Annotated in this window: 53 protein-coding genes and 1 tRNA gene (2 of these 54 running past the window's edge); 37 read left to right on the top strand and 17 right to left on the bottom strand. The window is 68.3% G+C overall.

Annotation, left to right across the window (positions count from 1 at the left end; all coding sequences use genetic code 11):
- The 3 genes from FPH17_RS08985 to FPH17_RS08975 form a co-directional block, all read left to right on the top strand.
- Positions 1-1254: the final stretch of a VWA domain-containing protein gene (locus FPH17_RS08985; RefSeq protein WP_154879986.1), read on the top strand. It extends 2292 nt beyond the left edge of the window; the window shows 1254 of its 3546 coding nt (coding positions 2293-3546); its start codon lies off the left edge, out of view; the stop codon is at positions 1252-1254.
- A 179-nt stretch (positions 1255-1433) separates the two neighbouring features.
- On the top strand, positions 1434-4100 hold the full coding sequence (locus tag FPH17_RS08980) for a SpaA isopeptide-forming pilin-related protein (RefSeq protein WP_154879983.1): 2667 nt from the start codon (positions 1434-1436) through the stop codon (positions 4098-4100).
- A 66-nt stretch (positions 4101-4166) separates the two neighbouring features.
- A complete protein-coding gene (locus FPH17_RS08975) occupies positions 4167-6356 on the top strand; it encodes a hypothetical protein (RefSeq protein WP_154879980.1) in 2190 nt (729 codons plus the stop codon).
- Positions 6357-6576: 220 nt separating this feature from the next.
- Here the strand turns inward: FPH17_RS08975 and FPH17_RS08970 are convergent, their stop codons facing one another.
- On the bottom strand, positions 6577-7053 hold the full coding sequence (locus FPH17_RS08970; protein ID WP_095546698.1) for an inorganic diphosphatase: 477 nt from the start codon (positions 7051-7053) through the stop codon (positions 6577-6579).
- A 64-nt stretch (positions 7054-7117) separates the two neighbouring features.
- Here FPH17_RS08970 and dacB point away from each other — a divergent pair, with 64 nt between their 5' ends.
- The 19 genes from dacB (at position 7118) to ptsP (ending at position 28270) form a co-directional block, all read left to right on the top strand.
- A complete protein-coding gene (dacB, locus tag FPH17_RS08965) occupies positions 7118-8395 on the top strand; it encodes a D-alanyl-D-alanine carboxypeptidase/D-alanyl-D-alanine endopeptidase (RefSeq protein WP_154879977.1) in 1278 nt (425 codons plus the stop codon).
- A gap of 2 nt (positions 8396-8397) precedes the next feature.
- A complete protein-coding gene (gene tilS / locus FPH17_RS08960) occupies positions 8398-9309 on the top strand; it encodes a tRNA lysidine(34) synthetase TilS (RefSeq protein WP_154879975.1) in 912 nt (303 codons plus the stop codon).
- Between the two features lie 336 nt (positions 9310-9645).
- The gene (hpt, locus tag FPH17_RS08955) at positions 9646-10236 is read left to right on the top strand and encodes a hypoxanthine phosphoribosyltransferase (protein ID WP_154880030.1); all 591 of its coding nucleotides are present in this window, start codon (positions 9646-9648) and stop codon (positions 10234-10236) included.
- A gap of 51 nt (positions 10237-10287) precedes the next feature.
- Positions 10288-12765: an ATP-dependent zinc metalloprotease FtsH gene (gene ftsH, locus FPH17_RS08950; RefSeq protein ID WP_154879972.1), complete on the top strand. Its 2478-nt coding sequence runs from the start codon at positions 10288-10290 to the stop codon at positions 12763-12765.
- Positions 12755-13327 carry a GTP cyclohydrolase I FolE gene (gene folE, locus FPH17_RS08945; RefSeq protein WP_095275596.1) on the top strand — a complete coding sequence of 191 codons (573 nt, stop codon included), beginning with the start codon at positions 12755-12757 and terminating at the stop codon, positions 13325-13327. Before ftsH ends, folE begins: the two co-directional genes overlap by 11 nt.
- Positions 13328-13329: 2 nt before the next feature.
- A complete protein-coding gene (gene folP, locus FPH17_RS08940; RefSeq protein WP_154879970.1) occupies positions 13330-14181 on the top strand; it encodes a dihydropteroate synthase in 852 nt (283 codons plus the stop codon).
- Positions 14181-14555 carry a dihydroneopterin aldolase gene (gene folB, locus FPH17_RS08935; RefSeq protein WP_154879967.1) on the top strand — a complete coding sequence of 125 codons (375 nt, stop codon included), beginning with the start codon at positions 14181-14183 and terminating at the stop codon, positions 14553-14555. The genes folP and folB overlap by 1 nt, the downstream gene beginning before the upstream one ends.
- 1 nt (position 14556) lies before the next feature.
- Positions 14557-15030, top strand: a complete 474-nt coding sequence (gene folK, locus FPH17_RS08930) for a 2-amino-4-hydroxy-6-hydroxymethyldihydropteridine diphosphokinase (protein ID WP_154879964.1) — start codon at positions 14557-14559, stop codon at positions 15028-15030.
- Positions 15031-15034: 4 nt separating this feature from the next.
- The gene (locus tag FPH17_RS08925) at positions 15035-15517 is read left to right on the top strand and encodes a DUF3180 domain-containing protein (protein ID WP_331252971.1); all 483 of its coding nucleotides are present in this window, start codon (positions 15035-15037) and stop codon (positions 15515-15517) included.
- 10 nt (positions 15518-15527) lie between these two features.
- Positions 15528-16445 carry a DUF6779 domain-containing protein gene (locus tag FPH17_RS08920; RefSeq protein ID WP_154879962.1) on the top strand — a complete coding sequence of 306 codons (918 nt, stop codon included), beginning with the start codon at positions 15528-15530 and terminating at the stop codon, positions 16443-16445.
- A complete protein-coding gene (locus tag FPH17_RS08915; RefSeq protein ID WP_154879959.1) occupies positions 16445-17140 on the top strand; it encodes a 6PGD fold domain-containing protein in 696 nt (231 codons plus the stop codon). Before FPH17_RS08920 ends, FPH17_RS08915 begins: the two co-directional genes overlap by 1 nt.
- Positions 17137-17928 (top strand): pantoate--beta-alanine ligase, encoded by a 792-nt coding sequence (locus FPH17_RS08910; RefSeq protein WP_154879956.1) that lies wholly within the window; start codon positions 17137-17139, stop codon positions 17926-17928. Before FPH17_RS08915 ends, FPH17_RS08910 begins: the two co-directional genes overlap by 4 nt.
- A gap of 20 nt (positions 17929-17948) precedes the next feature.
- Complete coding sequence (locus FPH17_RS08905) at positions 17949-19232, top strand: protein kinase family protein (RefSeq protein ID WP_154879954.1); 1284 nt, start codon at positions 17949-17951, stop codon at positions 19230-19232.
- A gap of 121 nt (positions 19233-19353) precedes the next feature.
- Positions 19354-20775: a DHA2 family efflux MFS transporter permease subunit gene (locus tag FPH17_RS08900; RefSeq protein ID WP_244288095.1), complete on the top strand. Its 1422-nt coding sequence runs from the start codon at positions 19354-19356 to the stop codon at positions 20773-20775.
- A gap of 19 nt (positions 20776-20794) precedes the next feature.
- Positions 20795-22336 carry a lysine--tRNA ligase gene (gene lysS / locus FPH17_RS08895; RefSeq protein ID WP_095275636.1) on the top strand — a complete coding sequence of 514 codons (1542 nt, stop codon included), beginning with the start codon at positions 20795-20797 and terminating at the stop codon, positions 22334-22336.
- Positions 22337-23515 carry a glycosyltransferase family 87 protein gene (locus FPH17_RS08890; protein ID WP_154879951.1) on the top strand — a complete coding sequence of 393 codons (1179 nt, stop codon included), beginning with the start codon at positions 22337-22339 and terminating at the stop codon, positions 23513-23515. It abuts the gene before it with no gap.
- A gap of 75 nt (positions 23516-23590) precedes the next feature.
- The gene (locus FPH17_RS08885) at positions 23591-25657 is read left to right on the top strand and encodes a glucose PTS transporter subunit IIA (RefSeq protein WP_154879948.1); all 2067 of its coding nucleotides are present in this window, start codon (positions 23591-23593) and stop codon (positions 25655-25657) included.
- 64 nt (positions 25658-25721) lie between these two features.
- Entirely contained in the window at positions 25722-26552 is an 831-nt protein-coding gene (locus tag FPH17_RS08880; RefSeq protein WP_154879946.1) for a PRD domain-containing protein, read from the top strand.
- A gap of 32 nt (positions 26553-26584) precedes the next feature.
- Positions 26585-28270 (top strand): phosphoenolpyruvate--protein phosphotransferase, encoded by a 1686-nt coding sequence (gene ptsP, locus FPH17_RS08875; RefSeq protein ID WP_154879943.1) that lies wholly within the window; start codon positions 26585-26587, stop codon positions 28268-28270.
- Positions 28271-28333: 63 nt separating this feature from the next.
- On the opposite strand, the gene FPH17_RS08870 is transcribed toward ptsP, so the two are convergent.
- A complete protein-coding gene (locus FPH17_RS08870) occupies positions 28334-29362 on the bottom strand; it encodes an HNH endonuclease signature motif containing protein (RefSeq protein WP_154879940.1) in 1029 nt (342 codons plus the stop codon).
- Between the two features lie 203 nt (positions 29363-29565).
- On the opposite strand from FPH17_RS08870, the gene FPH17_RS08865 reads away from it, so the two are divergent.
- Positions 29566-32304 carry an ATP-dependent Clp protease ATP-binding subunit gene (locus FPH17_RS08865; RefSeq protein ID WP_154879937.1) on the top strand — a complete coding sequence of 913 codons (2739 nt, stop codon included), beginning with the start codon at positions 29566-29568 and terminating at the stop codon, positions 32302-32304.
- Here FPH17_RS08865 and FPH17_RS08860 read toward each other — a convergent pair.
- From FPH17_RS08860 to FPH17_RS08850, 3 genes are read right to left on the bottom strand one after another with little or no spacing between them, the layout of a single operon-like run.
- On the bottom strand, positions 32301-33611 hold the full coding sequence (locus tag FPH17_RS08860; protein WP_154879935.1) for a lipase family protein: 1311 nt from the start codon (positions 33609-33611) through the stop codon (positions 32301-32303). The two genes, FPH17_RS08865 and FPH17_RS08860, sit on opposite strands and share 4 nt — an antisense overlap.
- Before the next feature lie 10 nt (positions 33612-33621).
- Positions 33622-34374 carry a zinc transporter ZupT gene (gene zupT, locus FPH17_RS08855; RefSeq protein WP_154879933.1) on the bottom strand — a complete coding sequence of 251 codons (753 nt, stop codon included), beginning with the start codon at positions 34372-34374 and terminating at the stop codon, positions 33622-33624.
- Positions 34375-34389: 15 nt separating this feature from the next.
- Positions 34390-35229, bottom strand: a complete 840-nt coding sequence (locus FPH17_RS08850) for an iron-sulfur binding domain-containing protein (RefSeq protein ID WP_244288094.1) — start codon at positions 35227-35229, stop codon at positions 34390-34392.
- 21 nt (positions 35230-35250) lie between these two features.
- On the opposite strand from FPH17_RS08850, the gene FPH17_RS08845 reads away from it, so the two are divergent.
- Both FPH17_RS08845 and FPH17_RS08840 read left to right on the top strand, forming a co-directional pair.
- Entirely contained in the window at positions 35251-35880 is a 630-nt protein-coding gene (locus FPH17_RS08845) for a carbonic anhydrase (protein WP_154879928.1), read from the top strand.
- A gap of 9 nt (positions 35881-35889) precedes the next feature.
- Positions 35890-36642, top strand: coding sequence for a hypothetical protein (locus FPH17_RS08840; RefSeq protein ID WP_154879925.1), 753 nt, complete (start codon positions 35890-35892; stop codon positions 36640-36642).
- Here the strand turns inward: FPH17_RS08840 and radA are convergent.
- On the bottom strand, positions 36635-37984 hold the full coding sequence (radA, locus tag FPH17_RS08835; RefSeq protein ID WP_095278727.1) for a DNA repair protein RadA: 1350 nt from the start codon (positions 37982-37984) through the stop codon (positions 36635-36637). The genes FPH17_RS08840 and radA overlap by 8 nt on opposite strands.
- Positions 37977-38519, bottom strand: coding sequence for a hypothetical protein (locus FPH17_RS08830; protein ID WP_154879923.1), 543 nt, complete (start codon positions 38517-38519; stop codon positions 37977-37979). Before FPH17_RS08830 ends, radA begins: the two co-directional genes overlap by 8 nt.
- Before the next feature lie 218 nt (positions 38520-38737).
- Here FPH17_RS08830 and FPH17_RS08825 point away from each other — a divergent pair, with 218 nt between their 5' ends.
- The 5 genes from FPH17_RS08825 to rlmB are packed head-to-tail and all read left to right on the top strand — an operon-like array spanning position 38738 to position 42895.
- On the top strand, positions 38738-39322 hold the full coding sequence (locus FPH17_RS08825; RefSeq protein WP_095278725.1) for a CarD family transcriptional regulator: 585 nt from the start codon (positions 38738-38740) through the stop codon (positions 39320-39322).
- A 4-nt stretch (positions 39323-39326) separates the two neighbouring features.
- On the top strand, positions 39327-40058 hold the full coding sequence (ispD, locus tag FPH17_RS08820; RefSeq protein ID WP_203085507.1) for a 2-C-methyl-D-erythritol 4-phosphate cytidylyltransferase: 732 nt from the start codon (positions 39327-39329) through the stop codon (positions 40056-40058).
- A gap of 10 nt (positions 40059-40068) precedes the next feature.
- Positions 40069-40554: a 2-C-methyl-D-erythritol 2,4-cyclodiphosphate synthase gene (gene ispF, locus FPH17_RS08815; RefSeq protein ID WP_154879919.1), complete on the top strand. Its 486-nt coding sequence runs from the start codon at positions 40069-40071 to the stop codon at positions 40552-40554.
- A gap of 5 nt (positions 40555-40559) precedes the next feature.
- Positions 40560-41954, top strand: coding sequence for a cysteine--tRNA ligase (cysS, locus tag FPH17_RS08810; RefSeq protein WP_154879917.1), 1395 nt, complete (start codon positions 40560-40562; stop codon positions 41952-41954).
- 8 nt (positions 41955-41962) lie between these two features.
- Positions 41963-42895 (top strand): 23S rRNA (guanosine(2251)-2'-O)-methyltransferase RlmB, encoded by a 933-nt coding sequence (rlmB, locus tag FPH17_RS08805; RefSeq protein ID WP_154879915.1) that lies wholly within the window; start codon positions 41963-41965, stop codon positions 42893-42895.
- Here rlmB and FPH17_RS08800 read toward each other — a convergent pair.
- Genes FPH17_RS08800 through FPH17_RS08790 form a run of 3 tightly spaced genes read right to left on the bottom strand, consistent with a single transcriptional unit; the run spans position 42858 to position 45233 of the window.
- Positions 42858-43727 (bottom strand): metal ABC transporter permease, encoded by an 870-nt coding sequence (locus tag FPH17_RS08800; protein ID WP_154879913.1) that lies wholly within the window; start codon positions 43725-43727, stop codon positions 42858-42860. The genes rlmB and FPH17_RS08800 overlap by 38 nt on opposite strands.
- Positions 43727-44377, bottom strand: a complete 651-nt coding sequence (locus FPH17_RS08795; RefSeq protein ID WP_154880026.1) for a metal ABC transporter ATP-binding protein — start codon at positions 44375-44377, stop codon at positions 43727-43729. Before FPH17_RS08795 ends, FPH17_RS08800 begins: the two co-directional genes overlap by 1 nt.
- Entirely contained in the window at positions 44361-45233 is an 873-nt protein-coding gene (locus FPH17_RS08790) for a metal ABC transporter solute-binding protein, Zn/Mn family (protein WP_238397112.1), read from the bottom strand. The genes FPH17_RS08795 and FPH17_RS08790 overlap by 17 nt, the downstream gene beginning before the upstream one ends.
- A gap of 83 nt (positions 45234-45316) precedes the next feature.
- Here FPH17_RS08790 and FPH17_RS08785 point away from each other — a divergent pair, with 83 nt between their 5' ends.
- Positions 45317-46333, top strand: a complete 1017-nt coding sequence (locus tag FPH17_RS08785; protein ID WP_154879909.1) for a LacI family DNA-binding transcriptional regulator — start codon at positions 45317-45319, stop codon at positions 46331-46333.
- Here the strand turns inward: FPH17_RS08785 and FPH17_RS08780 are convergent.
- The 5 genes from FPH17_RS08780 to thrE are packed head-to-tail and all read right to left on the bottom strand — an operon-like array spanning position 46278 to position 50653.
- A complete protein-coding gene (locus FPH17_RS08780) occupies positions 46278-47021 on the bottom strand; it encodes a trehalose-phosphatase (RefSeq protein ID WP_154879907.1) in 744 nt (247 codons plus the stop codon). The two genes, FPH17_RS08785 and FPH17_RS08780, sit on opposite strands and share 56 nt — an antisense overlap.
- Entirely contained in the window at positions 47018-47473 is a 456-nt protein-coding gene (locus tag FPH17_RS08775) for a hypothetical protein (RefSeq protein WP_095278715.1), read from the bottom strand. The genes FPH17_RS08780 and FPH17_RS08775 overlap by 4 nt, the downstream gene beginning before the upstream one ends.
- On the bottom strand, positions 47470-48741 hold the full coding sequence (locus FPH17_RS08770; protein WP_154879905.1) for an alpha,alpha-trehalose-phosphate synthase (UDP-forming): 1272 nt from the start codon (positions 48739-48741) through the stop codon (positions 47470-47472). Before FPH17_RS08770 ends, FPH17_RS08775 begins: the two co-directional genes overlap by 4 nt.
- Positions 48742-49119 carry a hypothetical protein gene (locus tag FPH17_RS11935; RefSeq protein ID WP_167496802.1) on the bottom strand — a complete coding sequence of 126 codons (378 nt, stop codon included), beginning with the start codon at positions 49117-49119 and terminating at the stop codon, positions 48742-48744.
- Between the two features lie 55 nt (positions 49120-49174).
- On the bottom strand, positions 49175-50653 hold the full coding sequence (gene thrE / locus FPH17_RS08760) for a threonine/serine exporter ThrE (RefSeq protein WP_414437237.1): 1479 nt from the start codon (positions 50651-50653) through the stop codon (positions 49175-49177).
- Positions 50654-50721: 68 nt separating this feature from the next.
- Here thrE and FPH17_RS08755 point away from each other — a divergent pair.
- From FPH17_RS08755 to FPH17_RS08745, 3 genes are all read left to right on the top strand, one after another.
- A tRNA-Thr gene (locus FPH17_RS08755) sits at positions 50722-50797 on the top strand.
- Between the two features lie 204 nt (positions 50798-51001).
- Positions 51002-51709 (top strand): response regulator transcription factor, encoded by a 708-nt coding sequence (locus FPH17_RS08750; RefSeq protein ID WP_095278712.1) that lies wholly within the window; start codon positions 51002-51004, stop codon positions 51707-51709.
- An 18-nt stretch (positions 51710-51727) separates the two neighbouring features.
- On the top strand, positions 51728-53206 hold the full coding sequence (locus FPH17_RS08745; protein WP_154879901.1) for a sensor histidine kinase: 1479 nt from the start codon (positions 51728-51730) through the stop codon (positions 53204-53206).
- Here FPH17_RS08745 and FPH17_RS08740 read toward each other — a convergent pair.
- Positions 53203-53604: an HIT family protein gene (locus tag FPH17_RS08740; RefSeq protein ID WP_154879899.1), complete on the bottom strand. Its 402-nt coding sequence runs from the start codon at positions 53602-53604 to the stop codon at positions 53203-53205. The genes FPH17_RS08745 and FPH17_RS08740 overlap by 4 nt on opposite strands.
- Before the next feature lie 31 nt (positions 53605-53635).
- On the opposite strand from FPH17_RS08740, the gene purD reads away from it, so the two are divergent.
- Positions 53636-54901: a phosphoribosylamine--glycine ligase gene (gene purD / locus FPH17_RS08735; RefSeq protein WP_154879897.1), complete on the top strand. Its 1266-nt coding sequence runs from the start codon at positions 53636-53638 to the stop codon at positions 54899-54901.
- Between the two features lie 22 nt (positions 54902-54923).
- Positions 54924-56354 carry an adenylosuccinate lyase gene (purB, locus tag FPH17_RS08730; protein ID WP_154879895.1) on the top strand — a complete coding sequence of 477 codons (1431 nt, stop codon included), beginning with the start codon at positions 54924-54926 and terminating at the stop codon, positions 56352-56354.
- Between the two features lie 167 nt (positions 56355-56521).
- Here purB and FPH17_RS08725 read toward each other — a convergent pair whose 3' ends face one another.
- Positions 56522-57220: a hypothetical protein gene (locus FPH17_RS08725; protein ID WP_154879893.1), complete on the bottom strand. Its 699-nt coding sequence runs from the start codon at positions 57218-57220 to the stop codon at positions 56522-56524.
- A 37-nt stretch (positions 57221-57257) separates the two neighbouring features.
- On the opposite strand from FPH17_RS08725, the gene FPH17_RS08720 reads away from it, so the two are divergent.
- Positions 57258-57363: the 5' portion of a phosphoribosylaminoimidazolesuccinocarboxamide synthase gene (locus FPH17_RS08720; protein WP_154879891.1), read on the top strand. The gene runs 791 nt beyond the window's last position; only the first 106 of its 897 coding nucleotides appear in the window; the start codon lies at positions 57258-57260; its stop codon lies beyond the right edge, outside the window.

Here is a 57363-nt window from a genome sequence, read left to right as displayed (position 1 = left end):
ATGCCGGAAGGCGGAACTAAGGTGCCGGGCACATATTTCACGACGAACACCGGTGTGGCGCCCAAGAGTGCGCTCTACAAACTCAAAAATGGGGCAACGGAGGACACCTTAGTCAACGTTGAGCAAGCACTTTCGGGAAAGGGTGCTTTCAATGTCTATAAAGTTGACAGCTCTGGCAATCAAACGACGATCACCGGGGACCAGAGTCAGTGGACCTACGGTGCGCGCGGGGTGAAAGCTATGGGTGAGGATATCTCCGGCGAAGGGGATACTATCCGAGTTAAAGGCTATTCCTTGCTAGCAGCTCAACTTGAGAGCATTGGAAAGCAGCTGACGCTGAACTGCAGCAACATTGTCATCAAAAAACAGATCGTGGATGAAAGCGGGATCGTCACCACCGAAGATGCCCCAGGGTGGGAGTTCACAGCGTCGACAGCGCAAAAGGTGCTGCTCCCAGGGGGTCAAGAGAGCCCGGAATTTTCAAGTGCTCAAACTACGGCAAAAGGCGCCGGAGCCCAGTGGAATGTTGCGTCGGACAAATCGGTGACGATTAACGTTGAAGAAACGCAAAAAGAAGGGTTCGTTTACAAGGGTGTGACCTGTAAACAAGAGGGGAAGGAGACCGCTCTTCCCACTCGAAAATTCGGCGATGCGGGATTCCAGGTCGACGTTCAGCCTCAGGACGGGAAACCAGTCTCGGTCACGTGTGAAGTCTCTAACCAGGGAAACGAGACACCAACTTATGGACTCGCTCTGAAAAAGGTGGACGCATCCAACAAGGAAATAGATCTAAACGGAGCGGAGTTCACTCTAAGCTGGGGTAGTGGTGCGGCCGAACGCGTAGAGATCACTCAGGGCGAAGATAAACAATACTCTGCCGAGCAGATCCTTGAGCCGGGTAAGACGTACACGCTCGTTGAGACGCGTTCCCCTCTCGTTGGCGATGGGGGAAGTGGAGAGCGGTATTCTCTTCTCGTTTCCCCTGTGCGCTTCAAGATTGATGTCGAGAAAGGCCGACCGGTGGCGAAATTCGCGCAAGGAGACCAGTGGGTCACAGACGCGTCAACGTCGGGTGTATGGGCGGAGACGCCGGACGGTGCAGACACATCCACCGTGTTCCTGAGCGTAGCTAACGTCCGCCAGGGCAACCTGCCCAAAACCGGCGGGCGCGGCCTGCAGGCGCCGCTCGCGGTGAGCACCGTGCTGATGCTCTTCGGTGCAGCGCTGGCACGCAGGAGGGCCGTCCAAGTTTAGGCTAGGCATGGACCTTTCAAGCCGTTAGACTTCTCCGTGGTGATCGCCCCACCCTCGCAGGGGCGGCGCACCCCGGAGAAGTTCTTCTTTTGCCCAGTTCAAGGCCGCTCTCCGTTGCAAGGCGACGGAGGCTCGGGCCGGATGCCCACGACCATCCAGACAGAGGAGGTACCGACCACATGCGCACATATGGTGTTCCAGGCGTCAGCGGGAAGCGGAAACGGGAACTGCGGGTGCTGCTCGCTGCACCGACCGCGGTGTGCGTCGTGCTCTTCGCCTCGGCACCGGTGTCGGTGGCTGAAACAGAGACCGAGACGTCTGCGGAGGCGACAACCGCGACCAGTGACGTGGAACAATCGGACGAAACCACCCCGCCAAGCACAGCAAGCGCGGAAGAACCGACCGGGCCTGAGACCGCAACGAGTGCTCAGCCGGAGGTTTCGGGGGTGCCTGAAGGTGGGGGCGTGGGGGCGTCGATAAGCAATGAGCCCATCACCGTCGAGCGCGACGGCGACGTCGACATCGTGCGCGTCCACGACCCTGATGGCGAGCTGTGGCAATGGGGTGGCGCAGCGTCGGCGGAGAACGTGTTCGCGCTGGCGCGTGACGGCGAGGTGGGCGAGGTGCTGTCCGTGACCGCCGACGGCCGCGAGCTAGGTCCCGAGGAGTTTAGCTGGGCGAATACCGAGCGCGGCGCGTTTGTGGGGTTTGACCTCAATGCACTGCACACGATTCCGCCGGTGGACGTGACCATGCGCGTGCGCGCCGGCGAAGAGGGGGAGTACCGGGTCGCGGAAAGCGACGAGATCCCTGCGAAGCGCGAGTTCGTGGGGTTTGCTGAGGGCGAAGAGACGGTCGCGCCCGGCGCGAGGGCGGCGACGCCGTACGCCGCGACCAGCACGATGGGGCTGCCTGCGGGCCAGGCGTGGTCGGTGGAGCAGAAGCTGGCAACCACCGAAACAGTGACGGGCACGGCTACGCTCCCCGCCAGGGACGACGGCGACAAAGAGGCGATGGGCTTCGGCGGGGTGAAGCGCTTCATGCGCACCACCGCGAGCGGGTCGCGGCCGGACACGGTGGTCCCCGCGGGCAGCAGCCCCACGCTTGCGGTGACAAGGATACGGGTGATGACTACCTCGCCGAGGGTGACGTTCCCGGTGGGCAAGATTGCGCTGCTGAAGAATACGCGCAGCTGGTACTCGCTGGAATCGGCGAAGGTGACGCCGATCGTGGAGGGTGGTGTGACGCGTGGGTACGACATCCAGCTGTTCGACCCCGAGGCCGACGCCCTGTACAAGAAGGTGGACATCTGGAGCGGCAACCAGCTCGCCATCTCCTTTGACAAGATGACGGGCGTCCCACCGGCGAGCGACTACGCCGTGGAGGTCTACGCCTCACACCCCGTCACGAAAGCGTCCGCGGGCGACTACGCGTGGGGCAATGCCGACGACCCCGAGAAGCGACGCACGACCGTCACCCCGTCCGGTACGGACGGGATCGCGCGCGCCCGTGTCACCCGCACCACGCAGGAGGACGGCGTGCTGGAAGGCGAGGTCGCGGCGGCGGTAAAGGCGCAGAACGGCTACTCGCTGGACGGCGGCGAGACGCTTACCATCACTGGCCCGGACGGCAAGGTCCTCTACACGTGCAAGGCCGGAGAGGACCCATCGTGCGGGATCACACCCATCCCGGCCCAGGGGCAGACCACGGGGCAGGGCGGGGTGAAATTCACACTGCCGCAGCGGCTCTACGTGCCCAAAGGTTCGACGGTGGCGGTGACCATGGACTTCCGCAAAGACCCAACCCTGCCGGTGGCGGATAAATACCTGCGCGGGCCGTCCGGACCGATCCAGCTGGACTACATGCTCACCCCCGGCGCGCCGAGCGACCTCGCCGTGACCAAGCGCAACGCGCTGCCGGGCGACCCGGCTGTCGCCGACCAGCTGCGCGCCGCCCGCGACGCCGTCCGCGCCACCGGCGCCGACCCCGCGGAGTACCGGTTTTGGGCCATCGACGTGAAAAACGCCGGCACCACCATGGTCCCAGGCGCCACGCTCACGGATCCGCTCCCGCCCGGGTTCGACCCCGCCACGGCCGGCGCCCTACCCGCGGCGCTGATCCGCGGGTCGCGGCCGGCGGGGGAGAAGCTGGCGTCGAAAAGCACGACTGCCGACGGCACACTCACCGTAAACATTGGGGCGCTCCGACCAGGCGAGACGGCGCGCGTTCTCGCGTTCGCCCGCGCCACCGGCACCTGCACCCCCAACACCGTCACCGCGCGCAATATGGGCGGCGAGCTCACCCCGGCCGACAACGTTGCCACCGCGCCGTGCCCCGTGCAGCTGCGCGTGCGCAAGGTGGAGCACCAGGATCGCACCGTGGCCCTCGAGGCCGGCCTTGAGCTTCGTCCGCTTATCGACGCCCCGTCGTCCCCCATTCCCCTCACCCCAACCCCCGACGGCTTCCTCACCACCGGAGCCGCCCTCGAGCGCGGCCGGGAGTACCAGCTTGTGGAGACGAAGGCGCCCGCCGGGTACTCACTGCTCGCCGAGCCGATTGTGCTGCGCGTCGTGCGCGAGGGGGAGACGGACGTGATTGAGTTCCGCGGCCCCGAGGGCGCGTTTTCTCAGGAATCGCCGATGGTGGGGCTGTGGACGGGCGCGCCAGGGGAGAACGTGCAGCTCATCGACGCCGCCAATACCGTGAGTGTCTCCCTCGCCAACGTGCGCCAAGGGAACCTGCCCAAGACTGGTGGTGCGGGGCTCATGGTGTGGGTGGGCGTGGCGTCGATAATGCTCAGCGTTGGTTTCTGCGGGCTGTACCGGCGCGCAGAGCGAACTGGCTAATTGGTGGGCAAAGCTGTACTCTTTCTAAGAACGCCGTTAGTCATCTCTTAAAAAGGTCGTCCCCACGTGTCTTCCCGAAAGTATCTCGCCGCCGCGCTCGGCGCCTCCTTGTTGATTGTCAACGCCCCCTCCGCGCACGCGTACAGCGGAGAGGTCGATCCGCTCGACGCGCAGTGCAAGACTGATACTGCGCTGGCGAACCAGGGGAAGGAGCTCCCGGACGTGGAGCGTTACTTCTTCGGCTCGAACCAAAGCAACATCCACGGCAACACGCTCAAGGTCTACAACACCACCGCCTACGGCGAGCACCTGAAGGAGGCCATGGACGCGTGGATCAAAGCCACCGGCGGTCTGCTGCGTGTGGAGTACGTGGACCACCGGGACCCCGAAGCCGTGACGCTGGAGCTCGGGTCCTTGCCTGGGATTACTGCGGGCCGCCAGCAAGGCACGCCCGGCAACAACCCTCGCGTGACGTTGAATCAGGCGCTGTACGCCAACCCGGCAAACGTCCACCACGCCAGCATGGTGATGACGATCGCCCACGAGATGGGCCACGCCATGGGGCTCGCGCACTCCTGCAGCGGGGCGCTGATGAAGAATGGCACCAATAGGGGCAAGCTTGCGACGCTGCCGCAAAAGCTCGACGTGCAGATCCTGCTGCAGACGCACCCGCAGCTGCGCGAGCTGGGCGGGCAGCCGATGACGAGCGAGGCGCCGGAGCCGGCGGAGGAGACTGCAGTTTCGGCGGAGCCCGAGCCGTCCGTCGAGCCGGAACCGTCGGAGACCACGGCGCCGGAGACCTCGGCGACCTCGGAGGAACCGGAACCAACCGTGGCGCCCGAGCCGTCGGAAACTGCCGCGCCGGAGACCACGGAGACCTCAGTGTTGTCGCCGGTTGCCACCACGACGGAGCGGACACCAACGGAGCTGCCGCCTATCGACGTCCCCAAGCCCGCCTCCATGGCAGACGCTGAGCAGGCTGTCGAAGACTACTCGGAGAAGTACCAGCACGCACTTGCAGACGCCAAGGCAGCGGAGGACGCGGGCGATGCTGCACGCGCCGCAGCGCTGCAGCAGCACGCCGACCGGTACCTCGCCGCGTTCTTTGAGGCTGCCGACAACCGCGATGCGCTGGAAGCGGAGCTGAAGGCGAGCAGCGAGCCAACGTCTGAAGCTACTTCTGAGCAGCCGAAGCCCGCAGAGGAACCCACCCCGGCCGCCCCGACGACTACTCGCGCGACGCCTGTGGCCTCGAAGCCGCAGTCGACGACGTCGGCCGCTGAGACTCCGACGAGCAAGGCGACCACTACCGCGAAGCCTGCTCCGAAGACAACTGCTGATACGCCGAAGACGTCCACTAAGCCTGCAATGACGACGCAGGAGGCGTCGACGACATCGGCGGAGGCGTCCACCCCGGCCGCCCCGACGACTACTCGCGCGACGCCTGTGGCCTCGAAGCCGCAGTCGACGACGTCGGCCGCTGAGACTCCGACGAGCAAGGCGACCACTACCGCGAAGCCTGCTCCGAAGACAACTGTGGATACGCCGAAGACGTCCACTAAGCCTGCAATGACGACGCAGGAGGCGTCGACGACATCGGCGGAGGCGTCCACGACGGTTGCGCCGACAACTACTACCGCGACGCCTGTGGCCTCGAAGCCGCAGTCGACGACGTCGGCCGCCGAGACTCCGACGAGCAAGGCGACCGCGCCTGCTCCGATGACGACAGTGGCAACGCCCAAGGCAACCACTGAGCGAGTCTCAACGACCACTGTTGCGAAGCCGGTGGCGTCGACTCCGCGGGAGTCCACGGCGGAGGTGACGGATGTGTGGGCGTCGACAAGCACTCAGGCGCCTGCGACTGCGAAGGAAACGGCGCCTACCGTTGGCCCGGTCGACGTGGCAGAGCCCGCGCCGACGGAAACTCGCTGGCCGTGGCCGGCGCTTCCGGAGCGCCCGACCAGCACGACCAGCCCGACCAGCGAAACCACCAGCGTCGCAACCCCGACCAGCGCAGCTCCCGATCCGACCGAGGACAGCACCGCGACGACGCAGCCGACGGTGACCACCACGCCGACGGAGCCGGCCGACGCCCAAGATGAGTCCGGCAGTGCGTCGAGCGAGCGTGAGGGGTCGAGTGGTGGGACCATTGCCGCGATCGTGATCCCGCTGGTGCTGGGCCTTGCCGGCATCCTGGGGCTCGGCTGGGCCTGGGTCGGTGACCTCATCCCGGGCGTTCCGGCGCCGAATTTCTAAGCGCGTCGAAAAATCAGGATGGTAACCAGTAGATGGTGATCAGCCGAGTAACGTCTCGCAAACTCGCGGCTGTTACTCGGCTGATCACCATCCTGACGTTCCCATCCTCTGGTTACCATCCTGTCGCCTCACCGCGCGAACGGAGCCACCCGCCCCCGCAAAAACAGCAAAGGCCCGGGCCGCCAAAAACGGCAAACCCGGGCCAGCAAAGCAAAAGGCGTTACTTCTTGTACGCCTCGACGGCTGCCTGCAGGATCTTCTCCGCCTCAGCCTTGTCGCCCCAGCCGGAGCCGGTGACTTCCTTGTTCGGCTCCAGGTCCTTGTAGTGCACGAAGAAGTGCTCGATTTCGTTCTTGAGGAAGTCGGAGACGTCGGAAATGTCCTGGTAGCCCTCGTAGCGGACGTCGTCGATGACGCAGAGCAGCTTGTCGTCGCCGCCGGCCTCGTCGGTCATCTTGAACACGCCGATCGGGCGCGCGGCGACAACAACGCCGGGGAACACGGGCTCCGGGGTGATGACGAGTGCGTCGAGGGGGTCGCCATCGTCGGCAAGCGTGTGCTCGATGTAGCCGTAATCAGCGGGGTATGCCATCGGGGTGAACAGGTAACGGTCGAGGTGGACGCGGCCGGTCTCGTGGTCGACCTCGTACTTGTTGCGCGAGCCCTTCGGGATTTCGATGATGACCTCGGTAGCCATTGTTGCTCCTTTGCTTTGAGTGATGGTTCGGCTCACCATCATACGTGGGCTAGGGTTAGTGCCCGTGAAAGTATGGACTTGGGTAGTGGGCGCGCTCGCGCTCGGAGCTGTCGGCACCGTCGCGGGGTTCGGCGTCGCGGCGCAGCGCGATCTCGCATCGCTTGAGCACGCGCCGGCCTACGCGCTGCAAGCCCCGCCCGGTCTCCTCACGCCCGCGGAGGGGTCGCCGGTTGATGAGCAGTTGCTTATCGACGCCCTCTCGTCCCCCGCCGCAAACCCGGACCTTGGGACCTTCCACGCCCGGATCTCCAACGCCGCCACCGGCGAGGTCGTCTTTGACCAGCACGCTGACGAGCCGCTGCGGCCGGCTTCTGTGACCAAGATCCTCACCGCCGCGGCCGCGCTCTACCAGCTGGGCCCGGAGGATACGCTGTCCACTGCGGTGGTGCGCGGCGCAAACCCGGGCGAGGTGACCATCCTGGCCGGTGGCGACGTCTGGCTCGACGACGAAGCTTTGGATGCGCTCGCCGCCCAGGTCAGCAACGTCGGAGGCGCCGTCGACACCGTCACCATCGACACGTCCTCCTGGGACGGCATGGAGGAGTACCCCGAAAGCTGGGACCCGGAGAACGTGGACGCCGGCTTCGTGGCGCCGATGCAGCCCGCGATGCTCTCCGGCGGCCGGCTCGGCGGGGCGACGGAGGGCGACGTCCCGCGCACCCACACCCCGGCCCTGGACGTGGCGCAGGCGCTAGCGAACCGGCTGGGGGCGGCGAACGTCGCCGTCGCGGATGGGCCGGCGCCCGCGGACGCGGAGGTCGTGGCGTCGGTGGAGTCGCCGACCCTGCTCGAGCGGATGCGGGTGATGATGCGCAACTCCGACAACGTTTACGCCGAGGCGATCGGGCGCGAGCTCGCGCTGGCGCGGGGCACGACCGACGCGCCGCAGGCTGCCCTGGACACGCTCGCGGAGCAGGGCTTCGACGTCAGCGGCACCACCCTCTTGGACAACTGCGGGCTTTCGGACGCGAACCGCATCCCGCCCGCGCTGCTTGATGGCGTCCTACTCTCCTCAGCCACCGAAGCACCGATCCGCGACCTACTGGGCACCCTGCCCGTCGCCGCGGGCGAGGGCACCCTCGCCTCCCGCTACGGCGACCTGGCCGGCCGCGGCTGGGTGCGCGCGAAGACCGGCACGCTCGATGAGACCTCCGCGCTCGCAGGCACCGTCACCAGCGTGAACGGCAACGTCTACACCTTCGCGTTCATCTCCAACGACTCGTCCATCCTGGAGGCGCGCCGGGGGATGGACCAGCTCGCCTCCGTCCTCCGCGACTTCTAGCCATGGCCGCGCAGCCGTTCTGGCCCCGCACCTCGCCGCACTTCCTGGCCTGTCGGCGCGCCGTCCGCGCCGCAGACTCTGCCGCAGACGCTGCCGCAGCGCCCGTGGTCATCGGCCTGTCCGGCGGGCCCGATTCGCTCGCGCTCGTCGCCGCCGCGGCCGCAGAAGGCATCCCGGCGCGTGCCGTGGTGGTGGACCACGGGCTGCAGGAGGGCAGCGGTGGCGTCGCAAAGCGTGCCGCCGAGCAGGCGCGAGGCTTCGGCGTCCCGGCCGAAGTCGTGGAGGTGGCGGTGCCGCGCGGCGGGAACCTGGAGGCCGCGGCGCGCGAGGCCCGCTACGCCGCGCTCTTCGCCCACGGTGGCGAGGTGTGGGTGGCGCATACCGCCGACGACCAGGCCGAAACGCTGCTGTTGGGCGCGCTACGCGGCAACCCGTCCGGCATGGCACCGCGCGCCGGGCGCCTCGTGCGCCCCTTCCTGCCCATCCGCCGCGCGGATACGGTCGGCGCGTGCGCCGAGCTCGGCGTGACCCCGTGGGAGGATCCGATGAATGGGGACCCCGCGTTTCGCCGAGTAGCGCTGCGCACGCGCATCATCCCCGCGCTCACCGAGCTTCTTGGTGGCGACGCCGTGCCGCCGCTGGCGCAGACCGCCGACCGGATCGCGGCCGCGCAATCGCTTCTTAGCGCCCCCGCGACCACCTCCTGCGACGAACTCGCCGCCTTGCCCAGCGCCGTGCGCCGCTCCCGGATCCACGCGTGGCTTGTCAGCGCAGACGTGCGCCCCAACCGCGGGCAACTCGCCGCCATCGAGCGGCTCATCACGCATTGGAACGGTCAGGTCGGCGTGGACATGGCCGGGGGAGTGCGCGTGCGCCGGGTGGGCGGCGAGCTCACCCTCGAGCGGCGAGAGTAACGCCGCTTGAGGGGTTGCGCGATACTCAACACGACCGCGATCGCTCTCGCCGCTCCCGCAGCTCCCGCGGCAGAACACCCCGCGATCCCGGGCTCCTCCTGCGGCCTGTTCACCGGCTCGTCCACCCTCTCCTCAGACCCAGCCCTCTTCTTTGCTCACCCGGTCGCCGCGCTGATCGGTGCCCTGCTCGCGCCGTTCCTGCAATACGGGCTGGATACCCGACCGCCGGAAGACCGCTGCAAGCAGTCCTCCCGTTGTTGTCGCAGGCGGGGAAGAGGTGGCAGTATGAAGGAGTTGTAACCCAACAGGAGATGGAAGGGCCCAACCATGACCGAGCTGTACACCAAGAAGGATTTCAACGTCCCCGCGAACCGCTACGGCGACGACGTTGAGGCCATCCTGCTGACCGAGGACGACCTGCAGGCCCGCATTCAGGAGCTGGCGGACATGGTTTCGGAGAAGTATAAGGACGCCGAGCAGGACCTCATCCTGGTGTGCGTGCTCAAGGGCGCGGTTTTCTTCCTCACCGACTTTGCCCGCAAGCTTTCCATCCCGGCCGAGATGGAGTTCATGGCTGTGTCCTCCTACGGCAACTCCACCACCAGCTCTGGCGTGGTGCGTATTCTGAAGGACCTGGACAAGGAGATCGCCGACCGCGACGTGCTCGTGGTGGAGGACATCATCGATTCCGGCCTTACCCTGTCCTGGCTGCTGAAGAACCTGAGCGGCCGCGGCCCGAAGAGCCTCGAGGTCATCACGCTGCTGCGCAAGCCCGAGGTGCAGACCGCCAAGATCGACCTGCTCGACGTCGGCTTTGACATCCCCAACGAATTCGTCATCGGCTACGGGCTCGACTACGCGGAGCGATACCGCGACCTCCCGTACGTAGGCACGCTGCACCCGCGCGTGTACTCCGAGGGCCATTAGGCCCCGCCAGGCGACAACTAACTGCGACGACAAGTAAGACCCAAAAACTGTATGACTAAAAATAAAAACGTGTTGCGGTGGGGCATTTTCGCCGCCATCGCGCTCATCGCGCTGTACGTCCTCACGCTGTTTGGAGACGACACGCGCAACTACCAAACGGTCGACACGTCCGTTGCCGTCGAGCAGCTGCACAACTCCAACGCGCAGGAGGTGCAGATCGACGACCGCGAGCAGCGCGTCCGCATCGAGCTGCGCGAGCCGATCACGGTGGACGAGCACGAGGGCGTCGAGGCCATCTCCGCCCAGTATCCGGCGCGCACCACGCAGGAGATTTTCGACGCCGTGCGCGAGTCCGGGGCCGACAAGTACAAGACGAACGTGACGCAGGAGTCCTTCCTCCTGTCCATGCTGGGCTTCATGCTGCCGATGATCCTGGTCTTCGGCCTGATCTCCTACATGATGTACCGCATGCAGTCCGGCGGCGGCATGTTTGGCATCGGCGGCTCGAAGGCGAAGCAGCTGACCAAGGACAACCCGACCAACACCTTCGCGGACGTCGCGGGCGCCGACGAGGCCGTCGATGAGCTGCAGGAGGTCGTCGACTTCCTCATGGATCCGGGCGTCTACGAGAAGCTGGGCGCGAAGATCCCGCGCGGCGTGCTCCTCTACGGCCCTCCCGGCACCGGTAAGACCCTGCTGGCCCGCGCCGTGGCTGGTGAGGCCGGCGTGCCGTTCTACTCCATCTCCGGCTCCGACTTCGTGGAAATGTTCGTTGGTGTGGGCGCCTCCCGCGTGCGCGACCTGTTCAAGCAGGCCCGGGAGAACAGCCCCTGCATCATCTTTGTCGACGAGATCGACGCCGTCGGCCGTCAGCGCGGCTCCGGCATGGGCGGCGGCCACGACGAGCGCGAGCAGACCCTCAACCAGCTGCTGGTGGAGATGGATGGCTTCGGCGACCGCGAGGGCGTCATCCTCATCGCGGCGACCAACCGCCCCGACATCTTGGACCCCGCCCTGTTGCGCCCGGGCCGCTTCGACCGCCAGATCCCGGTGACCAACCCGGACCTGGCCGGCCGCGCCCAGATCCTCAAGGTCCACGCCAAGGGCAAGCCGTTGGCCAAGGACGTCTCCCTCGACGCGCTGGCCAAGCGCACCGCCGGCATGTCGGGCGCGGATCTGGCCAACGTGCTCAACGAGGCCGCCCTGCTCACCGCCCGCGTCGGCGGCAACGTCATCACCACAGACGCGCTCGAGGAGGCGACCGACCGCGTGATCGGCGGCCCGCGCCGCTCCACCAAGATCATCTCCGAGCAGGAGAAGAAGGTCACCGCCTACCACGAGGGCGGCCACACCCTGTCCGCGTGGGCGCTCAAAGACATCGAGCGCGTCTACAAGGTCACCATCCTGGCCCGCGGCCGCACGGGCGGCTTCGCCATGACTGCGGACGAGGACGACAAGGGCATGTACAACCGCAACGAGCTCTTCGCCCGCATGGTCTTCGCTATGGGCGGCCGCTCGGCCGAGGAGCTTGTCTTCGGCGCGCCCACCACCGGCGCCTCCAACGACATCGAGCAGGCCACGAAGATTGCCCGCGCGATGGTCACGGAGTACGGCATGACCTCCTCGCTCGGGGCCGTGAAGTACGGCCAGGAGCAGGGCGATCCGTTCTCCGGCAAGGGCGGCGGAGGCTCGCTGGAGTATTCGCCGGCAGTCGCCGCCAAGATCGACGAGGAAATGCAGGCGCTTCTCGACGAAGCCCACCAGGTGGCCTACCGCACCCTTGAGCAGTACCGCGACCAGCTGGATGCGTTGGCCTCCGCGCTTCTGGAGAAGGAGACGCTGCGCCGCCCGGACCTGGAGCAACTGTTCACCGACATCGAGCCTGTACGCCCCGAGCTGCCTGCTCACGACGCCCGCTTCCACCAGCAGATCGGCCGCGAGCCGGTCAAGACGCCGGTGGAGCTGGCGAAGGAACGCGGCGAGGAGCCGCCGAAGCGCTTCTCCATCCTGGAGGCGTCGAAGGCGACGCGTGAGCGTCGTCAGCGGGAGCGGCAGCAGCGCCAGCAGGGCCAGCAGAGCAGCGGCCACTGGCGCCCTGGCAAGCCGGGCAAGGACGGCAACGGCTCGTCGCAGTGGACCCCGCCGACCGGTGGCAGCCGCCCGAACTACGGCGGCCCGACGCCGCCTCCGGGCTGGACCTACCCGGGGGATGGCCAGCAAAGCCAGCAGGGCCAGCACCCGGGGATGCGGAACTACGCGCCGACCCCGGACCAGCCCGCCCAGCCGGAGCAGCCGGACAACGAGACCGCCGAGATCGGTTTCCGCCTCCCCGACAACGAGCGCCCCGACGAGTCGTACTACAACGACCCCGAGAGCCCCGACACCGCAAGCCGCGGCGGCAGCACCGCCTACCGCCCCGCGTCCGAGGACACGACCCGCCAGCTGCCGCGGCACCGGAAAGAGGACCGCGACAGCAACAGCGACAACCACCCCAACGACCCAGAGGACCGACCCAACAATGACCAATAAGTTTGACCAGCAGCGCGCCGAAGCCGCGGTGCGCGAGCTGCTCATCGCCGTGGGCGAAGACCCGGACCGCGAGGGCCTCAAGGAGACGCCCGCGCGCGTCGCCCGCGCCTATGAGGAGGTCTTCGCCGGCCTCCACACCGACCCCACCGAGGTCCTGGAGAAGACGTTCGCGGAGAACCACCAGGAGCTGGTCCTCGTGCGCGACATCCCGATCTACTCCACCTGCGAGCACCACCTCGTGCCCTTCTACGGCAAGGCGCACGTGGGCTACATCCCGGGCAAGGACGGCAAGGTCACGGGCCTGTCCAAGCTCGCCCGCCTCACGGACATGTACGCAAAGCGGCCGCAGGTGCAGGAGCGGTTGACGGGGCAGGTGGCTGACGCGATCGTCGATAAGCTTGGTGCTTCCGCAGTCATCGTGGTGGTCGAATGCGAGCACCTGTGCATGGCCATGCGGGGGATCCGCAAGCCCGGCGCCGTGACCACCACCTCCGCGGTGCGCGGCGGATTCCAGTCCAACGCGGCCTCGCGCGCCGAGGTCATGAGCCTGATAAGGAGCTAGCCATGGTCAGCGTGGCCGATCTCACTGCGCCCGGCCGCACGACGGTGATGGGCATTGTCAACGTCACCGAGGACTCGTTCTCCGACGGCGGCCGCTGGCTTGCCGCCGACGACGCGATCGCCCACGCGCACGAACTCGTGCGGCTCGGCGCAGACATCATCGACGTCGGCGCCGAATCCACCCGACCCGGCGCCACCCGCGTGCCTGCGGAGGTGGAGGCCGAGCGCGTCCGCCCCGTCATCGCGGCGCTGCACGCGGACGGGATCCGCACCTCGGTGGACACGATGCGCGCGTCGACGGCGCTCGCGGCTGCCGACGCCGGCGTGGACCTCATCAACGACGTCTCCGGCGGCCTCGCCGACACCGACATGTACCGCGTCATGGCCCAGACCCAGCTGCCGGTGTGCCTCATGCACTGGCGCGCCGACGCCTTTGTCAACGCCTCCGGGGCCGCCGACCACGGCGGGGACGTGGTGCGCGACGCCCACCAGGTGCTGGGCGAGCTGGTGGATAACGCGCTCGCCGCCGGCGTGGCGCACGACCAGATCACGCTCGACCCCGGCCTCGGCTTTGCCAAGACGGCCGCGGACAACTGGGCGCTGCTCAACGCGCTGCCCGAATTCATCGCGGGCGAGTTCCCCATCCTGGTCGGCGCGAGCCGCAAGCGCTTCCTCACCGGGGTGCGCCAGGAGCGCGGCCTGGAGCACGGCCCCGTCGACGCCGACCCCGCCACCGCCGCCGTCACCGCGCTGTCCGCGCACTACGGCGCGTGGTGCGTGCGCGTGCACGAGGTCGCGGTCTCGCGCGACGCCGTCGACGTCGCCGCCAAGTGGCGCGACGGGGGTGCGCACTGATGGCTGATCGCATCGAACTGAAGGGCCTGCAGTGCTACGCGCACCACGGCGTACTCCCGCACGAGACCGAGTTTGGCCAGGCCTTCACCGTGGACATCACCTGCTGGGTCGACTTCGCCGAGGCCGCGGCGGGCGATGACCTAACCAAGACCGTCAACTACGCGGAGCTCGCGCAGCTCGCCTACGACGTCGCCGCGGGCACCCCGCGCCAGCTCATCGAGACCGTCGCCACCGAGATCGCCGACACCGCCATGGGCCGCTTCGACGCCCTGCACGCCATCGAGGTCACCGTGCACAAGCCGCACGCCCCGATCCCGCTCGTCTTCGACGACGTCGCTGTCGTCTGCCGCCGCAACCGCAAGCACAGGAGGTAGCATGCGCGCCGTCATTTCCGCAGGCTCCAACATGGAGGATTCGCGCGCGCACCTCGCCTCGGTGGTGGCCCACTTCGCCGACTCGCTCGTCGCCGCCAGCTCCCTCTACGCCACCGCCCCCTGGGGCAAGACGGATCAGCCGGACTTTCTCAATCAGAGCATGCTTATCGACGCCCCCCTCACCCCCACCCAACTCCTCCGCGAGTGCCAGGCGCTCGAGGAGGCCGCCAACCGCGTCCGCGTCGAGCGCTGGGGGCCGCGCACCCTCGACGTGGACATCGTGGACATCGCCGGCTACACCTCCAACGACCCGGAGCTGACGGTGCCGCACCCGCGGGCGCACCTGCGCGCGTTCGTCCTCGCGCCCTGGCTGGAGATCGACCCGGCCGCTACCCTGGGCGGCGAGCGCGTCGCCGACCTGCTCGCCCGCCTGGACCCGGCGGAGCGCGACGGCGTGCGCAGACTGGAGGGCTAAGAGGATGAGCAGCGAGGGCATGCGCCGCACGTCCTACGCGGCGCTGATCGGGACGGCGGGGTTTTGCGCGGCGGCCACATTGATTCTGATGCGCCGGTGGTACGGGGCGGTGGCGTCGATAGGCGCTGCTGTGCCGTCGAGCCTCTGGGTGCTGGCGCTGGTGTGCGCGGTGCTCGTGGTGGTGGTGAAGCGGCGGCGCTCCGACGGGCGGGTCGGGCTGGACCGCTCGCAACTCAACCCGATGATGGCCGCGAATTTTATGCTGTTTGGCAAGGCGTGCGCGTGGGCCGGCGCGGTGTGCGGCGGGGCGTACCTCGGGCCGTTGGTGTACGTGGTGCCGCGGCTGGGCACGCTCGCTGCGGCGGGGGAGGACCTGCCGGGGCTCATCGGCGGCGTGGTCGGCGGGCTGCTGCTCGCGGTGGCGGGGGTGCTGCTGGAGAAGGCGTGCGAGGTGTCGCCACCCTCGTCGGGCGAGGGCGTTAGCTAAGGTACTAATCATGACTGCCCAACCCTCTTCTAGTGACCGCGGAAACCTCTGGGTCATCGTGCCGTTCGCGCTCGCGATCGTGGGCACGGTGGTGATGCTGTTTACCAACTCGGCAAACGCGCTGAAAATCTCGCTCATCCTCGCGCTGTGGGCCGCCGCGGCCGGGCTGATCGTGATTTTCCGCATGCGCCGCGACCGCGACGAAGCGACCCGCGCGCTCAAGCAGAGCGAGGCGAACCACAAGGAAGAGCTGGCGCGCCTGGAGCGGCAGCCGGCCGCCGCCGCGGGTGGCGCCGGCGCGAGCCCGGTGGACACCGAGCTGCTCCGCGAGCTGCAAGCGGAGATCAAGGCGCTGCGCTCGCAGCTGGAGGAGATGAGTGGGCAGGTCTTCGAGTACGAGCCGGCCGCGGTGCGCGCGGCGGCGCGGCGCATCCAGGAACTCGAGCGACCGGCGGAGGCCGAGGCAGCGGCCGAGCCGAGCGAGCCGGCTGAGCCGGTTGAGGCGCCCAAGGCCGAGTCCCACAAGCACGAGACCAAAGGGCCGTCGAGCTTTGACACCGCGAAGATCTCCGTGGTGCGCACCCCGGCGCCGGAGCGCGCGAACGGCTCCCACCGCCGCGGCCGACCCAGCGGCGCGCCGAGCAGCGACGCCGTGCGCGGCAACATTGGGCAGCAGCCGCAGCGCGAGCAGCAGAACCCGCTGTCGGCGCTGATCAGCGAGCGGACCAAGACCGAAACCGCCGCGCCAAAGCCGGAGCCCAAGCCACAGCCACAGCCACAGCCGGAGCCGGAGGAGCACGTTGGGCGGCATGAGCAGGGCGTCGAGAAGCGTGAAAGCGACGAGCGCCGCGGAGGCCGACGCCGCCGCGATGCCGGCCGCGAGGGCTCGCTGTCCGTCTCCGAGCTGCTGGAACGCAACAAGCGCTAGTGGCGCCGACACTCTTGACCGGCGCGATCGGCAACGCGTGCGGGCTCGCCGACGACCTCGAGCGCGCCGGGCACACCGTCCGCCCGCTCGACCTCGCGGACCCCGGGCTCATCGCGCACGTGGACCTCGTACTCATCGACGTCGCCAGCCCCGCCGAAGTCCGCAGCATTGCCGCCCGCCTCGCCCCGTACGCGCGGCCGCGCCAAATGTTCCTGCACACGGCGCTGCTCGGCGGCGCGCAGCTGCTCGATGACGTGGAAACGGCGCGCGCGATCGTCATGTGCGCCTACCGCCTCCACGGCCGCACGTGGCTCACGTCCGCGGCCGACGAGCTCGGCGAAGGCGTCGTCGCCATGCTCGTCGCGGAATCCGGCGGCACCGCCGTGCCCATCGCAGATTCGGCGCGCCCGCGCATCGCCGCCGCGCAGGAACTCCGCGCCGCGCAGCGCACCTTGCTTATCGACGCCCACCAACTCCTCACCTCCGCCATCCCCAACCTCCCGGCGCTCGGGGACGAGCCCGCGGGCGAGGGGCCGGGCCTTGACCCGGCCACGGCGGACCTGCTGTTGGGCGCGATCGACGACCCCGGTGTGCGCCGCGCGTTCGTGGATCTGCAGCGCAGGGGTGCGGAACAAGCCCGCGATGCCGCCATGCAAGTGTGGGCAATGGACAAATACGAAGGGAGAAACCAATGACGTTTACACCGGGAGCAGCGACCGTCGTGCGCGACGAGGCGCTGCTGGCTACCTACGGGCGCGCGTTCCGGAAGGTGGGCAAGTCGATCGTGGTCGTGCCGCTCGGCCGCGCGGTGCACGCCGGGCACATCGAGCTGATCCGGGCGGCGAAGTCGCTGCTGGGCTCGTACGTGTTTGTCACCTTCTCGGGCGACGAGGTCCCGGAGGTCTTCGCCGAGGAAAAGGTCGACGTGGTCTTCCACGGAGAACTGGGCTGCGCCGCCAGCGTGGACACCGGGATGGAGCACCTGGAAGACGCCGAGGCGGTCGGGCGCGACGTGGCGCGGCTGCTCGCCACGCTCAACGCCACCCACGCCACGGACCTGGTGCTGGGGGAGAAGGACTTCGAGCTGCTCGTGGCGACGCAGCTGGCGGTCACGGCGCTGCGCATGGAGGTGAAGATCCACAGTGTGCCCACGGTGCGCATGCCGGACGGGCTGGCGGTGAGCCTGCGTAACGGCGACGTGCCGGAGGAGCACCGCGACGCGGCGCTCGCGCTGGCCGCGGCGTTGACGGCGGGCGCGCACGCGGCGGAGCACGGAGCGGACGTGGTCCTGGAGACCGCCCGCGGGGTGCTCGCCGCCGCCGGGGTCGAGCCCGCCTACCTTGAGCTGCGCGACCTTGCCATGCGCCCCGCCCCACCGACCGGCGACGCCCGCCTCCTCGCCGCCATCGATCTGGGCGGCGTGCACCTGATTGATAACGTCGGCGTGCCGCTGGGCGTCGGGTTTAAAAACATCGAGGCATAGCGGGCGCTACACTCTTGGGCATGTCTGTGTCCAACATCGCTGCACTGCTGAACCAGCGCTTCGGCTTCACCTTCGACCAGGAGCAGGTCCTGGAAACGGGCCGCACCGCCGATTCCACCCTGTACACCGCGTCCAACGAGAGCGGCCAGGCCGTGGAGGTCGAGCTGTTTGCCGCCACGCCGGGGCCTGAGGCAGCCGATGTGGTCGGCGCGCTCAACACCGCACTCGCGGAGGCGTCGCACCCGGGCGTGTTCCAGCCGCGCGGGGCCGGCCTGACCGACGGCGGGCACCTGTTTGTGCTCCGCGAGGCCCCGACCGGCACGCCCCTGCGCCAGCTGCTGGGCGAGAAGCAGGCCGTCGGCTCCGCCTTTACCAAGACCGAGGCCCGCGACTTGCTCCAGCCGGTCGCCGAGGCCATCGACGCCTACAACCGCGAAGGCCACACTGACTTTGTCGCCCGCTCGATTACCGCGGACCACCTGCTGGTCCAGCCCGCCTGGTCGTCCACGCCCGTGAAGATGGCGCTCGTGGGCCCCGCGCCCTCGCTGAGTGAGGCCACCGATTCCGCCGAGCGCAACCGCGCCGATTTCCGCGACCTCGTCGCCGAGCTCACCGGCATCCCCGTGGACGCCGAGCTGGCCGGCGAGTCCGGCTCCTGCGCCGGCTACCTCCTCGCCCTGGCGGGCGGCGCCGCCTCCGCGGTCGAGGACCAGGGCCCGCTGACCTCCGTGGCGCCGCGCCCGCAGGACGGCTACCGCAAGCCCCCGGAGCCGTACGCCTACGGCCCGACCGGCGAGTACAAGCGCCCCGCCGTGGTGAAGAGCAAGATGAACCCGTGGCCCTGGATCATCGCGGTGCTCGTCCTGCTGCTCATCGCGCTCGGCGCGTTCTGGTGGTGGTGGGACAACAGCCGGGGCGCGCAGTGGGAGGGCGCCGACGCGGAGATCGCCGAGGCGTACCCGCAGCTGGTGTCCGGCAGCTCGGGCCAGAAGGGCTGGGAGGACCTGCAGTGCGAGTCCGCCACCCCGGAGCAGGGCCAGGAGGGCAAGATCCGCTGCGCCAACCAGGACCTGGGCGTGTCCGTGTCCAAATACGTGTCGCAGGACGCGCGCGACGAGGTCGTGCCGGGCCGCGACGAGGCCGTCATCCTGGGCAGCGGCGAGTGCATGATCGACTCCTACGAGGTCCCGGACGCCTACCCGCCGGCCTTCGTGATGGTGCCGGAGAACAAGGAGCAGTTCATGGTGGTCATCAACGGCCACGAGGCCGAGGAGAAGCGACTCGCGCTGCCGATGTGCGAGTAGCGCCACCGCCCGCCGTGGCATACAGTAGGCGGGCTCAGCATTGCCTGGAGCACAGGGGAGCGCGGATAAGCGTGCTGCCCGCGTGCTCCTTCTTTTATCCCACAGAAAGGTGACTCCGCGCGTGACCGCCCGTACCGCTTCCGCCACACCCAACCCGGCGGTCCTGCTTGGCATCCTCGTGTTCTCGGCGATGATGATGATCTTCAACGAGACGACGGTCTCGGTGGCCCTGCCGGCGATCATGCAGGAGTTCGCGGTCAGCGCGGACGTGGCGCAGTGGCTGCTCACCGGCTTCATGCTCACGATGGCCGTGGTGATCCCCACCACCGGCTTCCTCATCGAGCGGCTGTCCACCCGCACCCTGTACTTCGCCGCGATGGGCCTGTTCATCGGCGGCAGCGTGCTCGCGGCGCTCTCGCCTGCCTTCGTCGTCCTCATCCTCGCCCGCATCGTCCAGGCCGCGGGTACGGCGGTGATGATCCCGCTGCTGTTCACCGTCACGCTTAACGTGGTCTCGCCGCAGCGCCGCGGCACAGTGATGGGGCTCAATGCCGTGGTGATCTCGGTCGCCCCGGCGCTCGGCCCGGCGCTGGCCGGCGCGGTGCTGAACGCGTACACGTGGCACCACATCTTCTGGGTGATGGTGCCGGTGCCCGTGCTGCTCGTCGTCTGCGCGTTCTTCTTCATGCGCAACGTCGGCGAGACCCGCTCGACGCCGCTCGACCTGCCCTCGGTCGGACTGTCGGTGCTGGCGTTCGGCGGCCTGGTCTACGGCTTATCCACGTTCACGCGGCTCCTCACCGGCGAATCCGTCGCCCCGGCGATCGCGCTGGTGGTGGGCATCGCGTTCACCGTCGTGTTCGTGCGCCGCCAGCGCCGCCTCGCCGCCCGCCACCGCGCGCTGCTGGACTTCGGGGCGTTCCGCTACCGCGACTTCACCTGCTCCATCATCGCCGTCGTCTTCATCTTCGGCGCGTTCCTGGGCACCGTGAACCTGCTGCCCATCTACATGCAGGGCGCGCTCGGGCTGTCCACGCTGCTCACCGGCCTGCTCCTGCTGCCGGGCGGCGTGGCGCAGGGGATCGCCTCGCCGATCGCGGGGCGGATCTACGACGCCGTGGGGACCCGCCCGCTGGCCGTCCCTGGTGCGATCCTCATGGGGGCCTCGCAGGCCGCGCTGTGGCTGCTGCTTGGCGAGGATACCCCGGCGTGGGTGATCGTGGTCTCGCTGATCGCGGTGAACGTGGCGATGGCGATGGTGATGACGCCGCTGCTCACCGCGTCGCTGTCCGCGTTGCCGAACGCGCTGTACTCGCACGGCTCCGCGATCCTCAACACGCTGCAGCAGCTCGGCGGCGCGGCCGGCACCGCGGTGCTCATCGGTGTGATGTCGCTGCGCGTGGCGGCGGGCGCGACGCAGGCGGAGGGGTCTGCCTCGGCGTTCGTGGCGGGGGTGGTGGCGTCGATAATCGCCCTGGCCGCGGTGAGTCTTGTGGGCGGGCGGCGCGGTACCGTGACCGTGGAGTCGAGTGAGCCTCGCTGACCGACTACGATGGCTGAACGTGAATACGCCAGAACTTTCAGAGCAGCAGCAGATCCGCCGGGACAAGAGGCAGAAGCTTCTCGACGCCGGCCAGGACGCCTACCCAGTCAGCGTCGAGCGGACCACCTCCCTGCAGGACCTGCGGGCGAAGTACCAGGCCGTGCCCGAGGGGGAGGGTGACGGCGCGACCAAGCTGGAGCCGGGGCAGGAGACCCAGGACGTGGTGGCTGTCGCGGGCCGCATCATGTTCCAGCGCAACACGGGCAAGCTCTGCTTCGCCACCCTGCAGGAGGGCAACGGCACGCAGCTGCAGGTCATGCTCTCGCTCGCGGAGGTCGGCGAGGACGCGCTGGCCGCGTGGAAGTCGGACACTGACCTCGGCGACATCGTGTCCGTGAAGGGCCGGGTCATCGCTTCTCGACGCGGCGAGCTCTCCGTCCAGGCACAGTCCTGGCAAATGGCGTCCAAGGCGCTGCGCCCGCTGCCCGTCGCGTTCGCGGACATGAACGAGGAGCAGCGCGTCCGCCAGCGCTACACGGACCTGATCATGCGCGAGGACGCCCGCACGAACGCGATGACGCGCATCCGCACCATCGCCGCGGTGCGCAAGTACCTCACGGGCGAGGACTTCGTGGAGATTGAGACGCCGATGCTGCAGACGCTGCACGGCGGCGCCGCCGCCCGCCCGTTTGTGACCCACTCGAACGCGCTGGACATTGACCTGTACCTGCGCATCGCGCCGGAGCTGTACCTCAAGCGCGCGGTCGTCGGCGGCATCGACCGCGTCTTTGAGATCAACCGGAACTTCCGCAACGAGGGCGTGGACAAGTCGCACTCGCCGGAGTTCACCATGCTGGAGACCTATCAGGCGTGGGGCACCTACCACGACGGCGCCGAAATGATGAAGGGCCTGGTGCAGTTCTGCGCCCGCGAGGTCTTCGGCTCCGAGCAGGTCACGCTTGCCGACGGCACCGTGTACGACTTCTCCGGCGAGTGGAAAGTCCTGGAGATGTACCCGAGCCTCAACGAGGCCCTCGCCCGCAAGTTCCCGGGCCAGCCCGAGGTGACCATCGAGTCGAGCGTGGAGGAGCTCACCGCCATCGCCGACACCATCGGCCTCAAGGTGCCGGAGGGTGCCGGCTGGGGCCACGGCAAGCTGGTCGAGGAGATCTGGGAGGAGCTGTGCGGCGACCAGCTCTACGAACCGACGTTTGTGACCAACTTCCCGGTCGAGACCTCGCCGCTGACGCGCGACCACCGCGACAAGCCGGGCGTGACCGAAAAGTGGGACCTCTACGTCCGCGGCTTCGAGCTGGCCACCGGCTACTCCGAGCTCGTCGACCCGGTGATCCAGCGCGCTCGCTTCGAGGACCAGGCGCGCCTGGCCGCCAACGGCGACGACGAGGCCATGGTGCTTGACGAGGACTTCCTCGCCGCCATGGAACAAGGCATGCCGCCGACAGCCGGCTGTGGCATGGGCGTGGACCGCCTGCTCATGGCCCTGACCGGCCTGGGCATCCGCGAGACCGTCCTGTTCCCGATGGTCAAGCCGGAGGCGTAGGTGACACCGAGCGCGGACCACTCCGCGCGCACCGCGGCCGGTGAGGCACGCACCGCGCTGCTGCCGCGGCGCGTGCCGGCGTGGCTGCTCTGGTCCGCCGCGATCATCGGCCTGCTGCGCGCCGCGATCATCCTGCCGCTGCTTCGCGAAGGCCTCGACTTCGTCCCCATCTGGGACGCCGTCCAGCGCTACACGCACGGCGTCCCGGTCTACAACGAGGACTACTCCACGTCCGACCCCCACTACCTTTACGGGCCAGGGGCGAACGTTGTCCTGGCGCCGCTGGCGGTGTTCGGCGCGTTCGATGTGGCCCGGTGGGCGATGGTGGGGGCGAGTGTGGCGTCGATAAGCATTGCCCTCTGGTGGACCGCCAAGATGGTCGCGCCGGATTTGGCGCGCCCGCTCACGCTCGCGGCGATCGGCATTGCGTTCAACGTGCCGGAGCCGGTGGAATCCACGATCTACCTCACGAATATCAACGGGTTCCTGCTGCTGGTCATGGTGGCGTTCGTGCACGCGTGCCTGCGCGACTACCCAGGCTCACGGATCGTCGCCACGCTCCTGCTCGCGTACGCGGTGACGATCAAACCGCAGTTCATCGTGCTCATCGCCGTGCCATTCCTGCTGGGGCAGTGGTGGGTGCTCGTGGGCGCGGTGGCGGTCTACGCCGCCCTGTTTGGCATCGGCTGGGCGACCACCGCGGAGCCGGGCTGGTACACCGAGCGGCTTGTGCCCTACCTGGCGGAGACGCGGCAGTACGACAACGGCGCGATCGGCGCGCTCGGGCTCAGCGGCGCGGGCACGGTCGCGGTGAGCATCGTCGTGCTCATCGGCGTGTTCGGCGCGGTGGCGGTGCTGTTCCCGCAGCGGCGCGAGCTCGGCGTGGTGTGGGCGTTTTGCACGATCGGCGTGCTGTTCTGCGGCGTGTTCCTGGTCGGCGGCCTGCTGCAGGGCTACTACGCGGTGTGGTTGATCCCGCTGGCCATGACGGCGGTGGACCTGCGCTCCCCGGTGCGCAGTTGGGCGGCCGGCGTGGCGCTGGTGTGCACGATGGGCGTGATCGCGCTGCCCGGGGTGCCCAGTTTGCTCTCTACCCTCGGATGGAGTGCCCTGCCCTTTGCTATTGCGGTGGCGGCGGGCCTAAGATTGAGGCCAACAACAGGGTTGTTACCCGCGTGAGTTCGCGGGGCAAGACCTGGGGCGTTTTGGCGTCCCAGGTCTTTTTGTTTGCCTGAAGCGAAAAGGAGCATACCGATGGCATCCACGAAGGTCGGCCGCCAGGAGCAGGCTGCCGACATCCTCGCCGGTATCGGCGGGCCGGACAACATTGTGAGCATGACGCACTGCGCGACGCGGTTGCGCCTCGAGCTTGTCGACGCCACCAAGGCCGACAAGGAACGCCTCGAAGCCAACCCCAAGGTGATGGGTGCTGTGCCGCAGGGCGGGAGCCGCTACCAGGTCATCATCGGCGGTGACGTGGCGAATGTGTACAACGACATCAATAACCTGCCGGAGATGGCGGGGCACGGTGCCGTGTCCAACGACGACCTGAAGAAGCAGCAGCGCGACAAGGCCAAGGGCCGGCTGCCGTGGCTGGATACGTTCTTTGAGTACCTGTCGGACTCGTTCCGTCCGATTCTGGGCGTGTTGCTTGGTGCGTCGCTGATCATCGCGTTTGCGGCGGTGCTCGACGCGTTCCACCTCGTGGACTTCCACGCGGAGGTGAAGACCCCGGGCTGGCAGTTCGTCGACGCGATGTGGAACTCCGTGTTCTACTTCCTGCCCGTCGCGGTGGCCTACAACGCCGGCAAGAAGCTCAACATTGACCCGTGGGTGCCCGCCGCGATCATGCTGGCGCTGTTCACCCCGAACTACATGACGCTTGACGAGCACCCCGAGGCGCGCGTGGTCGAACTGTTCGGCGAGCCGACCGATGTGATCGACGTCTTCGGCCTGCCGATGATTCACAACGGCTACGAAGGCAACGTCTTCGTGCCGCTCATTATGGCCGCGGTCGCCGCGGCGCTGTACAAGGGTTTCCAGAAGATCATCCCGTCCGCGGTGCACATGGTCTTCGTGCCGTTCCTCACCCTGCTGGTGATGATCCCGGTCACCGCCTTCCTCATCGGCCCCTTCGGCTACCTGCTCGGCGCCTGGATCGGCACCGGCCTAGCCTGGATGAACGGCAACGCCCCGTTCGTCTTCGCGCTGCTCATCCCGATGCTGTACCCGTTCCTGGTGCCGCTTGGCCTGCACTGGCCGCTCAACGCCCTGATGCTGGTGAACATTGACACCCTCGGCTACGACTTCATCCAGGGCCCGATGGGTGCGTGGAACTTCGCCTGCTTCGGTGCCACCGCCGCGGTGCTGGCCATTTCGCTTCGCGACCGCGACCCCCTCATGCGCCAGACCGCCGGCTCCGCCCTGGCCGCTGGCCTGCTCGGCGGCATCTCTGAGCCGTCGCTCTACGGCATCCACCTGCGCTTCAAGAAGATCTACCCGCGCATGCTCGTCGGCTGCTTCGCCGGTGGCCTGACCATCGCGATCCTGGGCACCCCGTTCGGCGGCGTGAAGACGAACGCCTTCGTGTTCACCTCCATCCCGACCGTGTTCGTGTTCGACCCGATGTGGGTCTACCTCGTCGCGATTGCCGTCGCGTTCTTCACGGCTTTCTTCGTCATCCTCATCACCGACTACCGCACCCCGGAGGAGAAGGCGGAGGCGCTCGCCCGCGCCGCCGCTGCGCGTGACGGCGTGGAGACCGAGGCTGCCGACGCCGCCGACGCTGCCCCCGCTGCCGCTCCTGCAGCTGCCGCTCCGGCCGCGGCTGAGCCTGCTGAACCCGCTGAGCCCGCCGTGGTGACCAAGGAGGTCCTGGCACCGATCGCCGGCGCGGTCGTCCCGATGGACAAGCTCGGCGACGCCGCCTTCGCGTCCGGCGCGCTCGGCCACGCGGTCGGCATCGAGCCGCAGGCTGACAACGTCACCGTCGCCGCCCCGGTGTCCGGCAAGGTCATTTCCGTGGCTAAGACGGGCCACGCCTACGGCATCAAGACCGCCGACGGCGTGGAGATCCTGGTGCACATTGGCATTGACACCGTCAAGCTCGGCGGCGAGGGCTTCACCCCGGTCGCCGCGAAGAAGCAGCAGATCAAGGCCGGCGAGCCGCTGGCGGAGGTGGACTTCGCGTCCATCAAGGCAGCCGGCGTCGACCCGACCGTGATCACCACGGTGGTCAACTCCAAGACGCTCACCGGTGTTGATGACCTGGCCACCAACACCGTCACCGAGGGGCAGCCCGTCCTCGGCGTGACCAAGTAAGGTCCACTCAGCCACAACGCGCCCGCAGCGGAAGATCCCGCGGCGGGCGCGTTACGCTTAGGGCATGCAAGTCCTGCGCGTGTTTAACAACAACGTCGTGCTCGCCCGCCGCGGCGACGAGCCGGTCGTGGTCACCGGCCGCGGCGTGGGCTTCAAGATCAAGCAGGGCGACGCGCTCGACGAGACCAAGGCACAGCGCATCTTCGTGCCTATCGACGGCCGCGACCCCGACCACGCAGGCGAAATGATCGCAGGGCTACCGGCCCGGACGGTCGATGATGCTGCGGCCGCCCTCGAAGAGATCGGCGTGAACCCACGGCTGACCCTGGTGACCGCCATCGCGGACCACATCGGCGGCGCCGCCGAGCGGGCGAAGGCAGGCACCACCGTGGAGTACCCGCTTCGCGCCGAGGTCACGCACCTCTACCCGGAGGAGGCGGCGCAGGGGGAGCGGCTGCTCGCCGCAATCAACCGGCGGCTCGACGCGCCGCTCCCGCCCGAGGAAGCGACGGCGCTGACCCTGCACCTGGTCAACGCGGGGTTCAACACAGGCAACTTGGCGCACACGTACCGCATGACGGGCGTGATCCAGCAGATGCTGGACGTGATTGGGGCTGAATGGGGCTCGGGGGTGGACGTGGCGTCGATAAGCACTGCCCGCTTCATCACGCATGCGAGGTACCTCTTCGTGCGGCTGGAGCGCGGGGCGCAGCTGGACCACGGGAATTCGCCGCTGACGCGCGAGCTGCTGCGCGCGTACCCCGCCGAGATGGAGATAGCGCGGAAGGTCGCGCAGGTGGTTGAGCTGCGGTTCGGACGCGAGCTGACTGACGACGAAGTCGCGTACCTGGGGCTTCACGTCGCCAGGCTGCAGGAGGCGCAGGCGGGCGAGTAGTGTCGGGGGGCGGACTAGCGAAAGGAATGACCATGACCAACCGCACTGTTCTCTACGGAATCGGAGTGTCCGCCGGCACCGCATCCGGCCCGCTTGCAGTTGTGAGGCCCGCCGTCGGCGTGGACGACAACGAGCCGGCCGCCATCGAGGGCGACAGCGAGCGCGTCAAGGCGACGCTGCAGGAGGTGGCGGAGTCCCTGAAGCAGCGCGCAGAGCATGCGAACTCCGCGACGTCGAAGCAGGTGCTGGAGGCGACCGCGACGCTGGCGACGGACCGTGGGCTGATCCGCGGCATCGAGAAGGAGCTGAAGAAGGGCACCGGCGTCACGCACGCGATCCACGACGCCGTCGAGGTCTACGCCGGGAAGCTGCGCAAGCTCGGCGGCTACATGGCGGAGCGCGTGACCGACCTGTACGACATCCGCGACCGCGCCACCGCGCGCGTGCGCGGCCTGCCGGAGCCGGGCGTGCCGGACTTCGCCGAGCCGTCGATCCTCGTCGCCCACGACCTCGCGCCCGCCGAGACCGCGACGCTCGATCCGGAGCGCGTGCTGGGCATCGTCACCGAGGGCGGCGGCGCGACCTCGCACACCGCGATCCTGGCCGCGCAGCTGGGCATCCCGGCGGCCGTGCAGGTCAAGGACATCCTTGGGGCGATTGACGACGCCACCCCGCTCGCCATCGACGGCGGCGTCGGCGAAGTCATCGTCGCTCCTTCCGACTCCGACGTGAACGAGCTGGAGGAGCGCTCCCGCCGCCGCGCGGAGGCGCTGGCCGGCTCGTCCGGCGAGGGCGCGACCCGCGACGGCTACAAGGTGAAGCTGCTGGCCAACATCGGTACCGCGGAGGACGCGGAGAAGGCCTCCAAGTTCGACCTGGAAGGCTCCGGCCTGTTCCGCACCGAGTTCTTGTTCCTGGACCGCGACTCAGCGCCGACCGTGGACGAGCAGACCGAGACCTACACCCGCGTGCTGCGTGCCTTTGGCAAACGTCGCGTGGTCGTGCGCACCCTGGACGCGGGCGCTGACAAGCCGCTGAGCTTTGCCAACCTCGGCGAGGAAGAGAACCCGGCGCTGGGCCGCCGCGGGCTGCGCCTGTCCATGGTCCGCGAGGACCTGCTCAACGACCAGCTGCAGGCACTGGCCAACGCGCACGCCAACGTGCCGGAGGCCGAGCTGTGGGTCATGGCGCCGATGGTCGCCACGGTAGAGGAGACCCAGTGGTTCTGCGACAAGGCCCGCGGCTACGGGCTGCCCAAGGTGGGCATCATGGTGGAGACCCCGGCGGCGGCGATCCGCGCCGGGCACGTGCTGAGCATCGCTGACTTCGCCTCCATCGGCACCAACGACCTGTCCCAGTACACGATGGCCGCCGACCGCATGCAAGGTGAGCTGGCGGAGCTGCTCAGCCCGTGGCAGCCGCCGGTGCTGAACATGATCAAGGCGACCGGCATGGGCGGCTACGCCACCGGCAAGACGGTCGGCGTGTGCGGCGAGGCCGGCGGCGACCCGCTGATGGCGCTCGTGCTTGTCGGCCTGGGCATCACCTCGCTGTCCATGGCGCCGACGAAGGTGAACGCGGTGCGCGCCGCGCTGCGCCTGCACGATATGGACACGTGCCGCCAGATGGCTAACTACGCCGTCGACGCCCCGACCGCGAAGGAAGCGCGCGAGAACGTGCTGAAGATCGCAGACCCGGTCCTGCGCGACCTGCTCTAACGCCTTTCAGGCATGCTTGCCCGCGCGCCAGGGTTGCTGGCGCGCGGGCTTTTGCGTTGGGGGTCAGTCGGGCGGTTTGCGGCTGGGCGCGCGGGCGGTGTGGTCGGTGCCGGTTGGGGTGGCGTTTCCGTATGGTGAGACGTAGTAGATCCTTCCGTCCCGCCGTTCGGTGTGTCCCCGGGCGCCGGTCGCGGCTTGCGAGTTGTGGTACTGGCACAACCAACCAAGGTTGGCGGGTGTGGTTTCGCCGCCGTGGCGGTGTTCGGTCATGTGGTGGGCGTGGCAGTGTGTGGCTGGTACGGTGCAGTCTTTCCAGGTGCACGTGGTGGCGTCGGCAAGCATGATCTCGCGGTGTTTCGCCGAGGCGAAGCGCGCTTGATAGGCGTTGACGGGCCCGTCCATCGCGCCGATGAGGATGATGCTGCCGAGCTCTTCGAGTTGCATGCGCACGAATTCTTCCCCGGTGGTGATGACCCCGTTGGCGAAGTGGACCTCGACGTCGTCGCCGGTGCCGGCGATGATGCGCTGGTAGTCGCCGAGGTCCAGGTTGGCGGTAACTCGCACGAGGTAGTCGGCTTTGGGGCAGTCGTTTGCCAGCCAGCCGGTGATGTTGTCTTTCGCCGCGTCGTAGACGCCTTGGATGGCCAGGGCGGGCCCGGTGATGCGCAGGGTGGCCATGCCGTCGCCGTGGTGGGTCACGCGGGCTTTTTCGCGGCGTGGGGGTGCGGGTTTGAGTTCGGCTTTCAGTTCGTTGCCGGCGCGGGTGATGTGGGTCAGGTCGCCGGGGGTGTTGCACAGGGTGTCGATGTAGGTCCAGCGGGCGGTGGTGTCGGTGATGGTGCGGGCGCTGCGGGCGATGTAGGCGAGGGTGTCCAGGCGGTGCTGGTGGTGCTCGGCGCCGGTGTGGGCGCGGCGTTGGTAGGCGGTGTGGCTGGTTGTGCCGCACAGTACGGTTGCGGCGGTGTGGAGTTGGCGGGCGCGGTCGCGTGGCAGGCCGAGGGCGGTGAGGTCCTCGAGGGGCATGCCAGCGGCCGCCGCGACAAGTTGCATGCCGCGGCGGTCGATGGATACGAGGTCTGCCAGTGCGTTCATGGCAGCCACGTTACCGGCCATGAGCTGGGGAAACAATGGGTTGTGAGGTTTTACCCATTTTCGGCCCGGGAGGGAACCGCGGGCCGGTTTGGTGCGTCTAAATAGGGTTAGGGGTTTGCGTGTTCGCCAGTGGCGAACACGGGATGGATTGGGGCTGTGGCGCGTTAGAGTAGGTGAAAACTCACGACAAGAAGGGGCACACCATGTTCGAGAGGTTTACGGACCGAGCACGGCGCGTGATCGTGCTGGCGCAGGAAGAAGCGCGCGAGCTCAACCACAATTACATGGGCACGGAGCACATCCTGCTCGGCCTGATTAAGGAAGGCGAGGGCGTCGCCGCGAAGGCGCTCGAGCAAATGGGCATTAATCTCGACGACGTGCGCCGCGAGGTCATCGAGATTATCGGCCACGGCTCGCAGCCCGTCTCCGGGCACATCCCGTTTACACCGCGCGCCAAGAAGGTGCTGGAGCTCTCGCTGCGCGAGGGCCTCCAGATGGGCCACAAGTACATCGGCACCGAGTTCCTGCTGCTCGGCCTGATCCGCGAGGGCGATGGCGTCGCCGCGCAGGTGTTGACCAAGCTCGGGGCAGACTTGCCGACGGTGCGCCAAACCGTCATCCAGCTGCTCTCCGGCTACGAGGGCGACAACCAGAACCCCGAGGTGCCGCAGGCGGGCCCCGGCCCGGTCGCATCCGGCCCCGGCCCGCGCGGCGGCAACCAGCAGGGCGAGCGCTCCAACTCGCTGGTGCTGGACCAGTTCGGCCGCAACCTCACCGCGGCCGCCAAGGAAGGCAAGCTGGACCCGGTCGTTGGCCGCGACAAGGAGATCGAGCGCATCATGCAGGTCCTCTCGCGCCGTACGAAGAACAACCCGGTGCTCATCGGTGAGCCCGGCGTGGGTAAGACGGCCGTCGTGGAGGGCCTGGCGCTGGACATCGCCAACGGCAAGGTCCCGGAGACGCTGAAGGACAAGCAGGTCTACTCGCTGGATCTCGGCTCGCTCGTGGCGGGTTCGCGCTACCGCGGTGACTTCGAGGAGCGCCTGAAGAAAGTGCTCAAGGAGATCAACCAGCGCGGCGACATCATCCTGTTCATCGACGAGATCCACACGCTCGTCGGCGCCGGTGCCGCCGAGGGCGCGATCGACGCGGCGTCGCTGCTCAAGCCGAAGCTGGCGCGCGGCGAGCTGCAGACCATCGGCGCGACCACGCTGGATGAGTACCGCAAGCACATCGAGAAGGACGCCGCGCTGGAGCGCCGCTTCCAGCCGGTGCAGGTGGACGAGCCGAGCCTCGAGGATACCGTGAAGATCCTCAAGGGCCTGCGCGACCGCTACGAGGCACACCACCGCGTGTCCTACACCGACGACGCGCTCAAGGCCGCCGCCAACCTGTCGGACCGCTACATCAACGACCGCTTCCTGCCGGATAAGGCCGTCGACCTGCTCGACGAGGCCGGCGCACGCATGCGCATTAAGCGCATGACCGCGCCCGAGGAGCTGCGCGAGGTGGACGACCGCATCGCGGAGGTTCGCAAGCAAAAGGAAGCGGCGATCGACGCCCAGGACTTTGAGAAGGCCGCCGGCCTGCGCGACACCGAACGCAAGCTGGGCGAGGAGCGCGCGGAGAAGGAAAAGAAGTGGCGCTCCGACGACCTCGAGGACATCGCCGAGGTGGGCGAGGACCAGATCGCGGACGTGCTCGCGCACTGGACCGGCATCCCCGTGTTCAAGCTCACCGAGTCTGAGTCCTCGCGCCTGCTGCACATGGAGACCGAGCTGCACAAGCGCATCATCGGCCAGGACGAGGCGGTCAAGGCCGTCTCGCGCTCCATCCGCCGCACCCGCGCGGGCCTGAAGGACCCGAAGCGCCCGTCCGGTTCGTTCATCTTCGCCGGCCCGTCCGGTGTGGGTAAGACGGAGCTGTCGAAGGCGCTGGCCGAGTTCCTCTTCGGCGACGACGACTCGCTGATCCAGGTGGACATGGGCGAGTTCCACGACCGCTTCACCGCGTCGCGCCTGTTCGGTGCGCCTCCGGGATACGTCGGCTACGAGGAGGGCGGCCAGCTCACGGAGAAGGTGCGCCGCAAGCCGTTTAGCGTTGTGCTGTTCGACGAGATCGAGAAAGCGCACAAGGAGATCTACAACACGCTCCTGCAGGTCCTCGAGGAGGGCCACGTCACCGACGGTCAGGGCCGCGTCGTGGACTTCAAGAACACCGTGCTCATCTTCACGTCCAACCTGGGCACCGGCGACATCTCGAAGCCGGTCGGTCTCGGCTTCACCGGCAACACCGCCACCGATGCCGACGCGCAGTACGACCGCATGAAGCACAAGGTCAACGACGAGCTGAAGAAGCACTTCCGCCCCGAGTTCCTCAACCGCATCGACGAGATCGTGGTCTTCCGCCAGCTGTCGCAGGAGGAGATCGTGCAGATGGTCGACCTGCTCATCAGCCGCGTCGACCTCAACCTCGCGGCGCAGGACATGGGCATCGAGCTTACCGACGCCGCGAAGAACCTCCTAGCCAAGCGCGGTTTCGACCCCGTCCTGGGCGCCCGTCCGCTGCGCCGCACCATCCAGCGCGAGGTGGAGGATGTCTTGTCTGAGAAGATCCTGTTCGGCGAGATCGGTGCCGGCGAGATCATCACCGTCGACGTGGACGGTGATGTCGAGGGCGACGAGAAGAACGCGAAGTTCACCTTCACGCCGCGCCCGCGCCCGTTGCCGGCGGAGACCTTCGACGGCGCCGAGATCGCCGAGACTGCCGAGGGCTCCGAGGGCGAGCCCGCCGATGAGGTCCGCGAGATCGACCCGTCCCGCGAGCAGCCGGAGTCCGAGGCGTCGCGCTTCCCCGATGAGTCGGGCGACCACGGCACTGACGGCACTGACGGCACTGACGGCACCGAAGGAACCGACGGCCGCGGCCCCGAGCCGGTCTAAGCCGGGCTGAGCAGGCTCGGCGCCAGCACGGAGCCGACGCCTGCAAGGACCGCGAGTACCGCCAAAATCGACGTCACCGCAACGCGGGTGGCGTCGATTTTTTTCGGCGGCATGTAGTCGGCGAGCCACGCCAGGGCGTCGCCGGCGTTGAGCACGATCGGGGCGGCGTGGCCCGCGACCGGCATGTTGGAGATGGGGTAGGAGCTCAAGCGGGTGAGGGCGTCGGCGTCGTCGAAAGGTGCGAGCGAGCTGCCGGAGGACAGCGGCGCCGTCTTCGTGCCGGGGACCGACAGGAGGCGGTACTCCACGTCGGAGCCGAGCGCCTCGTAGTCGCGCGCCAGCTGCGTGGCTTGCTGCTCGGGCACGAGGTCGTCATCCGGGTTGGTCATCACCATGATCGGCGCGCTGACGGGGACGGTGCCGAGTTTGTTGTGGTTGAGGGTGCGGGTGAAGCGGTCGTCGGTGAGCACGAGCTCGGTGAGCGTCTCGCCGCCCTCAAACAGGTCGCCGTGGGGGATCGGCGGGTCGGTGATGCAGGACTTCTCCAGTGCAGCGAACCAGCGGCGGCCCTCGTCGGTGAGGTGCTCCTCGAGCGCCTCGCGGAAGTCGGGGTAGGTCGACGCGTAGCTGATCGTGGAGTAGCCCACGACGGTTTCGAGCATCCCGGTGCTGCCCTGCTCCATCACGGCCAGCGGGTCGGCGGGCGGTGCGCCGGCGAAGGTGGCGCGCACGTCGAGCTCGGGCGCATAGTCGGCGACCAACTCGGCGGCCGCGGCGGAGGCGCCCCCGCCCTGGGAGTAGCCCCAAAACGCGATGGCTTCGTCGTCGTGGGCGGTGGCACGGGCGGCGTCGATAAGCGCGTGGCCCTGCTCGATCCGGTTGAGGTACGTGTGGGTGCCGGGGGTGCCGAGGCCGATGTAGTCGGTGACCACGACGCGGTAGCCGGCGCCGATGAGCGTGCCCACGATCGGCGCCTCGTAGTTGATGCCGATCGAGCCGTCCTTGATGGACGAGAGCATCGCCTCGCCCGCCGACGGCGCGCAGTGGTCCGCCATGCCGCGCGTGCCGGGGGCGACGGCGATGAGGCCGCGCGCGTTGGGCGTGTCGTAGAGCGCGCCGGAGACTTCGACGGTCTCGCCGGCCTCGTTCTGGGTGGTGTAGCGGATGCGCTGGCCGTCGCTGGCCGGCACGTCGGCGCTGCTCAGGAGCGTTCCGGGCGGTTCGCTTATCGACGCCCCCGCCACCGGACTCCCCGCGCACACCAGCGCCACCGCCGCGGCCGGAAGGATGAATGTAGTGGTCTTCACCAGGCTGATGCTAGGCCAACATGAGCAGGCTGGCAGCCATTAACCCCATTCCGCCCATCATCCAGTAGACGGACGTGTGGTGGTGGCCGGTCTGGATCGCGCTGGGCATCAGCTTGTCGATGCTAATGAACACCATGATCCCCGCCACGGCGGCGTACGACAGTCCCATCGTCTGCGGGCCCATGAACGGGGCGATGAGCGCGAAGCCGACGAGCGCGCCCAGCGGCTCCGCCAGGCCGGACAGGGTGGCCCAGCCGGCGGCGCGCCACCGATTGCCGGTCCCGCGCGACAGGGGGACGGCGACGGCGACGCCCTCCGGGATGTTGTGCAGCGCGATGGCGATAGCGATCGGGGCGGCGAGAACGGGGTCGGCGTAGGCGGCCATGAAGGTGGCGAAGCCCTCGGGGAAGTTGTGCAGCGCGATGGCGATGGCGGTGAGCACGCCCGCGCGGCGCAGCGCGCCGGTCGCGCCCGACTTCTCCGGCTCGTGCGGGTTGATGTCGTCCGGCACGAGCCGGTCGATCACCGCGATGAGCGCCACGCCCGCGAAGAACGCCGCGATCGCGGTCCAGCCGCTGCGCAGCGAGTCCATCGCCTCCGGCAGCAGCTCCACGAGCGAGATATAAACCATGACGCCCGCGGAGAACCCGAGCGAGCCTGCGAGGAAGCGGTCGCCGATGTCGCCTTTCAGCGCGACGATGACGCCGCCGAGGCCCGTGGACAGGCCGGCGAGCATCGAGATGGCGAAGGCGGTTGCAAACATGGCTCGAATATAGCGCTACCGCGGCAGGCGGAAGCGACCGTCCTCGTCCTGCACCGCGAGCCCGTCGTCGAGCAGCGAGAAGAGGGCGCGGTGGGTTTGTGCGAGGTGGTGCCACGTGGCGTCGATAAGCGATTGCTCCACGGGCTCGGTCGATTCGCGCAGCAGACGCATGATTTTGCCGCGCACCTGCCGGTCGGTGCCCGCGAACTTCTGCGAGCGCGGTTTCTCCACGGCCGGCGGCTTCCCGGCGGCGAGCCACGCGCAGTCGACGACCGGGCATTCGCCGCAGCGCGGGTCGCGGGCGGTGCACACGAGCGCCCCGAGCTCCATGAGCGCGACCGACAGCTGCGGCCCGTGGGGGATCTCGGTGAGCTCGCGCTTCGACGGCTTCGCGGTCGCCTCGCCGCGCACCGCCCGCGCGTGCACGCGCCGCACGTTCGTGTCCACCACCGGCACGTCGCGCCCGTACGCGAAGTTGGCCACGGCGCCCGCGGTGTAGTCGCCGATGCCGGGCAGCGCGAGCAGCGCGTCCACGTCCGCCGGCACGTCGCCGCCATGCTTATCGACGATCACCCGCGCGCACTCCAACAACCGCAGCGCCCGCCGCGGGTACCCCAGGTTGCCCCAGGCGCGCAGCACCTCGTCCGCCCCCGCCTGCGCGAAGGCGTGCGGGGTGGGCCAGCGCGCGATCCACTCCTGCCAGATCGGGGCGACGCGGTCGACCTGGGTTTGGTGGCTCATGACCTCGGAAAGCAGCACGCCCCAGGCGGTGGTGCCGGGGGCGCGCCACGGCAGGTCGCGCGCGTTGGCCTCGTACCAGGCGATTAAATGTTCATATTGCTTCGATTCATCCACGATGAGTGACAGAATAGGCACATGACTGAACAAACGACAGCCACCCCATCCACCCCGACCGACGTCTGGACCGCGCTCAAGGAGGGCAACGAGCGCTTCGCCACCGACGAGGCGCTGGCGCCGAACCGCGACACGGCCCGCCGCCAGTCGCTCACCGCGGGCCAGAACCCGGTCGCGGCCGTCATCGCGTGCTCCGACTCGCGCGTGCCGGTCGAGCTACTGCTCGACGCCGGCTTCGGCGACGTCTTTGTCATCCGCAACGCGGGTGGCTGCATCGACTCCTCCGTCGCCGGCTCCGTCGACTTCGCGGTGCAGGACCTCGGCGTCTCGCTGGTCCTGTTCTTGTCGCACGAGCGCTGCGGCGCGGTCGGCGCCGCGATCCAGGGCGTGAACAGTGCGAAGCTACCCACGGGCCTGACCCGCGTGTTCGTGGAGAAGATCGCTCCCTCCGTGCTGACGGCGCAGGCGGACGGCCCCGTGGATTCGTCGGAAATCGAGCGCACCCACGCCCGCGTCACCGCAACGCACCTCCTCGACCGGATCCCGTCGCTGCGCAAGGGCATTGACGACGGCACCGTGGGCCTGGTCGGTGCGCGCTACCGCCTGGAGGATGGCCGCGTCGAGACCGTGTACGAGAACTTCGGTGGCTAAGGTAAAGGCATGACTTACCAGCGCCCCACCGACCAGCGCCGACCAGCCCAGCGCCCGCCGAAGCGTCCGCTTCCGCCCGAGATCTACATGCGACGCCGCGTGGTCGTCCTCGTGGCGCTCCTGGTCCTCGTTGGGCTGATCGTGTGGGGCCTGTCCGCGGTGGCGCGCTCCGGCGGCGGTGGCGAAGACACGGCGAGCAGCTCGGTCGAGGCGACCGCCAGCCCGAGCCCCAGCGAGGAGAAGCCGAAGGCGGAGCCGACCGAGACCGTCGTCGGTGAGGAATCCGGCACGAGCTCTGCCAACTCGACCAGCTCTGCCAGCGAGACAGCGTCTTCGGAGTCGAGCGTCGCGGCCGCGCCCGCGAACCCGGGCGAGTGCTCGCTGAAGGACCTCCAGATCACGGCGACGACGAACCAGCCGTCCTACCCGGCGGGCACGGAGCCGGTGCTGTACATGGAGGTGCGCAACCCCACCGACGTGGACTGCAACATCAACCTCGACGAGGCGAAGCTGCGCTTCGAGGTGTACGCGATGGGCACCAACGAGCGCGTCTGGGCGGACACGGATTGCTACGAGCCCGTCGTCGGCGGGATGCAGACGTTCGCTCCGGGCGCGACCCGCGGGTTCGAGGCGCGCTGGTCCGCCACCGGGTCCGCGCCGGAGGCGTGCGAGAACCGCCAGCCGGTGCCGGCCGGGTCCTACTTCCTGCACGCTGTGATCGGCGATAACGCCTCCGACCCGGCGCCGTTTAACATCACTTAGCGGGTGAGACGGCGGCGATCGCCTCGCCGAGTGTGGACACCCGCGTGATGTCCATGCCGGGCGCGTCCGCGTCGCCGCCGGCGGGCACAATCGCGCGCTCGTAGCCCAGCCGCGCCGCCTCCTGCAGGCGCCGCTGCAGGCTGGGGACGCGGCGCAGCTCGCCGGCGAGCCCGACCTCGCCGATCACCACCGTCTTCGGCGGAAGGGGAGTCTCGTGCAGGCTTGACCAGGTGGCCAGCGCCACGGCCAGGTCGGTGGCGGTCTCGGTGATGCGCACACCGCCGACGGTGGCCACGTAGGCGTCCTTGTCGTTCGTGCGCTGCCCGCAGCGCGCCTGCAGGACCGCGAGCACCATGGGCACTCGGTTGAAGTCCAGGCCGGTAACGACGCGCCGCGGGCTCTTGTTCACGGGGTCGACGGTCAGCGCTTGGACCTCGGCGAGCATGGGGCGCACGCCGTCCATCGCCACCGTCACCGCGGACCCGTCCGGCGTCTTCCCCCGGTGCGAGAGGAACAGGCCGGAAGGGTCAGGCACCTCCCGGATGCCGTCGGCGGTCTGCTCGAAGCAGCCGACCTCATCGGTCGCCCCGAACCGGTTCTTGATGCCGCGCAGCATGCGCAGCGTGGAGTGCCGGTCGCCCTCAAAGTTCAGCACCACGTCCACAAGGTGCTCCAGCACGCGCGGGCCGGCGACGTTGCCGTCCTTGGTCACGTGTCCCACCAGCAGGACGGGCAGGTTGGTCCGCTTTGCCAGGCTGGTCAGCGCGGCCGTCACCGCGCGCGATTGCGCCACCCCGCCCGCGACGCCTTCGACGCCGCTGGCCTGCATGGTTTGCACGGAGTCGACGATGAGCAGCGACGGCTTCACCTGCTCGACGTGCCCGAACACCACGTCCAGGTTGGATTCCGCCGCCAGGTAGAGGCTGTCGTGCAGGGCCCCGGTGCGCTCGGCGCGTCCCCGCACCTGGCCGGCCGATTCCTCGGCGGTGACGTACAGCGTGTTGCGCCCCTGGGCGGCCCAGCGCGACGCGACCTCCAGCAGGAGCGTGGACTTGCCCACGCCCGGCTCGCCGGCCATGAGGACCACGGACCCCGGGACGACGCCGCTGCCCAGCACCCGGTCGAGCTCGGTGATGCCTGAGGCGATGGTGTGGGTCGACGTGGCGTCGATAAGCGTGATGGGCTCCGCTGAAGACGTGGGTGTCAGCGCGGAGCTGGTGGCGACGGGTGTTTGTTCCTGCAGGGTCCCCCATGACCCGCACTCGGGGCAGCGCCCGAGCCACTTCGGTGCAGTGTATCCACACTCGGTGCAGGTGTGGACGCTGCGCGGTTTTTTAGCGATCTGCCTCGCGCTCCACCTGGCCGGACTCCAGCAGTGGCGCGGACACGGTCGCGTCCACGGTCACGGAGCCGCTGTCAAAGTCGAACTCGACCGGCACGGTGCCGCCGTACGCGAAGTCGTCGTTGGCCACGGTGGTGGGCACGTACTGGATGCACGCGTCCTCGGACTGCGGCACGTTGGCCAGGCTCTCGGCGGCGTCGGCGACGAGCACGCAGTTGTACGCGATCGGCTTCGCGCCCTGGACGTTCGCCGGCGTGCCGTTGACCTTCACGGACCGCAGGGTGTGGTCCTTCATCGCGGTGTCCTGGTTGGTGGCGGTGAACTTCACCGCGGCCTGGCCGTTTTCCTGCAGGATGACGGTGGCGTCCTGGACGGAAACCTCCCGGTTGTCGGTGAAGGCGGTAGCGCCGTCGACGGCGGCGACCTGGTCGGAGGTCTGGGTGATCTGACCGGCGGAGCAGCCGGACAGTGCCAATGCGGACGCGGCCACCAGAGCGGCAACCGGCTTCAGGGACTTCACGTGGGTGTCCTCCATCGTAATAGTGCGCGTAGATTTCTCCGCCTTACCTTAGTCCCAGCTGTCCTAGTTTTCCCAGTTTCCCGGGCCGTCCCAGGGGAGCTGGGGCATCCGGGGGTAAACTTTCGGATCCTTTCACGGGCTCTTGCTTGACTTCGCTCCCCGCCCCCTCTGCGAAGCAAAACACCCGAAAGCTACGGTGGTAGGGTTGGTCAACGATGTCTGAAGGAGCTGCCATGGAATTCAAGGTCGGAGAAGTCGTGGTCTACCCGCACCACGGCGCGGCGAAGATCGCCGATATTGAACAGCGCGAGATCGGCGGGGAGAAGCTGGATTACCTCGTGCTGCAAATCCTCCAATCCGACCTGGAGGTCCGCGTGCCTGTGAAGAACACCGAGTTGGTCGGTGTGCGCGATGTGGTCAACGAGGAAGGCCTGCAGAAGGTCTTCTCCGTCCTGCGCGAGGAGGACGTGGAGGAAGCCGGCAACTGGTCCCGCCGCTACAAGGCGAACCAGGAGCGCCTCGCCTCGGGCGACATTAATAAGGTGGCGGAGGTCGTGCGCGACCTTTGGCGCCGCGACCAGGGCAAGGGCTTGTCCGCGGGCGAGAAGCGCATGCTAGGCAAGGCACGCCACATCCTGGTCGGCGAGCTCGCGCTGGCTGAGCCGGTGGACGAGAAGAAGGTCGCGGAGCTGGAACAGGGCATCCAGAAGATCATCGACGAGCAGGTCAAGGCCGGCATCTCCTTCGCCCCGGAGCCGGAGGATGCCGAGGAGGACGACCTGGATTACGGGGACCTGTCCTTCGACGACGAGAAGTAGCACCGTGACGCGCCGGGTCGTCGCGGTCGTCGCGGCCGCGGGTCAGGGCACGCGCCTGGGGGCGGCCGTGCCGAAAGCGTATGTGCCGCTGCGCGGCCGCAGCCTGCTCGAGCGCTCCGTCACCGCGCTGGAGACCGCCGAGATCGTCGACGCCATCTACGTTGTGGTCAGCCCGTCGATGGAGGACGTGGCCAGGCGCGCGCTGCGCGACCACGAGGTGCGCTTTGTCCACGGTGGCGCTGAGCGCGCCGACTCCATTTTCGCGGCGCTGCGGGCCATTCCGCTTGACGACGCCTGCGTGCTCGTCCACGACGCCGCCCGCGCCCTCACCCCGCCGGGGATGATCGCGCGCGTGGCGCGCCGCGTGCTGGACGGGGCGGACGCGGTCGTCCCGGTCCTCCCGGTCGCGGACACGATCAAGGAGGTCGACGCCGCCGGCGCCGTGGTCGCCACCCCGGACCGCTCGCGTCTGCGGGCGGTCCAGACGCCGCAGGGCTTCGACCTGCGCGCACTCCGCGCGGCCAACGAGGCCTACTTCGGTGGTACCCAGTCCTTCGTGGCTACTGACGACGCCTCGCTGATGGAATGGTTCGGCGCGGACGTCGTCACCGTGCAGGGCGACCCGATGGCGTTCAAGATCACCACCCCGATCGACCTCCGCCTGGCCACGAGCATCACCGACGAGGCCGAGCCCACCGTCTTTGAGATCCCGGGCGACTCGCCGTCGCCCCGGTAAGGTGGCGGGCATGACACACCAGATGACCAAGCTGCGCGTGGGCAACGCATTCGACGCTCACCAGATCCAGGAGGGCAAGCCGTGCTGGATCGCGGGAATCCTGCACGAGGGGGTCGACGGCTGCGAGGGGCACTCCGACGGCGACGTGGTCGCGCACGCGATCGTGGACGCGGTGCTCTCGGCCGCGGGCCTGGGGGACTTGGGTTCCTTCGTGGGCGTGGGGCGCCCGGAGTACGACGGCGTGAAGGGCACCGAGCTGCTCAGGGAGTTGCGCGAGTTGCTGGGGCGGGAAGGAGTGAGCGTCGTTAATGCTTCTGCCCAGCTCATCGGGCAGAGCCCGAAGATGGGCCCGGTGCGCGAGCAGGCGGAGCAGGTCCTGAGCGAGGCGCTCGGCGCGCCCGTATCCGTGTCGGCGACGACGACGGACCACATGGGCTTTACCGGCTCGGGCCAGGGGAGGGCTGCGATTGCGACGGCGCTGGTTGAACTAAGCTAGCTGGCGTGACTCAACGCATCTTCGATACCAAAACCCGCACGCTGCAAGACTTCACGCCCCTCCGCGAGGGGCACGTCTCGATCTACCTGTGTGGCGCGACTCCGCAGTCCGCGCCCCACATCGGGCACCTGCGCTCCGGCGTGGCCTTCGACATCGTGCGGCGCTGGTTTGCGGTGAAGGGCATGGACGTGGCGTTCGCGCGCAACGTCACCGATATTGATGACAAGATCCTGAACAAGGCCGCCGAGCACGGCCGCCCCTGGTGGGAGTGGGTGTCCACCTACGAGCGCGAGTTCACCCGCGCCTACAACACCCTCGGCGTTTTGCCGCCGTCGGTCGAGCCACGCGCCACGGGCCACGTGACGCAGATGGTGGAGTACATGCAGCGGCTCATGGACCGCGGCTTCGCCTACGCCTCCGACGGGTCCGTGTACTTCGACGTGGACGCCTGGGTCGCCGCCGACGGCTCCGATTACGGCTCGCTGTCCGGCAACCGGCCGGAGGACATGGCGCGCAGCGAGACGGGCGCCGGTAAGCGCGGCCCGCCCGATTTCGCGCTGTGGAAGGCGGTGAAGCCGGGCGAGCCGAGCTGGCCGACCCCGTGGGGCGACGGCCGCCCGGGCTGGCACCTGGAGTGCTCGGCGATGTCCACCTGGTACCTGGGCGAGCGCTTTGACATCCACGGCGGCGGGCTTGACCTGCAGTTCCCGCACCACGAGAACGAGCAGGCGCAGTCGCACGCCGCTGGCGACGGCTTCGCGCAGTTCTGGATGCACAACCACTGGGTGACCATGGCCGGGGAGAAGATGTCGAAGTCGCTGGGCAACGTGCTCTCCATCGACAATATGCTCGAGTCGGTCCGCCCGGTCGAGCTGCGCTACTACCTCGGCAGCGCGCACTACCGCAGCGTGCTCGAGTATTCGCCGGAGGCCCTGCAGGAAGCGGCCGCCGGGTACCGTCGCATCGAGGACTTCGTGCACCGCGCGGGCTCGCCCGAGCCGTCGACCTGGACCGCCGCGTTCGAGCAGGCGCTTAACGACGATTTCTCCGTCCCCAAAGCACTCGCCGAAATCCACAACACGGTCCGGGCTGGCAACAGCGCGCTCGCGTCCGGCGACGCCGAGCAGGCGTCCGCGCTGGCGGCGCAGGTGCGCGCGATGGCCGCCGTGTTGGGCGTTGACCCGGTGGCGTGGGACAATGCTGGCGGAAACGCAGGCGGCGACACCGACCGCACGCTCGAGGCCCTGGACACGCTTGTGCAGGCGGAGCTTCAGCGTCGGACGGAAGCGCGCGCCGCGAAGAACTGGGCGGTTGCAGACGAGGTGCGCGACCGCCTCGCCGCCGCGGGCATCGAGGTCACCGACACCGCCGACGGCCCCACCTGGCAGATCAAGGAGTAGGAGACGAGATGGCAAAGCCGTACCAGCGTCCGGATAAGCAGAAGACGAGCAAGAAGGGTGCCACGAAGGGCTCGGGCGGCCAGCGCCGCCGCGGGCTGCGCGGCAAGGGCGCGACGCCGAAGGCGGAGGACCGCGTCTACCACGCGGCCCACAAGCGCAAGCAGGCGCAGCAGCGCCGCAACCAGGGGCGCCACGAGCGCGAGGTGGCGGACATGGTGGTGGGCCGCAACCCGGTCATCGAGTGCCTGCACGCCAAGGTGCCCGCCGAGGCGCTCTACGTGGCGCAGGGTACTGGCCACGACAACCGGCTGAGCGAGGCGGTGGCGCTGTCGCAGTCGCGCGGGATCCCGGTCGCCGAGGTGCCGAAGCGCACCCTGGACGAGATGACCGGCAACGGTATGCACCAGGGCATCGGCCTGAAGATCCAGCCGTACAAGTACGCCGACGTCTTTGACCTGATGGGCCAGGTGCAGGGCAACGGCATGTTCGTGGTGCTGGACAACATCACGGACCCGCGCAACCTTGGCGCGGTGATCCGCTCCGTGGCGGCGTTCGGCGGCGACGGCGTGATTATCCCGGAGCGCCGATCCGCACAGGTCACGGGCGTGGCCTGGCGCACCTCCGCCGGCACCGCGGCGCGCCTGCCGGTGGCGAAGGCGACCAACCTCACCCGCACCATCAAGGAGTTTAAGGACAACGGCTACATGGTCGTGGGCCTGGACGCCGGCGGCGAGCACACGCTGGATACGTTCGACGGCGCCTGCGACCCGGTGGTCATCGTCGTCGGTTCAGAGGGCAAGGGGATCTCCCGCCTGGTGCGCGAGAACTGCGACGTGATCATGTCCATCCCCACCGCGGACTGGGTGGAATCGCTCAACGCCTCGGTCGCGGCGTCGGTAGTGCTCAGCGAGTTTGCCCGCCAGCGCCGCGCGACGAAGTAGGGGCTGAGCTCGTTGTAATTCGCCGCGCCTGCAGCGCCCCGATGCCCCGGCAGATCACGTAAATGCCAAAGGACACGAAGGCGACGAGCACGCTGACCGGCAGGCCTGGCGCGAGCGAGAGGATGAAGCCGCCGACGGCGGACACCTCGGCGAACACGACCGAGAGCAAGACCGCCAGCTTCGGGTTCGCGGTGACCGCGATGGCGCTCGCGCCGGGCGTGATGAGCAGCGCCATGACGAGCAGTACGCCGACTATCTGCACGCTGTTCGCCGCGGCCAGCCCTACCAGGATGGCAAAGACGGTGGCCATGGTACGCACGCGGACGCCAGTCGCGGCGGCCATAACAGGGTCGATGGAGGAAAACAGCAGCGGGCGCCACAACGCCACCACCGCGGCCACGACGATGACGGTGGTGATGGCCAGTGCCCAGACGCTCGTCTGCGCCACGCCAACCACCTGGCCGGTGAGCAGGGACATCGCGATGCTGGAGTTGCCTGGGTACAGGTAGATGCACAGCACAGAGATGCCCATGCCAAAGCTCATGACCACACCGACGGCGGAGTCGTTGCCGCCCTTGAAGCCGAGCAGCGCGAGCGCGATGGCGGCGGCGATGGAGCCGAGCACGGCCCCGAGCGACAGGTTGAGGCCGAGGACCAGGGCCGCGGCGGCGCCCATGAGCGCGAGCTCGGAGGTGGCGTGCACAGCAAACGACATCTGCCGCATCACGATCAAGGGCGCGAGCACCCCGGAGAGCACGCCGAGGAAGGCGCACGCCACCAGGGCGGTGATGACGAAGTCCTGCGAGAGCAGGTACATGGTGGTGTCCCACATCAGATGATCACTGTCTTTCCTCCGGCGCGGACGACTTGGACGGGCGCGCCGTAGAGCTCGGAGAGGACGTCGGATTGGAGGACCTCGTCGGCGGTGCCCACAACGTGGCCGTTGGGGCCAATGTAGAGGACCTTGTCGACGACGTCGATGACCGGGTCGATGGAGTGCGTGACCATGGCGACCGCGGCGCCCGATTCCTGGAAGCGGGCGAGGGTCTGGCGCTGGCGCGCCACGTCCAGGGACAGAAAGGGCTCGTCGGCGAGGATGATCTGGGGGTCCTGCGCGAAGGCCTGGGCTTGGCGTACGAGTTGTTGCTGGCCGCCGGAGAGGCGGCCAACGTGGGCGTCGATAAGCGATGGGGCACCGACGTAGGCGAGCAACCGCTCGGGGTCACCACCGGCGAGCGAGACGAGGTCGCGCACGCGCGCCGGGAGGTGGGCGGGGAACATCTGCTGCTGTGGGATGTAGCCGACGCGGCCGCCGAGCTCGATCGAACCGGAGTCGAGGCGCTGCGTGCCGAGCGCGGCGCGTAGGAGCGTCGACTTGCCTGAGCCGTTCGGGCCGAGGATGGTGAGGAAGTCGCCGGCGGCGAGGTCACACGTGATGTCGCGCCACAGCGGCGCGACGGTGGCGCTACGCAGCTGCAGCATTGAGCTGGTCAAGGACTTCCTGGAAGTAGTCGAAGAAGTTTTTGCCGTCCTGTGGGGTCTCGGTGATGTCCACGACCGGCACGCCGGCCTCTTTCGCCGCCGCGACGAGGCGCTCGGAGACGGCGTTGGGGGACTGGGAGTTGTTGATCAGGATGTCGGCGTCCTTAATCGCCTCGAGCGCCTCGGCCACGGCGGCTGCGGACGGCTCGGAGTGGTTGAGCGTGGCGTGGCGGTAGGACTCCGGGGTGGCGTCGACCAGCGCGGACTCTTCCACGATGGCGTCGGCGATCGGGTGGGTCTGGATGACGTGCGCCTCGGGCAGTGCGGCGAGCGACTCGTCGATGCCGGCCAGCTTGTCGTCGATCGGGTTGCCGCCGATCTGTTCCGCCACGCTGCGGATGGCTTCGGTGGAGTACCAGATGTGCTCGTTCTCCTCGCCGTGCTCGTGCTCGTGGCCTTCCTCGCCGTGCTCATGCTCGTGATCGTGGTCGTGCGCCTCGGTCGGCTCGAGCGCGGTGATGAGGTTGCCCTTCGCGGCGTTGTAGAGGGCCGCGTCGTAGGCGCCGCCGTTGGCCACGACGGTGTTCGCCTGCGCGATCTCCGCCAGGTCGGCGGCGGTCGGCTCGTAGTCGTGGGGGTCGGTCGACGGGTTGTCGATGATCGCCGGCACCTCGTCACCAGTCACGGCGGAGGCCACGTCGGCCCACACCTGGGTGGTGGCCACCATGGCGGCTGCGTCGGCGCCTTCGTCGGAGGCGCCGGTGGTGGCGTTCCCGGAGCTTTCGGAGCCCTGCGTGCCGCAGGCGGTGAGGGTAAGCGTGAGCGCAAACGCGGTTGCGGCGAGTCGTTTCATCATGGCACCCATCCAACCACTAATGAAAAAGCTTTTCAAAGAAATGCGGCCTGAGGTTGCGCGAAATGTGCAGGTAGCATATCCGTATGCCAGCGACGCTCGCCTCCATCGCCGCCGACCTCGGTGTCTCGCGCACCACCGTGTCCAACGCGTACAACCACCCCGACCAGCTCTCGCCAGCGCTGCGCCGCCGCATCCTCGCCCACGCCAAGGCGAAGGGATACGCCGGCCCCAACCCGCACGCGCGCTCGCTGCGCACCAGCCGCACCGCCACGATCGGGGTCGTGCTCACCGAGCAGCTCTCGTTCGCTTTTGAGGACCGGGCGTCGGTGGACTTCCTCGCGGGCGTCGCTAAGCGGAGCGATTACTCGCTCACCCTCATCCCGGCCGGCGTGAGCGTGCACGATGCCATCGTGGACGGCTACATCATCTACTCGGTTCCGGCTCAGGCGCAGATGCTTATCGACGCCCAATCGCGCGACCTCCCCCTCATCATCTGCGATCAGCCCGTCGACGTCCCCGGCGTGCCGTACGTGGGCATCGACGACGCCGCCGCGATCGCCCCGGCCGCCGAGGACCTGGTGCGCGCCGGGCACACGCGCGTGGGGATCCTGACCAAGCGCCTGTTCAGCGCGCCCAAGAACGGGCCGGTGACGCCGGAGGAGCTGGAGGCGGCAGACCTGCACGTGCAGCGCGCCCGGGTGCGCGGGGCGCTGGCCGTGTTCGCGGCGGCGGGGATCGCGGACGTGCCGGTGGTCGCGCGCGACCTCAACGACGTGGCTTCTGCCGCCGACGGCGCGCGCGAGCTCCTCGAGGCCCACCCGGACCTCACCGCGATCCTGTGCACCACCGACTCGATGGCGCTCGGGGTGCTCGAATACTGCCGCGGGCGGCGGCGCGTGCCGGAGGAGCTGTCCGTGACCGGCTTCGACGGCATCGGCGTGGACGGCCTGTCCACCGTCGCGCAGCCCACGCAGCGCAAGGGGGAGACGGCGGCGATGCTGCTGCGCGCCGCAATGAACGGGCGGCCGCAGCGCCAGGAGCGCATCATTCTGCCGACGCAGTACCTGCCCGGGCGGACCGTGCGCGAGTCAGCTCGCTGAGCACTTGCGCCATCGCGGGCACGTCGGCGACCCGGTGCGCGGCCACGCTCGGTTGGTCGCCGACTTTGATCCCCACGTCGTGGCGGGGATCCAGGACGCGCAGCGCGGTCTCGTCCGTGGTGTCGTCGCCGGCAAAGAGCGTCGCGGCAAACTCGCGCCTGTGCTGGGAAAGCCAGGTGCCCTTGGTGATCTCCACCGCGGAGAACTCGACCACGTTGTGTCCCGGCGTCACGGGGCGCCCGCCCGTGTCCAGGGTGCGCGCGGCGGCGAGCATACGCTCCGCGTCAGGGGTGCCCGCGATCGGCGCGACGTGCAGCACCCGCTGGTACGGCTTGACCTCCACGTACGCGGGGGCGGTGGCGATGCGCTCGAGCGCCGCCCCGATGCGGTCGAGGTAGGCCGCGTCGTCGCTGGAAAGCTCCGGGCCGGGCTCCGCGCCGTGGGACCCGGCGAGGACGACGTTGCCCGCAATCTCCGGCAGCACCCGGCGCAGGCCGTCGAGGTGCCGGCCGGAGAGGATGGCAACCTGCGTGCGCGGCAGCGCGGCGAGAGTGCGGAGGGCGTCCACCGCGGCCGGGTGCGGGGCCACCGCGTAGGGGTCCGCGTTGAACTCGGCGAGCGTGCCGTCGAAGTCCAGGCATACCAGCAGCGACTCCGCGTGCGCCGCTCGCTCGATGGCGGCCCTCACAGTGCCATCAGCCGGATGCTCGGTGGGTCCACCACAGGCTCGCCCTCGGGGCCGTCACTCGTCGCGGTGAACACCATCTCGGAATCGGTGAGGTGATCCACGCGGAAGCGCGCGCCGGGCACGATGATGCTGGTCAGCTGCTCGTGGACGTGGCGCGCCCCGCCCTCGCAGTCGGCGGCGTCGCCCACCTCGACGCTGTCTACGGTGAACGCGTCGTCCTTCGCGTCGTCCTCCGTGGTGATGGCCGCGTCCAGGTCCGCGCACGCAGTGGTGCCGGTGAGGGAGGAATCGGTGAGGGTGAAGTTGGCCAGCCCCGCGGCGTCGGCAAGCAGCGCCCCGGGCTCCGCGGGATCGGTGTGCACGGCGACGACCTGCCAGGTCTGCTCGCCGCCGCACGCCGCCAGCGGGAGGGCGAGCGCGGCGGTTAGACCGACTGCGAGTAAGCGGTTCATAGCGCCTCCAGGAAGGATGCGGCCCAGGCGGCGACGTCGTGGGTGGTCACCCAGTCGTGCATCGCGCGCATCCGCTGCGGGTCGGGCTGGGCGGCGTCCTCCATCGCGCGGACGATGGAGGGCACGTCGAATGGGTTGCACAGGTACGCCTGGTGAAGCTCCACGGCGGCGCCGGCGAACTCGGACAGTACGAGCGCGCCGCTGCCGTCCGGGTGGCAGGCCACGTACTCCTTGGCCACCAGGTTCATCCCGTCCTTGAACGGGGTGACCAGCATCATGTCGGCGGCGGCGTAGTACGCGCCGAGCTGGTCTTTGGGCACGCCGTGGTGCACGTAGTGGATCACCGGCCGGCCGATGCGGCCGAAGCGCCCGTTGATGCGGCCTACAGCCTCCTCTACCTCGCGGCGGGTGCGGCGGTAGTGGTCGATGCGCTCGCGCGACGGCGTGGCCAGCTGGATCAGGGTTGCCTCGCCGCCGCGCTCCAGGAATTGCTCGAACGCCAGCAGCCGCTGCAGGATCCCCTTGGTGTAGTCCATCCGGTCCACGCCGAGCATGAGCAGCGTCGGGTTGCCCACCAGCTCGCGGACGGGCGCGGGGTCGCCGGGGGCGATTATCGACGCATCAATACTGATCGGGAACGTCCCGGTGCGCACCGCGGTGGCGTCGATAAGCTCGAGGAACCCCCGGAAGTTCGACTCGTCGGCGGCCCGCTGGAAGCCGATGAGGTCGCAGGCCGACAGCGAGCGCAGGATGGGGTCGCGCCACGGCAGCTGGCGGAACAGGTCGGGGGAGGGGAACGGGATGTGGAGGAAGAACCCGATGCGCAGGTCCGGGCGGTCCCGCTTGAGCAGGCCGGGGACGAGCTGCAGCTGGTAGTCCTGCACCCACACGGTGGCGCCCTCGGTGGCGACTGCGGAAACCGCAGCCGCAAAGCGCTCGTTGACCGCTACATAGCGGTCCCACCACTGCTCGTTGTACTGCGGCGCGACAATGAGGTCGTGATAGAGCGGCCACAGGGTGGAGTTGGAAAACCCCTCGTAGAAGTCGGTGTAGTCCTGCGCGTCCAGCGCCACGGGGACCAGGTCGATGCCTTCGGCGTGGAACGGCTCGAGGCGGGTGTCCGTCTCACCGGGCCAGCCGACCCAGCAGCCCGAGCGGGCGCGCAACACCGGCGCGAGCGCGGCGACCAGGCCGCCCGGGGAGGCCTGCCAGGAGTCGCCCACCCGGTCCACGGGCAGGCGGTTGGCTACTACGACGAAGTCGTTCACCTAGGACTTCTTTGCTTTCTTTGTGGACTTCTTCTTCGACGCCTTCTTCTTGGTCGCCTTTTTCTTGGTGGACTTCTTCTTCGACGCCTTTTTCTTCGAGGCTTTCTTCTTGGAGGCCTTCTTGGACGACTTCTTCTTCGTCGCCTTCTTGGTGGAGGTGGAGTCTTCCTCGTCCTCCGGGTCGCCCAGGACCTCCTCGGCGTACTTCTTGTAGTTGAAGCCCTTCGGTTCCACGCCGAGCATGGACATGAGGGTTACTCCGTCGAAGAAATCTTCGGCGTACGTTGCCACGATTCGCCGGGCGCCGGAAGCGGTCTGCTCCTCCATCTCATTGATGGCCTCGGGAGAGGGGCGGGAGTCGGTGATCTTCGGTGGCACTACAGGTTCCTCCTTGTACGAAACACAAATCTCAAACGGCGATTCTACGCCAAAGCTAGTGCTTCCGGCGCCTCGGGCGGAGGGCGGCTTGCTCCGCGCGCCGAATCTGCTGGAACGTCACGCGCCCCGCCCGCTTGAACGCCCGGTACGGGATGTACAGCTGCGGCGCGCGGATGCGGCGCGCCACCCACTCGCCGAAGATCACGCCGCCGGCCAGCGCCATGCATACGGCGATGGCGTTGAAGATGTTGCTCATCCCCACCACCATCTGCTCGTTGAGCACCGCGTAGAGGCCGCGGTAGATGCCTGAGCCGGGGAGGAACGGCGTCACGCCCGCCACCGCGGTGATCACGGGGTTGACCAAGTAACGGCGGGAGATGAGACCACCGGCCAGGCCAACCACGATGGAGCAGGCCGCGGTGGCGATGAACTTATCGGTGCCGAAGGGGATGAGGAAGACGTAGTACATCGCGGAGCCCGCGGCGGCGGTGAGCCCAGAAACGATGACGGCCAGGCGCTCCGCAAAGCAGGTCACGGCGAAGGAGGCGGCGGCCAGCGTCCCGCCGATGATGCGCCAGCCGGCGCTGCTTAACGACGGCTTACCCAACATGGTTTCCAGCGGCGGCAGGGGCACTCCTAGCAGCTCCGCTACGTACAGGCCGATGGCCACGCCCGCGACGATGCCGCCGGACGACAACATGGTCTGGAAGAAGCGGGAGGCCGCGGTGACGGGGGAGCCCGTGATGCCGTCGAAAAGCGACTGCACCAGCGTCAGGCCGGCCAACAGGACGATGATGCCGGTGGCGATGACCTGGCTGGGCACGATCGTGTGGCCGATCGAGGTGGAGAAGTCGTAGAAGATGGCGGCCGGAATGGTGGCGATAAAGCCGCCAATGACGCAGTGGTAGAAGTACGGCAGCGAGTTGTGCGACAGGACCTTGTTAAAGCCCATGATGAGGAATGCGGTGAGCCCGCCGACGAGCGCCATGAGGAGGTCGCCGCCGAGCAGGATGGACACGGACGCGCCCATGACGGCCCACCCGGCCAGATTGCGGGTGTTGCGGTAGGGGATGGGCTCGTTGTCGATGTCGTCGAGGATCTTCTCTGCCATCTCCGGCCGGGTGGCGCCCGCGCGGATCGAGCGGATGAGGCGGTCGGCCTCCTGCAGCTTGTGGTAGTTCTCACTCATCATCGTGACCACGCGGAACACGTTGACCGGCGTGCGGCGCTGGACGCCCACGTTGGCGTTCATGGTGATGGTGTTCACCGTGATGTCCACGTGGCAGTAGTGCAGGCCGTACGACGAGGTGACCGTGCGGATTTGGGCGATCGCGTCCGAGGAAGTCGTGCCGTTGGCGATGAGGATCTCGCCGATCCGCGCGGCGATGTTCATGACCGCGGCCACCTGCGCGGGGTCCGTCAGATCGACGGGCGCGAGGACGGACGGGGGCGGGGAGGTGCGGGACTCGTCAATCGTGGCCACGTGGTCGCGCGAGCCACGCAGCCGCTGCCAATACTGCTCTAGTGATGCCACACGCGAAACACTATCGTGCAGACGTGTTTCGCGCACTCATCGGTCGATGTGTAAGATTCATGGGCATTGCTGGAGTGGCGCAATCGGTAGCGCAACGCACTTGTAATGCGTAGGTTGCGAGTTCAAGTCTCGTCTCCAGCTCCAATGTTTTGCCGCCGAGGGGGGAGGGGCGGCGGTCTTCGCGCGCGCGTTGCGGTCAGCGTTTAAAGGTCTTGATTTGACTAAACCTTCGCTCTCTGGATATACCCCCACTTTTGCTCGACAGCCCCAAGACGACGTACAGCAAACGTACAGTGGAGGGGAGTTAAATGCTATCTGGTTAATTACTCATACAAAGGAGTGCATTTCATGGCTGAGAACCCGAAGGGCATCAAGGTGCTCGTCGTTGATGACGAGCCGAATATCGTCGAGCTGCTGACCGTCTCCCTGAAGTTCCAGGGATTCGAGGTAGAAAGCGCAAACTCCGGGCAGGAGGCGCTGACCATGGCGCGCGAGTACCGCCCGGACGCCTACATTTTGGACGTCATGATGCCGGGGATGGACGGCTTCGAGCTGCTGGGCAAGCTGCGCCAGGACGGCCTTGACGGCCCGGTGCTCTTCCTCACCGCCAAGGACGCGGTGGAGGACCGCATCCACGGCCTGACTATCGGCGCGGACGACTACGTCACCAAGCCGTTCTCCTTGGAGGAAGTCATCACTCGCCTGCGCGTCATCCTGCGCCGCGGCAACGTGACCGATGACGCCGACCACGACACCACTATCCGCTACGCGGACCTGACGCTGAACGACGAAACCCACGAGGTGACCAAGGCCGGCGAGATCATCGATCTCTCCCCGACCGAGTTCAACCTGCTGCGCTACCTCATGCTCAACGCGGAGGTCGTGCTGTCCAAGGCGAAAATCCTGGACAACGTGTGGCACTACGACTTCGGCGGCGACGGCAACGTGGTCGAGTCCTACATCTCCTACCTGCGCCGCAAGATTGACACCGGCGACGTGCCGCTGATCCAGACCGTGCGTGGCGTCGGCTACGTACTGCGCACCCCGCGCCAGTAACCTGCGGCGTAGCGGTCCATGAAGGCGAAGCAGAAGCTCGCGGCCTGGTCGTACAACCAGGCCTCGCGGCCGTTGCAGAAGCAGCTGGTGTCCCTGGTGGTCGTGGTGGCCACCCTGGGCATCGTGCTGAGTTTTGCCACGGTCTACTTCCTGATGCGCAGCATCCTCATGCAGCGCGTGGACGACCAGCTGCAGGAGGGCCTGGACAGCTGGGCGGGGCAGGGCACCTGGATCCCGTCGATCGGCGTGCCCAGCGAGTTTGCCCAGGCGACGTGGTTCCCCGGCTACCCGTATCCGTTCTCGCGCTACACCCCGCGGGGCAACCCGCCCGACTGGGAGCAGCTGACGGTCCTGGACCAGGCGCGCACCATCGGGTCGAAGAACGTGGATAGTTCTGCGTCGCTGACGCAGTGGAGGGCGGTGGCGTCGAAAAGCGATGACGGCACCATCACGCTGGTGGCGAAGCGGTTGGAATCAGAAAACCGCATTCTGCGCTGGCTCGCGGTGGTCGAGACGAGCCTGGGCGCGATTGCGATCCTGGCGATCGCCATCGCAGCGAAGACGCTGGTGAGAAGGTCGCTGACGCCGCTGCGCGAAGTGGAAGACACGGCGCTGGCCATCGCGGACGGCGACGTGGACCGCCGCGTCCCCGCCTGGTCGCGCGACACTGAGGTGGGCAAGCTGTCCTACGCCGTCAACACGATGGTGAGCCAGCTGCAGGACTCGGTCAATGACGCGCAGGGGAAAGAGGAGCAGATGCGGCGCTTCGTCGGCGACGCCTCCCACGAGCTGCGTACCCCGCTGACCAGCCTGCGCGGCTACGCCGAGCTCTACCGCAAGGGCATGGCCCCCGACGCGGACATGGTCATTGACAAGATCGAGGAAGAATCCGGCCGCATGCAGCTGCTGGTGGAGGACCTGCTCGCGCTCACCCGCGCGGAGGGCACCCGCCTGGACCGCAAAACCGTGGATATGCAGAAGGTCGTGGACTCCGCGACGACCTCGGCCCGGGCCGCCTACCCGGAGCGCTCCATCGAGGTGGACAACCAGTGCGCCCGGCCGCCGATGGTCAACGGCGACCCGGATCGCCTCCACCAGGTGCTCATGAACCTGATCAACAACGCGTTCAAGCACGGCGGCTCCGACGTGGATGTGACCATCACGCTGCGCGAAAACCTGGACCGCATCGTCATCGAGGTCGCGGACAACGGCCGCGGCATGGCGGAGGAGGACGCGGCGCGCATCTTCGACCGCTTCTACCGCGCGGACGCGTCGCGCAACCGCGCGGGCGGCGGCGGCTCCGGCCTGGGCCTGGCAATCACCAAGTCGCTCATCGAGCAGCACGAGGGCACCATCACCGTCGACACCGCGCCGGGCGAGGGCGCGACGTTCAAAATCTCGCTGCCGCTGCTGCGCGAGGTCAACGGTGCCACGGCGACAAAGGCAACAAAGGCAACCAAGGCTGCGCAATCAGCCAAGACGCCGGAAAAGGACTAGTTCAGCGCTGCGCGGAGCGTCTCCGCGGCCTGGTCCATCTTCGCCGGGTCGGTCTCGTCGGCGCGCATGACGCTGGCCAGGTTGTAGCCGGACATGTCGTTGGCGGGGAAGACGTGGATGTGCGCGTGCGGCACCTCGAACCCGGCGATGAGGTAGCCGGCGCGCTCGCACTCGAACTCGCTGACAATGGCGGCGCCGATGCGCTGCGCCACCGCATTCATCTTCGCCCACAGCTCGGGCTCGAGGTCGGTCCACTTGTCCACCTCTTTGACCGGCACGACCAGGGTGTGGCCGTACGCGATTGGCTCGATGGTGAGGAAGGCGGCGACGTCCTCGTCCTTGTGCACAAAACGCCCGGGGATCTCGCCGTCAATGATCTTTGTAAAGACTGTGCTCATACACTCAAACCGTACCTGTAAGTTTGAGGCCATGCGCATCCTTGTTATCGGTTCGGGCGGCCGCGAACACGCCCTGCTCAAAGGTCTGTCCGGCAACGAGCTCATCGTCGCACCCGGCAACGCGGGTATGTCGACGCTGGCCAAGCAATTGCCTATCGACGCCACGTCGCCCCAAGCCATCGTCACCCTCGCCCGCGACGAGCAGGCGGAGCTCGTGGTGATCGGCCCGGAGGCCCCGCTGGTCACCGGTGCCGCCGACGCTCTGCGCGAGGCGGGCATCCCCGTCTTCGGCCCCACCAAGGCCGCGGCCCAGCTGGAGGGCTCGAAGGCGTTTGCCAAGGACGTGATGGCCGCCGCCGGCGTGCGCACGGCCCGCGCGCTGCGCGTTGCGCCGGAGGAGGGCGCGGAGGGCGTCGAAAAGACCCTGGAGCAGTTCGGCCCCAACTACGTGGTCAAGGACGACGGCCTGGCCGGTGGTAAGGGCGTCGTGGTCACCACGGACCGTGCCGAGGCCGCGGCGCACGCGCAGGCGGTGCTTGAGGCGGGCAACCCGGTCCTGTTCGAGTCCTTCCTCGAAGGCCCCGAGGTCTCCCTGTTCTGCCTCGTCGACGGCGAAACCGTGGTGCCGCTTTTGCCGGCGCAGGACCACAAGCGCGCCTACGACAACGACGAGGGCCCGAACACCGGCGGCATGGGCGCCTACACCCCGCTGCCGTGGCTGCCGGAGGACGGCGTGCAGCGCATCGTGGACGAGGTCGCGGCGCCGGTCGCGCGCGAGATGGTCAACCGTGGCACCCCCTACCAGGGCCTGCTCTACGTGGGTGCCGCGTGGGGCCCTGAGGGCCCGGCCGTGGTGGAGTTCAACGCCCGCTTCGGCGACCCGGAGACCCAGGCCGTGCTGTCCATGCTGGAGACCCCGCTCGCCGAGCCGCTGTACGCCGTGGCCACTGGCGCGCTCGCGGACCTGCCGCCGCTGCAGTGGAAGGACGGCTACGCCGCGACGGTCGTGCTCGCCGCGGAGCACTACCCGGCCAGCCCGGCCAAGGGCGACGCGATCACGGGCGCGGAACTGGACAACCCGGACAAGGTGCTGCACGCGGGCACTGCGCGCGGGGAGGATGGTTACGTCTCCGCGGGCGGGCGAGTGCTCAACGTGCTCGGTCACGGTGCCACGCTGGAGGACGCGATCGCGGACGCCTACCGCGTCATCGAGGGGATCGAGATGCGTGGGTCCTTCTACAGGAAGGATATTGGGCGGCGTGCGGTGGCGGGTGAGGTGAGCGTCGAGAAGCACTAGCCCCCTGTGCGATAATTGGCCCGTGACTGAGAAGCCTGCAAACCCCAACGTCCTGTCCAACCGCTACGCCTCGCCGGAGATGGCGAGGCTGTGGAGCGCCGAGCACAAGATCATCCTCGAGCGGCAGCTGTGGATCGCCGTCATGCGCGCGCAGCGTGAGCTCGGCGTGGAGATCCCGCAAGAGGCTATCGACGCCTACGAGTCCGTCATCGACCGCGTCGACCTCAACTCCATCGCGGAGCGGGAGCGCGTCACGCGCCACGACGTGAAGGCGCGCATCGAGGAGTTCAACGCGCTCGCCGGCTACGAGCACATCCATAAGGGGATGACCAGCCGCGACCTGACCGAGAACGTCGAGCAGCTGCAGATCGTGCGCGCGCTCGAACTGATCCGCGGCAAGGCGGTCGCGCTGCTCAAGGCTGTGGGCAACCGGGCGTCCGAGTACAAGTCGCTGGTGATGGCGGGCCGCTCCCACAACGTGGCCGCCCAAGCCACCACGCTGGGCAAGCGCTTCGCGTCCGCGGCGGACGAGATCCTGGTCGCGGTGGACCGCATCGAGTCGCTGCTTGACGGCTACCCGCTGCGCGGCATCAAGGGCCCGATGGGTACGGCGCAGGACATGCTCGACCTCATGGGCGGCGACGAGGCGAAGCTCGCCGAGCTGGAAACCAAGGTGGCCGGCCACCTGGGCTTTGACACGGTCTTCGACTCCGTCGGCCAGGTCTACCCGCGCTCCCTGGACTTCGAGGCGATCTCCGCGCTGGTCCAGCTCGGTGCCGGACCGTCCTCGCTGGCCACCACGATCCGCCTCATGGCGGGCAACGAGACGGTGACCGAGGGCTTCAAGGAGGGCCAGGTCGGCTCCTCCGCCATGCCGCACAAGATGAACGCGCGCTCCTGCGAGCGCGTCGGCGGCTTCCAGGTCATCCTGCGCGGCTACCTCACCATGGCCGCTGACCTGGCCGGGCAACAGTGGAACGAGGGCGACGTGTTCTGCTCCGTCGTGCGCCGCGTCGCGCTGCCGGATGCGTTCTTTGCCATCGACGGGCAGCTGGAGACCTTCCTCACCGTCCTCGACGAGTTCGGCGCGTTCCCCGCCATGATCACCCGCGAACTGGACCGCTACCTGCCGTTCCTGGCCACCACCCGCATCCTCATGGCGTCCGTGCGCGCCGGGGTGGGCCGCGAGACCGCACACGAGGTGATCAAGGAAAACGCCGTCGCCATGGCCCTGGACATGCGCGAGAACGGCGCCGAGCAGAACCTGGTCGAGCGTCTTGCCGACGACGATCGCTTGCCGCTGGACCTCGCGCAGCTTGAGGAGGCCCTCGCGGACCGGCACGCGTTCATCGGCGCGGCAGAGTCGCAGGTCGACCGCGTGCTCACGCGTATCGACGCCCTCGTGCACAAGTACCCCGACGCCGCCAACTACCGCCCGGGCGAGATCCTGTAGCTCGCCACGGGGGCGGGGGTGTGGTCGGCGCGGTCTGCGTGTAAATGGAGCTAGCTCCGTTTGGGGTTGGCGTTGATCGGCGACCTGGTGTTTTCCCGGTGGCTCGCGTCTAGATGGAGCTAGCTCCGTTTGGAAGGAGCCGCGCCGACCAGCGGCCGGGGCGGGGTCTACTCCGCCCAGCGGACGCCGGTGGCGTCGAGGCGCACGCCGGTAGCGGGGACGCCGGGGTCCACGCGACGCTCCCAGGATGCGAGCGCGGTGGTGTAGGCGCGGCCTTCCTCCAGGTCAGCGGTGTAGCCGGACGGGGCGCCGCTGCCCATGTCGCAGTACGCCTCCGCCGCGGACGGCGAAGCGGCCCCAGGCACAGCACCAGCCTCAGCGCCACCACCAGCCCGCGACCCAGAACCCGATCCCGCCCCCAGGCCCGTGCCGCTGCCCGGCCGAGACGGGACGGAGTTGGCGGTGAGGGTCGTGGAGGGGGCGGGGGTGGCGTCGATAAGCGAAAGCTCCGGCACGGGCACCGTGGGGCCGGTGGGGTTGCTGCCGATGGCGACGGGCGTGAGCGTGACCGGGAAGCAGGTGAACGCGGCGAACCGCTGCGGGTCGGGCGAGCGGAGGTTGTTGGCGGCTTGGGTGCCGGTGATGCGGCGCGGGCGCTCGACGGTGACCTCCCACTGGACTTGGGTGCCGGTTGCGGGGTCCTCGGTGGCGACGCGCGCGGTGTCGCCGAAGCGGAGGACGGCGTTGTCGCTGGTGGGGGCGAAGTCGGGCATATCGGCGGCGTCCGTGCTGGCGGGTTGCGGCGAGCACGCGGCGAGTGCGGCGACGACCGGCAGCGCGAGCAACACTGGGAGGCGAGAGACCATGCGGAACATGGTAGTGGCGCGGTATATGCTTGGTGCCATGCGTCCAGAGCTTTCTGACTACACTCACCTTTCCGGCGGCAAAGTCCGCGAGATTTACCAGGTAGATGCGGACACCTTGCTCATGGTGGCCTCGGATCGCATCT

Source organism: Corynebacterium gottingense (assembly GCF_007559235.1).
Taxonomy (GTDB): domain Bacteria; phylum Actinomycetota; class Actinomycetes; order Mycobacteriales; family Mycobacteriaceae; genus Corynebacterium; species Corynebacterium gottingense.
The sequence above is the reverse complement of the archived record's forward strand: the minus strand, read 5'-3'. Positions and strand labels throughout refer to the sequence as shown.

Coding starts and splice junctions, on each gene's coding strand:
- tilS (WP_154879975.1), top strand. CDS start 8,398: ATGGCCGCGCAGCCGTTCTGGCCCCGCACCTCGCCGCACTTCCTGGCC.
- FPH17_RS08830 (WP_154879923.1), bottom strand. CDS start 38,519: ATGGAGGACACCCACGTGAAGTCCCTGAAGCCGGTTGCCGCTCTGGTG.
- FPH17_RS08880 (WP_154879946.1), top strand. CDS start 25,722: ATGCAAGTCCTGCGCGTGTTTAACAACAACGTCGTGCTCGCCCGCCGC.
- FPH17_RS08925 (WP_331252971.1), top strand. CDS start 15,035: ATGAGCAGCGAGGGCATGCGCCGCACGTCCTACGCGGCGCTGATCGGG.
- ftsH (WP_154879972.1), top strand. CDS start 10,288: ATGACTAAAAATAAAAACGTGTTGCGGTGGGGCATTTTCGCCGCCATC.
- FPH17_RS08825 (WP_095278725.1), top strand. CDS start 38,738: ATGGAATTCAAGGTCGGAGAAGTCGTGGTCTACCCGCACCACGGCGCG.
- FPH17_RS08740 (WP_154879899.1), bottom strand. CDS start 53,604: ATGAGCACAGTCTTTACAAAGATCATTGACGGCGAGATCCCCGGGCGT.
- FPH17_RS08725 (WP_154879893.1), bottom strand. CDS start 57,220: ATGGTCTCTCGCCTCCCAGTGTTGCTCGCGCTGCCGGTCGTCGCCGCA.
- FPH17_RS08910 (WP_154879956.1), top strand. CDS start 17,137: ATGACGTTTACACCGGGAGCAGCGACCGTCGTGCGCGACGAGGCGCTG.
- FPH17_RS08795 (WP_154880026.1), bottom strand. CDS start 44,377: ATGCTGCAGCTGCGTAGCGCCACCGTCGCGCCGCTGTGGCGCGACATC.
- FPH17_RS08885 (WP_154879948.1), top strand. CDS start 23,591: ATGGCATCCACGAAGGTCGGCCGCCAGGAGCAGGCTGCCGACATCCTC.
- folP (WP_154879970.1), top strand. CDS start 13,330: ATGGTCAGCGTGGCCGATCTCACTGCGCCCGGCCGCACGACGGTGATG.
- FPH17_RS08980 (WP_154879983.1), top strand. CDS start 1,434: ATGCGCACATATGGTGTTCCAGGCGTCAGCGGGAAGCGGAAACGGGAA.
- FPH17_RS08775 (WP_095278715.1), bottom strand. CDS start 47,473: ATGAACCGCTTACTCGCAGTCGGTCTAACCGCCGCGCTCGCCCTCCCG.
- FPH17_RS08840 (WP_154879925.1), top strand. CDS start 35,890: ATGACTTACCAGCGCCCCACCGACCAGCGCCGACCAGCCCAGCGCCCG.
- FPH17_RS08750 (WP_095278712.1), top strand. CDS start 51,002: ATGGCTGAGAACCCGAAGGGCATCAAGGTGCTCGTCGTTGATGACGAG.
- FPH17_RS08865 (WP_154879937.1), top strand. CDS start 29,566: ATGTTCGAGAGGTTTACGGACCGAGCACGGCGCGTGATCGTGCTGGCG.
- FPH17_RS08870 (WP_154879940.1), bottom strand. CDS start 29,362: ATGAACGCACTGGCAGACCTCGTATCCATCGACCGCCGCGGCATGCAA.
- ispF (WP_154879919.1), top strand. CDS start 40,069: ATGACACACCAGATGACCAAGCTGCGCGTGGGCAACGCATTCGACGCT.
- FPH17_RS08800 (WP_154879913.1), bottom strand. CDS start 43,727: ATGTGGGACACCACCATGTACCTGCTCTCGCAGGACTTCGTCATCACC.
- FPH17_RS08790 (WP_238397112.1), bottom strand. CDS start 45,233: ATGATGAAACGACTCGCCGCAACCGCGTTTGCGCTCACGCTTACCCTC.
- purD (WP_154879897.1), top strand. CDS start 53,636: ATGCGCATCCTTGTTATCGGTTCGGGCGGCCGCGAACACGCCCTGCTC.
- ptsP (WP_154879943.1), top strand. CDS start 26,585: ATGACCAACCGCACTGTTCTCTACGGAATCGGAGTGTCCGCCGGCACC.
- zupT (WP_154879933.1), bottom strand. CDS start 34,374: ATGTTTGCAACCGCCTTCGCCATCTCGATGCTCGCCGGCCTGTCCACG.
- folE (WP_095275596.1), top strand. CDS start 12,755: ATGACCAATAAGTTTGACCAGCAGCGCGCCGAAGCCGCGGTGCGCGAG.
- folB (WP_154879967.1), top strand. CDS start 14,181: ATGGCTGATCGCATCGAACTGAAGGGCCTGCAGTGCTACGCGCACCAC.
- FPH17_RS08785 (WP_154879909.1), top strand. CDS start 45,317: ATGCCAGCGACGCTCGCCTCCATCGCCGCCGACCTCGGTGTCTCGCGC.
- FPH17_RS08745 (WP_154879901.1), top strand. CDS start 51,728: ATGAAGGCGAAGCAGAAGCTCGCGGCCTGGTCGTACAACCAGGCCTCG.
- FPH17_RS08845 (WP_154879928.1), top strand. CDS start 35,251: ATGACTGAACAAACGACAGCCACCCCATCCACCCCGACCGACGTCTGG.
- FPH17_RS08920 (WP_154879962.1), top strand. CDS start 15,528: ATGACTGCCCAACCCTCTTCTAGTGACCGCGGAAACCTCTGGGTCATC.
- FPH17_RS08970 (WP_095546698.1), bottom strand. CDS start 7,053: ATGGCTACCGAGGTCATCATCGAAATCCCGAAGGGCTCGCGCAACAAG.
- FPH17_RS08905 (WP_154879954.1), top strand. CDS start 17,949: ATGTCTGTGTCCAACATCGCTGCACTGCTGAACCAGCGCTTCGGCTTC.
- rlmB (WP_154879915.1), top strand. CDS start 41,963: ATGGCAAAGCCGTACCAGCGTCCGGATAAGCAGAAGACGAGCAAGAAG.
- folK (WP_154879964.1), top strand. CDS start 14,557: ATGCGCGCCGTCATTTCCGCAGGCTCCAACATGGAGGATTCGCGCGCG.